The following is a 43,877-nucleotide window of genomic DNA, read 5'->3' as shown; positions in this document are numbered from 1 at the left end:
AAAATTTTAACATTTTGATGTAATAAAAATTTAACATCTTGACGAATTAATAACATAAAATAAAAAATTACTTGCAAAATTTTAAAATTTAGAATAAAGTTTTCTATGAGAAGGAGGGAAAATGTTTAAGTTTTTTGAAGACAGACTCTCTGTAAGGGCTATGACAATGAAGCGTTCTACAATAAGGGAATTACTAAAACTCGTTACAAGACCTGATATAATATATTTTGCTGGTGGAATGCCAGACCCATCACTGTTTCCCATTGATATTGTTGAAGATGCTACTAAAACTGTATTAGAAAAAGAAGGTAAAAAAATACTCCAATATGGACCTACTGAGGGACACCAAGGGCTGAAAGAAGAAATAATTAAGCGGTTAAAAAGAAAAGAAAATATAGAAGTCAACGAAGATGAAATACTTATAATTACTGCTTCACAACAGGGGTTAGACCTTGTGTCCAAAATATTTGTAGATCCCGGAGACATTGTAATAGTAGGAATGCCAACTTACCTTGGTGGGCTCCAGGCATTTAATTGTTATGGGGCAAGATTCATAGGAATACCGGTGGATATTGATGGAATAGTAGTTGACATAATTCCAGAAAAGTTAAAGAAACTGGGAAGGACACAACGGTTGGTTAAATTTATTTATGTTGTTCCCGATTTCCAGAATCCTGATGGGTCAGTAATGACACTTGAAAAAAGGAAACAATTAATTGAAGTGGCGGAAAAATACGACTTCTTAATCTTAGAAGATACCCCATATAGAGAATTAAGATTTTATAGGGAGTCAATCCCTTCCTTATTTGCACTTGCTCCAAAGGGTAGAGTCATAACACTTTTCACATTTAGTAAGATTCTCTGCCCTGGGATAAGACTTGGATATATACTTGGAGACTGGAGAACCATAAACCAACTTGTTGTTGCTAAACAGGGAACAGACCTATGTACTTCACCATTTACTCAGGCAATTGTTCATGAAATACTTAGAAGAGATGTACTCGACGAGCATATCAAAAAGCTTGTTGTTAAGTATAGAGAAAAGAGGGAATGCATGCTTAATACTCTTAATAAATATATGCCAAGTCTTCAAAATCTTAAATGGACAAGGCCGGATGGCGGGCTTTTCTTGTGGGTAATACTACCACGATACATGGATGCAGAGGCACTCTTGCCTAAGGCAATTGAGAAGAATGTGGCTTATGTGGCAGGTACTTCTTTTTATTACGATGGCTCCGGAAAGAACACTATGAGGCTAAATTTTTCATACCCAACACTTGAATTGATAGATAAAGGCATACAAAGGCTTGGTGAGCTTATAAAGGAGGAAGTAAAGTGACCTTTGTTAAATCTTTACCATTGAATTTGTTTACAAAAGTTAGTGGTACAGCTATTCATATCCCAACCATAAGAAAGTTTTTACTGCATCAGGTAGAGCAAAGAATATACAGAGACTTAATTGTTGCAAATCCAGATAACCGTCCAATAAGGGTTCAGGATGATAAATATATGATGGGTAAGGCTCTTCTTTCATCTGTGGCAAAAGCGTTTGAAAGAGGACATATATCAAGAAAGGCGGCACAAGGGTTACTCTCCGTTTTTTTAGGAAATGTGTTTTTGGGCGGTTTTTATAAGAGACGCAACTTCATCCGCCGCCATGGGTTTAAACCACCAATGTTTATCACTATATCTCCTACTGGAGCTTGTAATTTAAAATGTATCGGCTGTTATGCGGCAGCATCTGAAAATTTAGGTAAACTCCAATTTTCTGTGTTTGACCAAGTAATTACAGATGCAAAATCTGCGTGGGGGATAAATTTTTTTGTCATATCAGGGGGTGAGCCGTTAATTTATAGGAGTGAAGGTAAGAGCTTCCTTGATATTGCTGAACACCATTCGGACTGCTTTTTCCTTATGTATACAAATGCGATACTTATTGATAAACCTATGGCACATAGGCTTGCAGATTTAGGAAACATTACACCAGCTATTTCAGTTGAAGGTTTGAAAAAAGAAACAGACGAAAGACGTGGCAATGGAGTATTTAAAAAGGTTGTGTCTGCTATGAAAAACTTACGAGAAGAAGGAATCCCGTTTGGTATATCTATAACTGTTACAAACAAGAATGCGGATTTAATTGTATCTAAAGAGTTTTTAGATTTTTATTTTAAAGAACAAGGTGCAATATATGGATGGGTATTTCACTATATGCCAATTGGGAGAGGTTTTAACTTAGAGCTATTGCCTACCGCTGAGCAAAGAGTAGATTTGATGCATAAGGAATGGAAATTAGTACGGGATAGACAAATATTTCTTGTTGACTTCTGGAATTCTGGAACCTCATCTGATGGTTGTATATGTGCAGCAAGAGGGGGTGGATATTTTTATATTGATTGGGATGGAAATGTGATGCCGTGCGTTTTTATACCGTATTCAGTCCATAATATGGTAGATGTATATAAAAATGGTGGTAACCTTGATACAGTGATAAACTCAAAATTATTTAAATCAATAAGAAAATGGCAAGCAAAATATGGATACGAGCAGCCACCTGATAAGGTAAATAACCTCTTTTGTCCATGTCCTATAAGAGACCATTACGGTGAGTTATATGAAATTCTTAAATCAACCAACGCTCACCCTGTAAATGAAGAGGCACAACTTGCAATTGAAGATGTAGGTTATAGAACTGGGCTTATTAAATATGGAGAAGAAGTCAAAAAGCTAACTAATAAGTATTGGGAAAAGGAGTATTTAGCAGGTGAAAAAAATATTTCCGAATGATCCTGTGGAAAAAAGAATAGGTTATCAGGCACTGTTTGATTTTGAAGATGCATTTGAGGCTATTGAATTTGGTATAAAATATGGATTTACATGTGTTGAATTAAACCAAACAAATCCATCTTTTTTCCCAGAAAATTACTCTGCTATCCAAAGAAAAAGGATTAGAGATTATGAATTTCCAATATTGCTTCACGCACCTGAAGGTTTATCTTTGTTTAACCTACATAAGAAAGCATTAAATGGGACTCTTAAGAGACTCTGTGAAATTATAAACTTTGGTACCGATATTAACGCTAAAACAGTTACCTTACATCTTGGTTCAACTTTCCTAATCAGTGTGGACGGTAAAATGATTTATATCCATGAAATTATACCCCAACAATACGAGACTACCCTAAAGTATGCTCTTATAGAACTTGCAGAATATTCGAAAGATAGAGTGCCAGTATGTATTGAAAATACAGCAGGATTTAGATATGAGATCTCGCATAAGGTTTTGGAAGAACTGCTTGACACACAAAATTTATGGCTGACATGGGATATTGCTCATACAAATAGAATAGAGGATAAAGGCAAGGTGTTAGAAGAAAAATTTTTCCTGAAGTATCTTAATAAAGTAAAAGAGGTCCATTTACATGATAATCATGGTGGTTGGGATGAGCATGGTATCCCGGGGACAGGAACAGTTGACTTTAACCACTATTTTGAAATACTAAAGGAAGTAAATCCTTATTTCATTATAGAAGTGCGTCCAAAAGAAAGAGCTATTAAATCACTTGAAGCTATAAAGAAATTACTTTTCTAAATTATATATAATATAGCTTTTTCTCTCTGTAATTACAATTTAAGTCTTGACATTTTACAAATTTGAAATATATTTATATTATGGGGGCGAAAGGGTTCGACAGGGGTAAACCAATAAAGGTTGCATACCGAGTAGCTTGGGGCTCGTTAAAACCAAGTAAGTCATATTTGGCGAATCTTTCGCTGCAAGAGCTGCATAATTGTGGCTCCATCCTCTAAACTTTGCCCTTAGGGTTTAGAAGGGTGCCGATATAAGGGATAGTCTTCTTTCTGTTTGGCTTTTGGGAAAGAGGACGAGAATTACAAGAGCCTGGTTCTTCAAAATCCTGCCTTGTGGAGTTTGGGGGATGAGATTAAAAACAAGGATAAGCATGTAGATACCTTTACTGAGTTACCTTTGGACGCGGGTTCAACTCCCGCCGCCTCCATAAAATATTGGTAATAATTGTGGGGACACAGCGTGCCGTGTCCCTACTCTAATCTACAATCTATAGGTTCATATCAATATCCGGAGTCCACAATGATTGGTGAAAATATAGAGAGGATTAGAGAAAAAATTGATAAAGCGGCAAAAAGAGCAGGGAGAAACCCAGCTTCAGTTGTAATTGTGTGTGCCTCTAAAGGGGTTACACCTGAAAGAATAGAAGAGGCAATTGAGTGCGGAATCAGGATAATTGGTGAAAATGTAGTTCAAGATGCACTTAAAAAGTATTATGCTGTCAAATCCAATGCTGAGTGGCATATGATTGGTCATTTACAAACAAATAAGATAAATAAAGCACTTGATATTTTCGCAATGATTCAATCACTTGATACTTTACATTTAGCAGAAGAGATTAACAAAAGAGCTTGCAAACCTATACCAGTGTTAATTGAAGTAAATACTTCAGGTGAGTCTACAAAATATGGATTTAATCCCGACCAAGTAATCACTTCTATAAGAAAAATATCTAACCTCCCAAACATAGTAATTCAGGGACTCATGACGATTGGGCCATTAAATCAAGACCCGAGACCAAGTTTTAAACTTTTAAGGGCACTTAAAGATAAAATAGAAGATGAGAATATCCCAAAAGTCTCTATGCAATGGCTATCAATGGGAATGACTGACGATTATGAGATTGCAATTGAAGAGGGCTCAAATATGGTACGAATTGGAAGAGGAATATTTGGTGAAAGAAAGTAGTCGCAGGTAGTAAGAGAATCTATGAAACACTTGTGGATAGGAATATTAGCATTCATTGGTGGTCTTTTGGTAACCAGTTTGATTATGATTTATGGGTTCTTTCGTAAAGGGGTTGAACTAAAAGTTGTATTCCCGGACAAAATATCGGTTGAACTTAAAGGAGAGCTTGCACAGGTTAGGTTTCCAAAAGAATTTGATGGTCGTATTACAGTTGATATGCCTACTAAGTTTAATGCTGACATTAACACAAGTGTGCCAGCTAAATTTGTGTTAGATGGAAATATAAGCACTAATTTGCCACAAGAATTTGCAGTAGAGCTAAAAAATTTCAGTGCTTTCACTTTCCAATGTCCATTCTGTAAAGATGGTAAAATGGTTCCTGTTAAACTAAATCTAAATGTTATTAAAGGAGATGGCAAAATTAAGTGGAAATGCTCTCATTGCGGGAAAGTGTTAGAATAAAAGAATAAAGAAAGGGTATAAGTAGTGCAATACCTTTTACGGCTACTTTGATATAAATGAGGAGATTGATTTGGATTCTATAAACTTTAAGTCGGGTGTTATTATAATACCTGGAATTTGTAATGAGTCTAAAAGAACAATTCCTTTATTGGGTTCAAGTACAAAAACTCCAGTTGCAGTTGCATCTGCAAACCATGCGTTTTCAGAAATTATGGTCACTGAAGCACACTGGGTAGCAGGCCATCCAGTGTGCGGATTTAATATATGATGATATCTTATTCCATCAAGTATAAAGTACTTTTCATAGTCCCCAGATGTAGCTACAGCCTGATTTTTTAGCTTTAATACTTTTATAATACCGGAACCTCTCGGATTTTTAACCCCTACCCTCCATATCCTATCTCCAAATACCTTTACATCGCCACCTGCGTTTACAATGCCCGCTTTTATGCCCATTGATTTTAAGGTCTTAACTGCACAATCCACTGCGTAACCTTTTGCAATACCAGAAAGGTCAAGTTTCATCTCCATATTCATAAATTTTATCTTTCTATCTTTATAGTCAATTGTAACTTCTTTATAGTTTACTAAAGGCAACCTCTTTTCTATCTCCTCCTTATTCGGTATTTTCTTGACCTTGAAATCGCCCCATAATTCCACTAACGGTCTAATTGTTATATCAAAAGCACCATGAGTTAGCTCTCCTATTTGTATACCATCTTTTATAATTTCAAGCACCTCTGGTGAGACAGTAATATTTTCGCCTTGATTTATTCTTGCAATATCTCCGGAGCCCTCAAAGCTTGCAAGACTATCTATTTTACGCATAACATTAAAAGCTGCATTTATTGCCTTTTTGGGCCGTAGTCTTGCTACTACTTTTATATCACAGACTGTATCCATCATAAATCTTGTCTCTTTGAATTCTCTTTTCCTGCCAAGAGCAAATCCCAGAATTCCAATAACAATCAATATTCCTATAAACCAAGTTTTTTTATTCATCAAAAATGCTTTGATTCTCCATTTTTAATATAAGTCCAAATCATTTCATCTGTGTTAAATCCGAATCCTACCCCTCCTCTTTTATCTATCCCAATTAGTCCACATTCACAACCGTGCTTTCCGGCAATCTTTAATGCTAAATTTATTGCCTTTTGAGCATTCATTGATTTCATTGCATCACATGTTGTTTTTGCAAGACATAGCTTAATAATACATTCACCATGGCCTGTACATGAGACTGCCCCCCATTCGCATGCGTAAGTACCTGCCCCTATTAGGGGGGTATCTCCTACCCTGCCCGGAAGACGCATAAACGTCCCTCCTGTGCTTGTAGCTGATGCAAGTTTCCCTTCTTTATCAATTGCACAGGCTCCAACAGTTCCGAACTTTTGTATAAATTTTCTTATCTTTGAGAGATAGTGCGGTGTTTTACCTTCTTTCAACTCTTTGAGTCCTTTTTGGAGCATCTTTTTTCTTCTTGCGGTCACAGGATTATACGGTGGAAAGCCTGTAAGCCTTGCAAACCGCGTAGCTCCATCTCCCACCAACATAACATGGTCTGTCTCTTCCATCACTTTCCTTGCAACGAGTATTGGATTCTTCACTTTCTTTATACAAGCAACTGCTCCACATGCCATATCATCCATCATAATAGCGGCGTCAAGTTCTGCCTCTCCTTCAATATTTAAAACGGCACCTGTTCCGGCATTAAAAAATGGATTATCTTCAAGTTCAACTATCACACGCTCAACTGCATCAATGGCTGTTCCTCCATTTTTAAGAATTCCATAGCCAAGTTTACAAATTTCAATAATCGCTTTCCTCCTTTTTACCATATTCTCTATTTTACCTGCCCCACCATGAACAATAACTACCATCTTGGTTTAAACGGTTAAATAGTTTCTCTCTATTATTTAACCAGTCACCATTTAACCAATTACTTCTGTGGTTTAATAATTACTTTTATAGATTCATTAGCTTTAGCGACAAGTTTAAAGCCAAGTCCTGCCTCTGCCAAACTTAACCTATGTGTTATCATTTCTTGCACGCATACTTTATGGGTTGAAATTAATTCTATTGCAGTGGTAATATCCTGAGAGCTAGCAGCATATGTAGATATTAATTTTATCTGGTCTCTCCAAAACTCCCAACCAGGTATGCTGAGATTGACGCCCGGTTCTGGCGGTGCAAACAGCAAGATTGTACCGCCACGGTCTGCACATTTCAATGCTTGAGCAAAGGCAGAAATGGCACCTGCACAAACAATAACAACATCGACGAGTCTATTTTCATTAACATTATACACTCGCATCGGTACATCATCTTTAGCATTTACTACAGCATCTGCTCCAAATTTTTTTGCCACCTTAAGTCGATATTCATTTATATCTGTAACAATCACTCGCTTTGCTCCCAATTCGTGAGCTAATTGTATATGGAGTAATCCAGAAATACCACTCCCTATAACAAGTATAGTGTCTCCCTGTTTAACTTTTGCTATTCTTTGACCACGCACAACACATCCCAATGGCTCTATAAATGTGCCTTCTTCAAAAGACATCCCATCAGGTAAAAGATACACACCGTAGTCCACATTTATTTTTGGCACCCGTATATATTCAGCAAAGCCACCGGGGTCAAAATTTGTTGACCGTAAAGTATCACATACAGTATGATAACCCTTCAAACAGTAATGGCATTTGTTACAAGGAACATGATGTGAGACAAAGACTCTATCACCAACTTTGTAATTCTTCACATCTCTTCCAATTTTAACAACCTCTCCTGCAATTTCATGCCCAAGTACCAATGGTGCCTTTTTGACACGATACCACTCCATCACATCACTACCACAGATTCCACTTGCTGTTACTTTTACCAATAACTCATCTGGGCCAATTTTTGGGACTGGCATCTCCTCTAATCTTACATCCTTATTGTTGTAATACATTGCTACACGCATAGTAACACAGATAAACACTGATATGAACACGGATATACACTAATCTCATAGGCTACTTTTTACCACTTTTAATGTTATTGAACAAGTCAAAAGCTTTGTCAGCAGATGCATTTTTATGGACAATCTCACGCACTGCCCTTATCATTGCTACAGGGTAATCGGATTGGAATATATTTCTTCCCATATCTACACCAATAGCTCCTTTTTGAACAGCGTTAAATGCAAGTTGTAAAGCATCGCGCTCTGGTAGTTTCTTACCACCCGCAATAACTATAGGAACAGGACAGCTCTCCACAACCTTTTCAAATTCTTCACAATAGTATGTTTTCACCATATGTGCACCGAGCTCAGCAGCAATGCGACAAGCTAAACTAAGATAGCGAGCATCTCGTGTCATCTCTTTACCTACGGCTGTGACTGCCAGAACTGGGATCCCATATTCTTCAGCTTCATTAATCAAGTTAGCAAGAGATAACAAAGTCTCTTTCTCATGTGGCGACCCTACAAAAATAGAAAGTGCCACTCCAGCTACATTAAGACGGATAGCCTCTTTTATAGAAGTAGTAATACCCTCGTTTGACAAATCGTCATCAAGAATACTTGTCCCACCAGACACTCTGAGAACAATTGGAATATCAGCATTAGCATCTACTGATGTCCGTAGTACTCCACGCGTAAGCATCAATGAATCAGCGTAAGGAAATAGTGGTGCAATTGTTTTACTTGGTACTTCTAATCCACTTGTTGGGCCAAGGAAATAGCCATGGTCTACTGCTAACATAACAGTTCGACCAGTATCTGGCTTAATTATTCGTGCTATACGATTCTTTAATCCCCAATCCATTTTAACAATGCCTCCTTTCTTTATTTTTTACTTGCTATAGGCTTCAATAAATCTTCTAATAGAACGGTCATAAGTGCGTTCTACTTCGGGTGGAAATAGACAACCCGGTAGCTGTCTTTTATTCCAGTGATAACTAATACATTCACAGCATATGCCTTTTTTATCGCACGGTTCATAAGTACAGGAGCATCTCCTTTTATTATATTCTACATTGCATTCTTTCATGTTTCCTCCTACATGATTTAGTTTTAAACTGTACATTTTAACTTTTATTATGCTCGTGGATGAGCTTGTTTGTAGACTTCCTTTAATCTCTCCGGGGTTATATGAGTATAGATTTGAGTAGATGAAATAGAAGAGTGCCCCAGCAACTCCTGCACTGTTCGTAAATCGCACCCTCTATCAAGAAGGTGGGTAGCAAATGTGTGCCGTAAGGTGTGTGGGCTTGTACGGGTGAGTTCTGCTACTTTCCTTATATACTTGTTTACAATACGTTGTAAACTACGCTGAGATAGGCGGTTCCTATTTTTGTTCAAAAATAGAGGCTCTTGAACTCTAATAGATTGAGATGTTAATCTTCGTTCATCTAAATATCTTTGTAAAGACTCTCTTGCTTTTCTTGTTAATGGTATTATTCGCTCACGTTCTCGTTTTCCAAATATTTTTACAGTCTCATTTATAAAGTTGATGTCTCCTATATTAAGTTTAATTAGTTCAGATGCTCTCATCCCTGTCCCATAGAGTAGCTCAAGAATAGCGGAATCTCTGTTAGAAAGTCCTGTAAGTTTCATAAGTTTTTCTGCAGCTTCAAAAGTCAAAAATGATGGAATCTTGCGTTCAAGTTTTGGAGCATGTAGATCCACACATGGGTTTTGCCCTATAATTCCTCTTTTTACAAGAAATTTAAAAAATGAGCGTATGGCAGAGAGTTTTCTTGAAATCGACCTCTTATCATAACTATAGCGTGCAAGACTTGCAAGAAAATCCCTAATATCTCTCTTTCCTATATGTTCTGCTGTTTTTTGCTTCAGGAAGTCTGCTAATTCCTCAATATCTACCCTGTAACTCCTTATGGTGTGAGGAGATGCTCCTTCAAGTTTTAGGCTCTCAATAAACTTTTCTAATAATTCCTGCATCTATAAAATATATAGTTTAAAGTTCCCTTTTAATTATAAAATCTGAGAATTGATTTAAGAAGTTTTTGGTTTTAGAATTAAGATTATTTTGGTTCAAAATAGCTTTTGCTTGATTTACTAATTCTTGTGCTTTATTCTGTGAATAGGCTAATGAGCCGGTTTTAATTAGTATATTTTTTACACGCTGTAACTCACTTTTCGTCAACTTTTTATTACCGCATACCATTTTCAGAAAGTTTTTGTCTTCTTTTTTAGCATACTTAAATGCATAAATCAACAACAGTGTCTTTTTGCCTTGTTTAATATCTGAATCTACTGGCTTACCAATTATGTTTTTATCTCCAAATGTTCCAAGTATATCATCAATTATTTGGAAAGCTTCACCTAAGAGTTTACCATACTTTCTCAGTGTCTCAATTTGGACATCAGTACCATTCCCTAAAATAGCACCCATAATAAGTGGTGCTTGTGTAGTATAACTTGCAGTTTTCAGGTCTATCATTTTAAAGAAGTCTTTTTCACATACTTCATTTTGGTGTTCAAGGATAACATCGTATAATTCACCATGGAAACAGCGAATTTCGGCGTTAGTAAATTCTTTTAATGCTCTCAATTTAAGGTCTTCTCTAAAATTTGCTTCCATAATAACCTTGCTACTAAGACTACCGAGCATATCACCAGCAATTATTGCAGAAGATACACCGAAGCGCGGATCCCTTTTCCAACCACCACTCATCTTATGAAATGATGGACCACCTCGTCTCATTGCATCTTGGTCTATTATGTCATCGTGAATTAAAAGGTAAGTTTCAAGAAATTCCATACAAATAGATGTATGTGTAATCTCGGGTAAATTTTTACCACCTACAGCTTCATATCCTTTGACAAACAGAATTGGTCGTATACGCTTACCGCCACGGAGACAGAAATTTGTTATAAAATCTATAATTTTGACATTGGATGAATCAATCAAACTCGCCCTCTCCCTTTCTTTTTCAAGGTACTCTTTAATCACACTATCTATCTGATTTTTATATTCTATAAGTTCTTTTTGAAACTCCATAATTATTAAGAGATGAAATTTTGATTACAATAAATTTCATCTTTTTGGTCATTCAGAAAGATTAAAATCTTTGTCGCTTAGCTTTCTTAGATATACTCAATACTTCTTGGATTATAGTTTTTGATTTGGTGAGTGTTAGGGAAACTTTCTATCTTAGACATGGTTTTAGATATATTACTTAAAGAGATGCTGAACTTTTTATTCCGCATCTTCTCCCCCTTTATTTTTTTCTCTCAATACTGCTTGTGCAGCTGCGAGTCGTGCTATAGGAACACGATAAGGGGAACAGCTAACATAATCCATACCTACACGATGACAAAATTCTACTGAATGCGGCTCACCTCCGTGCTCTCCACATATTCCTATTTCTAAGTCTGGCTTTGTAGAACGTCCTCGTTCTATCCCTATACGCACAAGAACACCTACTCCATCTTCATCTATGCGTTGAAATGGGTCGTATTTTAATATGCCTTTTTTAATATAATCTGGAAGGATTTTACCTACATCATCTCTTGAAAAACCAAAAGTTGTCTGAGTTAAGTCATTTGTCCCATATGAGAAGAAATCGGCAGATTTTGCTATTTGGTCTGCAGTTAATGCGGCTCTCGGTATTTCTATCATTGTTCCAACAAGGTATTTGAATTTTACACCGTATTTTTCCATAACTTCATGTGCTACTCTATCTACTATCTCTTTTTGATTTTCAAACTCCTTCGCTTCTGATAAGACAGGAATCATAATTTCAGGTATAGCTTCTATACCTTGGTTTTTAACTTCATATACTGCCTCAAATATGGCACGTGCTTGCATTTCAGTAATCTCAGGATAAGATACACCAAGCCTACACCCACGATGTCCAAGCATTGGATTGAGCTCTGAAAGGCTCGCAATTTTCTCTTTGAGTTTGGCTTCAGACACTTTCATTTCATTAGCAAGTTCTTTAATTTGTTCAGCTTTGTGCGGCAAAAATTCATGAAGTGGTGGGTCAAGTGTCCTTATTATCACTGGTAAGCCATCCATCTCTTTAAATATACCTTTGAAGTCATCACATTGCATTGGGAGAAGTTTAGATAGTGCTCGTTTTCTCTGCTCAGTATTATCAGCGAGTATCATCTCTCTCATAGCTTTAATTCTGTCTTTTCCAAAAAACATATGCTCAGTCCTGCATAGTCCTATCCCTTCAGCACCAAATTCGCGTGCTACCTTTGCATCCTCAGGTGTATCAGCGTTTGCCCTTACTCCTAATTTTCTCACCTCATCCGCATAGCTAAGTAATTTACCAAATTCTCCTTTCAGAGAGGCACGTACTTTTGGGACATCACCTTTAATCACTCTTCCAGTACCACCATCTATTGTAATAACATCGCCTTTCTTAATGACTTCATGACCTGTTTTAAACTCTTCAAGTTGATAGTCTATTGATATAGACTCACACCCTACTATACACGGCTTCCCCATCCCTCTGGCAACAACTGCTGCATGGGATGTCATTCCACCGCGCTGTGTTAGTATACCTTCACAACTTGCCATCCCTGCTATATCTTCAGGTGAAGTCTCAAATCTTACAAGAATAGAAGGTTCATTCCTCTCCTTCGCCTTAACTGCATCTTCTGGACTAAAGACTATCCTGCCTGATGCAGCTCCCGGAGAAGCCGGTAGTCCCTGGGCAAGGACATTAAGTTTTGCATTTGGATCTATCATCGGGTGGAGAAGAAAATCTATATCAGATGGGTTAACTCTCTGCACTGCCTCTTCTTTAGTAATTAACCCTTCCTCAACCATATCCACTGCTACCTTAACTGCAGAGAGTGGAGTGCGCTTGCCCCTCCTTGTCTGTAGCATCCATAGTTTGCCTTGTTCTATTGTAAATTCAATATCCTGGATATCACGATAATGGCGTTCAAGCTTTTCCCTTATATTAAGAAGTTCAGAATAAACTTTTGGCATTTCTTCTTCTAATGAAGGTAGCTCACTATCTCCTTTTTGCAAGACATTTATTGGGTGAGGTGTCCTTATTCCAGCAACTACATCCTCACCTTGTGCGTTTCTAAGCCATTCACCATAAAATACATTCTCACCTGTAGCTGGATTACGAGTAAACGCCACGCCTGTCCCCGATGTCTCTCCCATATTACCGTAAACCATTGTTTGAACATTTACTGCAGTTCCCCAATCACCGGGAATCCCGTGTATCTTCCTGTATTCAATAGCTCTTTTGTTGTTCCAGGATTCAAAAACTGACCCAATAGCTCCCCAAAGTTGCTCTAAAGGATTAGAAGGAAAATCATGATGAGTATATTTTTTAATGAGATTTTTATACTGGATGATAAGTGCATTCCAATCCTCCGAGGTAAGTTCTGTATCTTGTGAAACTTTTTTTTCTCTCTTCTTAGCGCTAAGCAATTTTTCAAATTCTTCGTGAGGAACTCCCAAAACCACACTCCCATACATCTGAATTAATCTTCGCTCACAATCGTAGGCAAACTTTGTGTTTTTTGTCTGAGATATAAGTCCACATGCAGTTCTGTCATTTAATCCAATATTAAGAACAGTATCCATCATTCCTGGCATTGAGACTTTTGCCCCTGAGCGGACTGAAAATAGTAGAGGATTCTCTGGGTCACCAAATTTTCTACCTATTACTTCTTCAACTTTAGAGATGTTGTTGCTTACTTCTTCTTTAAGTCCATCCGGATAGGTCTTATTATGCTCATAATAGTATCTACACACATCTGTACATATAGTAAACCCAGGTGGCACAGGTAGACCAAGTCGGGTCATTTCATGTAAATCTGCCCCCTTACCACCAAGTAAATCTCTGAACTCTGCACTTCCATCAGCTTTACCATCACCAAAGAAATAGACGTACTTCATTCTACACCTCTTAATTCTTTTTCTTCACGTTCTTTACGTCTCTCTTCAAGCTCTTCTTGCTTCTTTTTGCGTTCTCCTTCAAATCCTATTAGTTCAAGTAATGACATCTTTGCACCATCACCTTTCCTTGGACCAAGACGGATAATCCTTGTATAACCTCCTTTTCGGTCAGCAAATCTTGGTGCAATGTCGTTAAATAGTTTTTGTACAATTTTCTTATCTTGTAAATGTGCAAATACTTCCCTTCTTGCAGACGTACTTCCTATTTTAGCAAAAGTTATCAGCCGTGAAATTAATCTGCTTGCCTCCTTTGCCTTAGAAAGAGTAGTTACAATTCCGTAATGGGTAAAGATTGAGCGAACAAGATTTGAGAGTAAGGCACGCCGAGCATCTCTCGGTCTACCAAGTTTACGAACTTTTTTATTATGCCTCATTTTTCTCTCTTATTACCTTTTAATAAACTCATACCAAATGAAAGACCATATTTTTTCAGTAAATCGACTAACTCGGCAAGTGATTTTCTTCCAAAATTTGGATACTCAAGCATTTCGGCTTCCGTTTTTTTAACCAAGTCGCCAAGAGTTTCAATCTTAGCATTTTTTAGGCAATTAGAAGCCCTAACAGAAAGTTCAAGGTCTGATATTTTTATTGCCAATATCTTGCGGAACTCTTTCTCCTTTTCGTCTATCTCTTTAATCCTTTCAATCTTCTCTTCTCTTCTCAAATTTTCAAATAGGTTAATATGCTCTTTTAAAATTAAAGCGCTTAAACCAACTGCATACTCAGGCGAAATCCCGCCATCTGTCCAAACTTCGAGAGTCAGAGTATCGTAGTCTGTTCGCTTCTCTATACGAGTATTTCCTACTTTATAATTTACCTTTGTTACAGGTGAATAAAATGCATCAATAAATATTGTGCCAATTGGGGCATCATCTTTTTTTAAGAACTCGGAAGGAACATATCCTCTACCAGAAGTCACTGTGAGCTCTATATTGAAAGGCTTTATATCATCTGTTACAGTTAGTATAAGTTGGTCTGGATTTATTATCTTACAGGTGTTGTCTATCTTAATATTAGAAGCTTTTACGATTCCTTTTTTCTTAATAGAAAGAAGAAATTTCTTTTCAAGTTTATTTAATAGTTTTATCCTTACACGTTTTAAATTAAGAATAATTTCCGGAACATCTTCATAAACTCCAGGAATTGTAGAAAATTCATGCAATACTCCATCAATTTTTACTGCTGAGATAGCAGACCCTTGGATTGACGATAAAAGGACTCTCCTCAATGCATTTCCAATAGTAATACCAAACCCTCTCTCAAGTGGCGATAAGAAGAATTTACCATAATTATTAGCCCGTTCCAAGATTTCTATTTTCTCTGGCATCTTTAAAGGCAAAAGTTTCATAAATCTACCTCCTTTAGATTTTAAATATAGTTAAATTTTAGCTTTCTGTCAACAAATTTCTTCCTTTTAGATTTTGATTTCTTGCTTACTTTTGATGAGATGGAAAATCTATAAATCTCTCTCGGCCCCAATGCTACTGCAAGTTGGTCAAGTTCAGTATTACGCTCAAGGAAAACAATCCTATCAGGATTTATAAGTTTTACCTTTTGTATCTTTAATTTCAAAGCATCCATTCCATTTACATAACCTGTTGTATCAATTACGAGGAAATTAATAGAGGCTGGAATTTTGTGTAGCATATATTTAATTCCAGTAAGAATTTTTTCACTATGCCCAGCAGGTGAAAGTGTACCTACAGGATAAACAATGGTTGGTGGTATATGGCTTAAATCTCTTATTTTCTTGTAGGCTATACCAAACCCTAAACTCCCAGGTGCTCCTATGTGAGATTGGCCAATATCTAAATCCATAACCCCTACCTTATACCCTCTATTTAAGCCCAGGTTTACAAGCTTTTTACAAAACTCAGTCTTGCCCGTATCCCGTGCCCCTATAACTATAATCTTGCCAGTTGTAACAAGAATTTCTGCACAAGTCAGCCACTTCCTTCTAACTATTCCGGGTGTCTTATACCATTCTTGGACAAATTTTCTGGTTTTGGGGTCTGCCGGGTAGCCTGACCCAAAATCACCATATTTTTTATGTAATTCATCAATTTCCCAGTCTCTTGCTACTTTTGCTAAAATACTTGCAGCACTAACTATAGGATAAGTTGAATCAGCGTGTGGCTCTCCAATTATCTCAACCTCTGAGTCATGGATAAGTTGTTTTATCTTATTGCAATATTTTTTAATTCCTTTAGTATTGGCAGGAACATCAAGGATAACTTTTCTAACTCGAGCCCACTGAATTAAAGTTGACATAGCTTTTATTTCAACCTCATTTAAGTTTTCCCTGTCTATCTCATTGGGAGGAATCTTTATTATCCGGAACTCTTGGATAATGGATTTAATAATTGGAACAAGTTTTTCTCTCTGCTCACGAGTGAGAGTTTTGGAGTCCCTCACTCCTGCTTCTTTTAATCTACTCGCCTCTTCTTCAGCACAAACAACTCCACAAACTACAAGCGGACCCACTACAGGGCCTCTACCAGCTTCGTCAATACCTAAGATAACCAAGACTTTAGAACTAAGGTTGCAAATCTATCTTAATACCAGAAGTTTCTTCACAACATAAGTATCGTTGAACTTAAGTTTTAAGAAGTAAATACCTTGAGATATATCTCTTGTATCCCAAATGATTTTCCTCTCACCTGTATCAAAGAAATCGGAGATGAGCATCTTTATTTTCTTTCCTCCGAGATTATAGACATTGAGCTCTACCCTTCCAGACTCGGAATTAAATAGGATATACACACTTCAGAGGAGGCGGGGTTAGGATATAGGGCCAAAAATGGGGCGGAGTATGTAGATATTAAATTGGATTCTTCAATACCTTCAAATGAAGTAGAATAATAAATATCACCGCCTCTCTCCCATAACACCCACATCCTTCCAGAAGCGTCTCCAATTATCTCCGGATGAGAATCCTCAACGGTGTCAGAAGTAATAGGCTGAAGTTCTGCCCATCCTACCCCTGTCCAATAAGTTACCCATATATCATTAGAAGAATTCACGGTGAGCCATACTCGACCTGTTATATCTACTGTAATGGAAGAAAAGTTTGCCCCCTGAATTACAGATGGAATAATAGACCAGAAGCCAGCGGTATCTCTATATGCTGTATAAACCGCACCACTATCTACAAAGCTCACCCAAATATTTCCATAAGGATCACTTGTAATATCGCATTCCTCTCCATCGTGACTCCACTCTGGGACAAAACTGCCACTTTGCAGATTGGAGCAACCTACATAAACAGCGTGAAAAAAAGAGGAATCCGGATAATAAAATCTTCCCCAATCTTCAAAACCCACCCATATTAAAGACCCAGTGCTTGCTAAAGATGCTTTACCAAAAGTTTCCCAATTTCCTGAAACATAATCACTCCATCCCTGAGCAATACAGCAAGGTATAGACCATGTATCTCCATCAAATGAGGTAAGATAAAGAGAAGTAAAATTAGTCATGTTCTGGTACCCTCCAATTTCAAAAGCAAGGACAAGTTTATTGGTAGCTTTGTTAAATTCAAGTGGAACCCGCCCTTCACCATAATCGTTTATCCCTAAAGGAGTACTCCAGTTAGACCCATTATAATAGCTTGTCCACACTCCAAATTCTTGTTTGACAGCTTCCCTATAAGGTGCCCAAGAAAGCCAGATATTATTTAGATAATCTTTTGCTATCCCAGGCTTAACTCGTTCAAACCAATACTCATTAATCCCAAATGCGGGGCTCATTTGTACAGGAGTAACCCAAGATTCTCCATTGAAGTAAGTCACAACAGGAGCAATAGAACCAAAATATTCTCCATCATAAAATGTATACCATGCTGTCCAGATATGATTTGAATTATCCAAAGTAAGTGTAACTCCAAAGTCGTTGGTTGGACTCACTGCTACAGGCTCAGGTAGTGTCCAGTCTCCTAAAGAGAGTTTAGTATATACAATACTAAGAACTGCTATCAAACATATATTTTTGAACATTTTTCCTCCTGGTATAAAATTAACTTTTATGCCACATATATTTAATTCGCAACACTCTCAATCTATACAATGAGCAGCGTCACACTTTCACTCTCATAAGGTCTTGAGCTATAGCAACCTTCCCACTAAATTCTGCCCGAATAGGTGAAAGCAAGTCATATGGTTCGCATATTGGATAAAGATGTGTAAGAATAAGCTGTTTTGCCCCTGCTTCCTTTGCTATCCTACCTGCAAGTCCAGGATAAAGATGACCGGGAGTGGAGACTGGAAAGGAGCACTCAAGGATAAGGAGGTCTGAACCACGTGCAAGCTCAACAAGAGTAGCAGAGTATTCAGTATCTCCAGAGTATACTATTACCCTCTTCCTTCGGTCTGTAACTCTATAACCTATGGATTCAGGTGTATGTGGAAGGCTTACTGTGCTTATTTTCCAGTTAGAAGTAGAAAATTTATTCTCATCAATTAATTTTACATTATAATGTAAGGACTGAATCTGCTCCCCATAAAGGTTGAGCAATTTTTGATAAAATCTTTTAATTCCCTTGGGACCTATAATATATAAATCTTTTTCTCTTAAATTTTCAGTGTATTTAGACGCAAAAAGGAACGGAGCAAGGTCAGCAATATGGTCTACATGAAAATGAGTGTATAGGAGATACCCGATATCTTTGTAAGTAAAGCCAGCTTCAAATAGTTTTCTAAGGCTCCCCGGTCCTGTGTCAAACAATAAATTATCTTTTCCTACTCGTATTAATATACAAGGTGAGCTCCTTTGGTTTGATGGGACACCACACCCTGTACCTATAAAAACTACTTCCATAATTTTATAATGTAAGTCAATTTCTTCTATTTGTCAAATAAAAAAGCATTCACAAAAATTGACAAATTTGAAAAATGTGGTACAATTAGTAACGACAAAATGAATAAAAATACTAAGTTAATAGAAAGCGCAATACAAGTCCTTAAACATGATGGTATAATTGGATTTCCTACAGATACTGTATATGGAATTGGCTGTGATGCATATAATCAAATTGCAATAGATAGAATATATAAACTAAAGCAAAGGTCGTTAGATAAACCGCTTATCCTTTTTATTAGCGACAAATCTAAACTTAAAAAATATGTACCTAAAGTTACAATAACTGCAACAAGACTTGTGGAAAAATTCTGGCCCGGTGGGCTAACTATTATTTTTAATGCAAAAAGAAATGTACCTATCCCTACATCTGATTATACGGTAGGAATAAGAATACCGGACAATGAATTTGTACTCAATCTTTTACGCCAATATAACAAACCACTTGCAACTACAAGTGCAAACATTGAAGGTACAACACCCCCAACAGACCACTTAGAAATGAATATTGAGCCAGATTTTGTTATTCAAGGAAGATGTAAGTGGGGACTTCCTTCTACAATCATTGATGTAAGTAGGGGTTTGATTAATCAAACCCCTACACTATTAAGAAAAGGGAAGGTTGGAATACTTGAACTTGAATCTGTTACAAAACGATATATTAAATTAGGGAAAGGAGTTAATTTTTGTGTACTCTTTGTCTGCTCAGCAAATAGATGCAGGTCTCCAATGGCTATGGGAATTCTTAAAAAACTACTTCCATCAGTAGAAGTTGACGCCTGTGGTATTCATGGAACTTATGGAGAACTACCTACTGAGTCAACAATTCAAGTGATGAAAGAAATAGAGGTTGACATTAGCTCTTACTACTCAAAACCAATCTCTCAATCACTTATAAATTGGGCTGACCTTATCCTAACTGCGGACGAGGCACAAAAAGACGAAGTTATTAGCTTATTTCCTGAAGCAAAATTTAAGACCCGTGTTATTGCACCCGGTGGAATTAAAGACCCCATAGGGGGAACCATAGAAACTTATTTAGAAACACGGGAGCAACTTATTAAATCAATAACTGCTTGGGTAGAAAAATTAAAGAAAAGAATAGAATAAAGCTATATTTATAGTATAGCTGGCTTTATAAATTTTTCTACTCTGAAATCAGAAAAAAGAATTGACTTTTTGATGGAATTGTTATAATATAAAAGAGGACTTCAAGGAACGATGCGTAGTGAAAAGTATTAATGTAAGCTTATGAAATATAAGAACTTAGAAAGAATTGACACCATTTAACTTGCACTGTCGTCTCTATTACAACCAATTTGAGGGTATTCTTTCTCTCCATATTTATGGTTTTGCCTCTCTCCTTGACTCCTATATTTTTTCTATCAACCACAATATTTTATTTCTTCATTTTAATTTTAGCTCTAAATTCCGGAGAGAAAAAATCAGACTTGACACCATTATTCTCCTGTGACACCATTATTCTCCTTAACATACTTCACCTCCTATTTCATTTTTAACATTTTACCAAAATCTTCTATAAAACTTTTATCCACTGAATAAAATTGATAAAAGTAAATCCCACTGGAAACTTTTCCCCCTTCTTCATTAGTACCATTCCAACAAAAAGTTCCACCTCCTTTTTCCTTCAGTTCTACAGTCCTTACCAATTTACCTGCGACATTATAGATTTTCAAAAAGTAAAAAGGTTTAACTCGGGAAGGGAACGTATATCTAATTATTGTTTTTCCCTCAAATGGATTTGGGTAGTTTTGATAAAAACACGTCTCAGAGGAAGAAAATTCTCTCTCTTTCACCCCGGAAGTAAATCTAAAAATGCGAAAACCGCCGTTTCCTGTCCCTCCCGCATTGCCATCCGCCAAATATATATACTTATTGTTTTTATAAACAGCACACGAAACACCAAGTGTAGATGCACTGTCAACAACAAGTGGGTTTTGACAATCAGAGATATCTACAATTTTTAATCCTTTGTTCATAGCAGCTATATACACATAAGGATTTTCGACAAAAATACTTGACCCAGAAAGTAGCGGTAAACTTTGTACAAACGTTAGATCGAAAGGATTGGAAATATTTACTATATGAAACCCATTGTGAGTAACTATATAAGCATAATTATTCTCTACATGAATATCGTCCATCACAATAAAACCATCTAGAGTATCTGTGACTTGTGGTGCTGAGGGATTAGTTACCTCTACTGCATATAGTGGGGTCGGTCCCCAAGCCTGAGTCCCAATATACACATAATTCTCCTTCCCATAAATGGTGCTGAATTGTCTATCTTCTATTATCAAACTACCCACAACAGAAGGAGCGGATGGAGTGGAAATGTCTAATATTTCTAATATTCCATTGTTAGTATAAGGGGGAACAACAAGATACCCTACTATATAGGCGTAAATACTATCCACATAAATATCTCTGGTAGTCCAAATAACGGCTTGAGAAAGAATAAGCACGGGATTTGTAGGATGTGAAATATCTACAATTTGTAAATCACCATTGGCAATATAAGCATAGTTTTGCTTGATGAAAAGATTCCAGTCAACTCCAATTGTGCTGGATAAAGGTAAATTTCCTACAATAATAGGGTGTGTGGGGTCTGAAATATCTATAATTTTTAGTGCTGAATCGCCAAGACAATAAGCGTAATCACCTACTACCACATCTTGATAATCACCCACAATTGACCCCAATTCTTCAAGGTCTCCCCAGCTAATAGACACAGGTAATCCTAAAGTAGAAACTATTATTAAAAAGATTCTTTGCACAATCCTATTCAATTGTAATTTTATAAATTTTTTTGCTTCCTTGTCCGCGCACCACAAAGGTAAATGGTGTCAGGTCTGAATAAAAATACTGTTAATATAATTATACAATGAGCAACCCAAGGAGAACCGGGGTGTCAGTTTAAAAGACATCTTCAGGGCTTTCTACTGATTTAGCACCAAGCCCAATTATTTCTTTGCCACTCTTAGTATCTGCTGGACTTGATATAAACAGCGGTTTACCTTGCTCCTTTGCCCACTTTGCTGTTGCTATGCACATTTTTCTATAGGACAGAGCCCAACTGTACGAAACACAATTTCCGTAATGAAAGATTGTATTTTCATACCTCAATATAGCCTAAATTCAACTTCATTTTGAAATTAAGGCGGATGAGGATTCATTTACCTGTCTTGCCTTAAATTCAACTCTTTCCTTTATATATCTCTTTTGCTCATCATAGCTCATATTCATAAACTCTTTACTCAACTTATCTCTAATTTCACGCATCATTTTTACAGCATCAAATTTCCTTTCACCCTTCATAAACCATCACCTCCCAAGGGCTTCTTATTTCTAATAAAGGATAGCCCATTTTTAAGTTTATTGCATTAAAGCCGCGTATTCTATTTAAGTTAACAATATGCTTAAAGTTCCAACTTACTACTACATCTACACGGCTTATTGTTGCAATTGCTATGTGTTCGGCATCCACTAATTCATCCTTCACTACTACTTCCTCAGATATATATTTATGGGCAAGATTCACTGCCTCTTCTGTTAACTCCACATATTCTATATTCTCTTCGGGTATTTCCTTAAATATATTCTGAACTTCCTTAGGTGCATCTCTCAACTCAAGTGTGGTGAGCTCAGATATTACTGGTATCATTTCGCCCCGTTTAAATTTATCAATCAGTTTTAAAGACGCATCTTTGAACACTTCATCCAAGCAGCCTCCAATTACTGAAGTATCTGTGTAAATTCTCAACTTCATTCTATTGTATAAAATATACTACGCCATCAAAAAAGTCAAGTTTTAAATCTCGCTAGCATATATCACTAATTTTTTGTCCGAAAATGGGCGGTGCGGGGGTGGCGCGAGGGCGGCGTTGCAGTGGATTAAAATGAGACCGAAAAACTGGTTAGTTCCCTTAAAACATCTTCAGGGCTTTCTACTAATTTAGCACCAAGCCCAATTATTTCTTTGCTACTCTTATTATCTGCTGGACTTGATATAAACAGCGGTTTACCTTGTTCCTTTGCCCATTTTGCTGTTGCTATTGTACCACCCTTCTCGCCTGCCTCAATCACAAGGGTAGCATCTCCAAGTCCACTAATTATACGATTTCTTAACATTGCTTGCCCTGTAGTCCAACCGGCTGTTGGAAAGAATTCAGATACAATTGTACCATGCTCCCACAGTTCTGCTCTCACTCCATAGAGCTCTTTATGCAAGGCAAAATTGAGTACACCTGTCGGAAGCACCATTACCGTTCTCCCCTTTCCTTTAAGTGCACCAAGATGAGCATAAGTATCAATACCTTTCGCATAACCTGATACAATTGTAAAACCTCGAGTAGCAAGCTTACTTGCAAACTCAATAGCCTTTTGTAAGCCTTGAAATGAGGCTTGTCTTGTACCCACTATAGCTATGGTCTTAGGCATATCCAGTTTACCATAGACATAAATGATAGGGGGTGAATTTTTTATTCCTCTAAGCCTTGAAGGGTAATCTTCATTATATCTTGTAATCATTTTAAACTGTCTCTTATTGAGTTCAACAAGAATTTTATCCATATCTTGTATATAATGTAGGGGCGGGGTTACCCCGCCCCTACGGATTGACAGTATTGAGTTTACTAACCTTGGGCTTAACCTTGGGATACACATGAGTTCTTCTCTTTTTGCCTGAATAATTCTATTAGGTTCACCAAATCTTTCAAGCAACTTGTTAAAAGTAGCAGCCCCTATCCCGGGAATTGAATGCAGAAGTAGCCAGTAATTTAGTTTCATCATGTAGATTCTTCGCTTCGCTCAGAATGACAGGATAGCTCAAGGATTGAATGCAAAAGTAACCAGTAATCCAGTTTGGTCATTTCATTACCCAGCCTACACAATAGGCTGGATTTAGACTGAAATTCAGTTTACATCAATGATTTAAACGAGAAGCCTAACAGGAATGCCTTATTATTTGCTGCCCAAGTTTTTGGAGGCACAGTATGCTTAATCACCTGTAACCATTTATCTTTTGGAAAGTCAAATTTCTTTGCAAGTGCTCCTAATAGGACAATATTGACAGTTCTTGGGTTACCCGATTGTTTGGCTAGGCCCAAACCATTTATAAGAACAACTTCTTTAGCTAATTTTTTAAGTTGTAGCACGATATTTTTAGGATATTCTTCTTCACCCATTGATACCAAAAGCGGTGGCAATTCGCAATCGTTAACAATATAAGTACCACCAGGTTTAAGATAATTAACTCTTCTTAAAGCTTCAAGTTTTTCAAATGCCAAAATTATATCAGCTTCCTTATCACCTACAAGGGGTGAATAAACTTTATCCCCAAATCTAACAGCTGATACCACAGCTCCCCCCCTCTGTGCCATACCGTGGACTTCGCTTTTTTTGACATCAAATCCACAATTAAGTGCAACCTTTGCGAGTATATCAGACGCTAAAAGTATCCCCTGACCACCAACTCCACAGATTAGGATATTTTTTGTATTTTGCATAATATTGACTTTTAAGTTATAGCTTTTTTAACACATACCTGTTTACACATACCACATCCGTTACACAGCATTGGGTCTATCCATGCCTTTTTATCGTGCATAGTTATTGCCGGGCAGCCAAGTCCAACACATAACTTACAACCCGTACATTTATCCAAATTGACTTTAAGAGGTGACTCAGATTTTACCATTAATGCACAGGCTCTTCTTGCAATTATGAGAGATGGCTCAGAAAATTTGACCTCCCTCTTTATCACTTCCATTGTGGCTTTTAGGTCATATGGGTCAACTATATAAACACGATTAACTCCACATGCTTTACCAACATCTTCAATTAGTATCTCTTTAGTTTTCTCTCCCTTAAATGTCAACCCTGTCCCCGGGTGATTCTGATGCCCAGTCATTGCAGTCGTTAGGTTATCAAGCACAATTATTGTAGACACTCCTTTATTGTAAACAACATCTATGAGCGCCGGAATACCTGCATGAAAAAATGTCGAATCACCAATCACTGCGACAACTTTTCCAAGTATTTTGTTCCTAAGAGCTACATCCAGTCCATGCACATTTCCAATTGATGCCCCCATACAAACATAACTATCCATTGCGTTAAGAGGTGGTAATGTTCCTAATGTATAGCATCCAATATCACCAATTGCATAAAGTTTTAGTCTATTAATTGTATAAAATACACCACGATGCGGACACCCCGGACATAGGACTGGTGGCCTTGCAGGTATTTTAGTAATACCCCCAGCTGTGATTTTTTTCTTTTTAAGAGGTACTACCTCAAGCCCAAAATTTTCTTTAAGTACTGATTGGTCAAGTTCACCACATACAGGCACTTTCTCCTTGCCAATAACTGCTATTCCAAGTGCTTTTATATGTGTCTCAAGAAATGGGTCTCCCTCCTCAATTACATATAACTTATCAACTTGCGATGCAAATTTCTTTATTAAGTTATCAGGAATTGGATAAGTCATTGATAGTTTAAGGAAAGATGCTTTATGAAATACTTCTTTTGCATACTGATAAGCTATTCCAGAAGTAATAATTCCTAAAGAGCGATTTCCATACTCAATCCGATTACTATTAAATTTTTCACTGTATTTTTTAAGCTCAAGAAGACGACGTTCAACAATTGGATGACGCATCATAGCATTTGATGTTCCAGGAAGAACCATTCGCTTCTGTATGTTAGGAACATAGCCTGCAGGTGGATATTCAACTCGGTCAGCAAGTTCAACTACAGTTTTAGAGTGGCAAATTCTTGTGGTTAGTCTGAGAAGCACAGGGGTATCAAACTTTTCTGAAATATCAAATCCAACCTTAACAAACTCTTTTGCTTCCTGTGAATCAGATGGTTCAAGCATAGGTACCTTAGCCATCTTTGCATACCAGCGATTATCTTGTTCATTTTGTGATGACCACATCCCGGGGTCATCAGCAGAAACAACTATAAAGCCGCCAGTAACACCTAAATAACTCATAGAAAAGAATGGGTCTGCTGCCACATTAAGTCCAACATGTTTCATTGCCACGAGTACACGTGCACCCGCAAAGCAGGCACCAGAGGCAACATCAAAAGCTACCTTCTCATTCGTAGACCACTCACTATAAATTTCATTATATTTTGCTATATTTTCAAGTATCTCTGTAGATGGAGTTCCCGGGTATGCACACGCAACCCGACATCCTCCTTCCCATGCCCCACGAGCTACTGCCTCATTACCTGAAAGAAGTGCCTTCATTTGAACTACAAATGTCTAAAATCCAAAATACCTAAAAGTCCCCTAAAAATTTATGTGTTTTAGGCATTTTTTTCACGGTGTAGTTTTGGGTCTCCTGACCCAAAATGTTTTTTTGTCTCATTCTATTTCAATATTGTAAGTTTCTTTGTTACTTTTAACTCGCCTGTTGAGCAAAGCGAAATCACGATTTATCGGGACCTCTAATCTCAGGAAATAAATGCCTGTGGGTAGGGGCGAACCCATGTACTCGCCATTCAGCTCAACCTCATACTCGCCTTTTTCTTGTGTCCCAGAATAAATGGTATTCACCAATCTACCTGATATATCATAGAGCCTCAAACTAACTATCGCATTTTCCGGCAACTCATACTTAATCAAAGCATTGCCAAAAGATGGATTTGGATACACTTCCAGAACTTTTAGACTTTTGAACTCTTCTCCACTCCTACACTTGAATACTTTATCGTCGCATAGTCCCAATCAGCGCCAGAACCCGGACTCCCTCCTGTCACATACACATACTCACCATCAACTGCTATCGCATACGCCACATCACTGTAATTACCTGGTCCATTATATCTTGCCACCTACTGCTGAGCAAAGCAGACCCCCCTGTCATTCTGAACTTGTTTCAGAATCTCATCACAAAGGACCAAACACAACACCAAACCAAATCCTGCCCTCATCTCCCCTCCTTTTTACTCAGATATTGTAGCCATCACTTAAAGATACTACATCTAATTTACTGTAGCCCAAGCACCTCTCTATACCCAAATATATCCAAAAATCCGTGTCCTGATACATTAAAAGCAATTACCTTCTTCTCACCCGATTCTCTACATTTGATTGCTTCATCTATAGCGCAGGCAATTGAATATGCAGATTCAGGTGCAGGTAGCCACCCTTCTGTCTCAATAAAAGTTCTTGCACATTCAAATACATAGCGCTCATCGGATGGGTAAGCTATTGTATCTATATAACCTAAATTTCTAAGTAAACTAATTATAGGTGAACAGCCATGGTACCTGAGCCCATCTCCCTTTATAGGTTTCATCTCTACTTTATGACCAAGTGTATACATCTTAAGGAGGGGAGTAATTTCAGCGTAATCTGCAAAGTCAAATCTATATTCACCTTGAAGATTAGGAGCTACTTCTGATTGTGCAGCAATAAACTTTATCTTTTTGCCTTTCTTAAGCACATCGCCAATAAATGGAATTGCAAAGCCACCAAAATTTGACCCACCACCTAGACATGAGATTACAACATCAGGATAATCATCAAATACCTCAAACTGTTTTTGTGTCTCAAGTCCAATTATTGTTTGGTGCAAAAGTACATGATTAAGAACAGAGCCAAGACAATACACTGCTTTCGGGTCCTTTTGTGAATCTTCCAACCCTTCTGAAATTGCAATTCCTAACGAGCCAGGATGATTGGGATTCTTACCATACAGTACTCTACCGCATTCTGTCTTAGGTGATGGAGAAGGGTTAACTTCTGCTCCCAATAGTTCCATAAAGTTTCGGCGGTCTTGTTTCCAGTTATACACACTGCGAACCCAAAATATTGTGCATTTTAGCCCTATAAGCGCTGCTGCATAAGCAAGAGCAGTTCCCCACTGACCGGCACCTGTCTCAGTCGTCACTCGCTCAAAGCCCTGCTTTTTAGCATACCAACACTGAGCTAGAGCAGTATTCACTTTATGACTGCCAGTTGGTGAAAAGAATTCACCTTTATAATATAATCTCGCTGGAGTTTCCAGCTTCTTTTCTAAATTTAAAGCCCTAAACAAGGGCCGTGGTCTACCAGCTTGTGCATATAACTCAATAATCCCATTGGGTATATCTACCCACCTCTCCTGTGATAACTCCTGTTTCAAACATTCACCTATCATCAAGTCAGGTAGTTTTGCTACCCTTTGTCTACCGTCATCCGGGTCTTTTGGTGGTGGCAATGGTGCAGGTAAATCTGGAATTATGTTATACCACTGGTGTGGCATATCTTTTAAACCAAAGCTTACTTGCCTCAACTTTTTCATGTTACCTCCTATCTTAGTTATACCTGATTATACAGATTATGCACAGCATCCTGTGGATAAAACCAGATTACACCGATGGATAGGGGAGGGGTTACCCCGCCCCTACATTTTAATCTGTGTAATCTAAAATAAATCTGTGTAATCATAATTATCTGATTACACAGTTTGGTAGAAATTGTGTAAATTGACTCAATTCTAAATCACTATAAAGTTTTGCATCCTTAAGAGTTCCATTAAGCATCTTCACTACTCTTGGCTGTTGTAAGACATACCGCTTTGCACCTTTTACCCATTCACCAATTTGTTTTGCGTCCTCTTTACCAAAGAACTCAGGAAATACAGTTGTTCTGAACTCGTAATCTATATTACTATGCATTATAAGTTGGACACTAGCTTTAATTTTTGAAATATCTATATTTACATCTGCTATCTCCTTATAACGCTCGGGTGTTCCTTTTATATCCATCGCTATATAATCTACAAACCTATTTTCTATAACATGAGATATGAGCTCTGGATTTGTCCCATTTGTATCCAGTTTTACCAGGAAATCAAGTTTTTTAATCTTCTCAATAAATTGAAGAAGTTCTTGGTGGAGAGTAGGCTCACCTCCCGTGATACATAAGCCGTCGAGGAATCTTTTCCTTTTTTGCATAAAGGTAATAATATTCTCTTCATCTATATCAGGAAGCTTCTCATACCCAACAACGAGCTCTGGATTATGGCAATAATGACACCTGAAGTTGCAGCCTCCAGTAAATACAATTGCACAAAGTTTGCCCGGATACTCAATTACAGACAATTTTTGTAATCCCTTAAATTTCATGGGCTTCACCTTTCTCTACTTGCTTCACTATTACCTCAATTTTACAACCTTGACTGGCTTATAGCCTTTGACTTTGAAGTTTGAACTTTGCATTTTGCTTTTTCTTCCACTCCTTGCACTGGCTCGGTTAAGAAAGGTTCGTAATGTACTATCCCTTTGGTAAAATCATCATAATAGTCCCAGATTTTCATATCAATAGTATCACTGCTTACTGTCCCCAGTAATTATATCTGGCATCTATATCTATTTCACTATAATTATAGACCGCATACCCAGTGGCATACAAGTTATTACTGTCAATCAGAGCACTATCTGAAGATATGTATATAGCAGAAGCAATGGTATCAGTTATAGTGTTATACTTAATTGTAGGTGAGCCATAACTACGGATGCCACTACCATAAAGAGCATAGTTGTTAGTGATTGTGTTATAGCCTATATAAAGGGAAAAAGCAATGCTATCATAAATAGCTGAATTACCTGCATATTCAATTCTGCAATATTTCAAACTACATCTTGATGATGGCTTAAACCATAGCCTGCTCCACCTTTGTGTAGTATCTCGTGCTGATATTATGATTGAATCCATTGCTGTCCCAATCGCGTATAAATTTCCCTTTATCATTATATACTTTGCACTGTCAAGTCTTACCTCTACCCCGGTTCAATATCCAAAGTTACGGCACTATCAACAAGCACATTTCCTGTCACAATATACGGATTTCCAGCTGGTGCCCAGACTGTATTTGTGTCAATGATACCACTTACATAAGTAGTATCTGCTCTTGTAGATGACACAACGAGCAGACCAAAGAATATACTCGTCATCCCGATATAAATCTTGGGTATTTCATCATCCCCCTTCTGTTTTTGTTGCCAAATTTTATATAACTCGTTTTAATCTGCATCTATCTGCGGTTAATTCTTTATCTTGATAATCGTTTTGCAATCACTACAGTTGTCTTCTCATTCACAAGTTTATCAGAGTATTGGTCTTTTGCCTCTAAATAAACTATATAAATACCCATCGGTAAACGATTACCGTCATCACCTTTTCCATTCCATATATGACTCCAAGTCGCCTCCCCTTTTTCCCACGTCCACCTTGATTGCACTCCTGATGGCTCACCGTCAACAAGTTTACGGACACATCTACCACATCTGTCATATATATAAAGCCTAACCTTTGCTTTAGTAAAAGGTAGAGTGTAAGAAATGAACGCTACATTTGAATCAGGATTTTCGGGTGAGAAAATTTTTGGATGTACATAAAGGGTAGCTTTCTCTAACAGGTACTCAACATATATAGAATTAACTTTACCCGGTGTTCCCCCAGTAGCTATAACACAGGAGCCCCAGTTGTCAGGATTATTTGTAGCAAGATTTGGATTGATTCGTTCAAGTGTTACGCCTTTTGCTTCACTCCCCCAATCATCTTTGTATCCCAATAGGTCTTGGATTGTATTATTACTATCTCTTAGCATTATGGTATCACCTTCATTTTTTAAATTCGGAAATTTACTGCCAAGCTCAAAAACAGGAGATGGAAAAGAGCCATAAATTGAATGTAAAACAGAGCCCGTAGACTCTGCAATTACTACAAAGCCACCACTCTCAACGAAACAGTCATCCGATGTAATTAGACTTTTAGTAGTATTATCTTCAATTGACCAGTTTTTGATATTCACTGTATTAGTGCCTCTATTTATAAGTTCAACCCATTCACCTGAATTTATAGGGTTATACATAACCTCATTTAAGACAATATTACCTAACCCAACTTTGAGCCACTTAAATGTCTGGACACTAAAGCTGGCCGCTGTCACTTGCACCCTAATCTTATAATTGCCTTCAATTAAATCTTTCCATAATATTTCATTAGCTGAATGACTATGCCCTGGTATACTATCTAATCCAATACTCCCTATTTCACCACTATCTTCCCCCTTTTCATAAGTGACTTTTATTTCAATATTTTGTATCGCTTCTCGAGGATTGTAGAGTAGAACAGAAATTACAACACTATCACCTACATTTGGAGTTTCCGGTATAAACGATATATTCTGAATAGAAATAGAAAATGGGTCAACCCATGTCGTATCCCCAGGCAAAACATACCACGGAGGATGAGTGCCAACCCATCCAATAACTGGATTACCACTTATATCCTCAAATTCTATCTCTTCAATAAATATAGCAGGTGTTGCCATACAAAAACGACCAGGGATGGGGAGGTTTCCTTCATCAATTGTGTTATTCTCAGTGACATAAGCTCCAATGATATAGCCTTGCGAATCCTTTGCCATAACCACTACAGCTTCACCAGGTGTAGTAAAATTAGAGTCTAAATAAACAGTGCCAGTAAGCCAGCCACCCTGAGAGAACATATCAAGAATTTGAAATCCATCTGAAAAGTGGACACTGGATTCAAAAACATCATCACTCCCTTTTTTAACTTTAAATTTTATATAATAATTATATCCTTCTTCCGGTTCCTCAATAACCCTCAAAGGAACCCAGCTATTCCAGTTACCTGAGTTATCGGATGAAAAATCAGTGTATGCATAACCACCTTTCCACTTCCCAGTTGTCCATCTCTCAGAAATGACTCGCGGCTCCCCACCATACGCATAAACTGTAAATCTATAGATACTATCAGGGATTAGTCCAGAAGCTTCTACTCTTACAATAAAAGGAGTGCTATCAGATGCTGCCATTGGTAAAATAGAAAAACTGCCGTCTGCTATAAAGATAAACTGTAGCAAAGAGAATATAGACATAAACTATATTTTATTATAAAACTATATTAAACTATGTCAACCAAAAATTGTTTTTGTTTTGTGAGAAATTCCAATTTATATATTTTTTCATTTTTACTTGGCAAAACAAATATATGGTGTATAATATAAGAGTTCAAAACTTGATAATTATGGAGTGTCCCGCACCTGCCTAAAAGTATATAGGAGCTATGATGGGTGATAAAAAGAAAAGTAAGCTAGATAAGAAGACGAAATCTAAACTGGCGGACCTGGGGATAAGGGACTTGCAGCGTACACCTGGTAGATTAATTAACCCAAGTGGATATATACCTGATGAGGTTGGTGCTTTTGGAACTATGTGGGGTAAGTTGAAGATGACAGGCGATATAGCTGAAAAAAGTATTGGGTTCAGACCAAAAGAAGGTGCTATTGGTGTTCTATTATCGAGACGCAAATATATAGATAAGAATGGTAAAGTGAAGAGTGGTATATTTGCATCAAGTTTGATGCGCCGTTATACTCCTCACACGGAGAAGGAAAAAGCAACATGGGACCGGATGAGAGTACTTGCCAAAATAGCATCCAAATATAAGAGTGAGCTAATATATCCGATATGGGAACCACTTGTAATCAGGAAGGACAGGAAGCCATGGTCTGGCTATCATTATTTTATGAGTCTAAATGGTCTTGCGATAGGGTCTTCACTTAACTGGAGCAAATTAGTTATCTCTAAAGGGAAGTTAGCTTCTCCCAAAGTGGTATGTCCAAACTGTTATCGCCCTATGGAAAAGCAGATAGAAATTATTCCACCAAGAACTATCAATAGGCAGCTGTTAACGAAGAACCAGGTAGGGATAGGGATACTTGATATAATAACAGGCGACTTCTTTCACATATCACCTGAGCAATTAGCTGAGCAATTGGAGAAAAGGTTCAAGTCTTGTGGGATGAAGATTGGCGTGTTAAGGAGAGGTGGATTAGCTTCTAAGATGGAGCCATTGAACTTGATATGGAAATTAGAGAAGGTTAGGAAACACTATTGTTATAAGAAGATGGGAATGCCTAAAAAACGCTCTCGTTTTTACATCTATATCTATTATAAGAAGGATAGAGAATACAGTGATTCAATATGTTCAAGAATAAAGGTCTGCAAAGGGGGAAAGGAAAGAGGAGGTATGCCAATAGTTATAGAGGTCAGAGAATAGAGATGAGGAACACAGACTGACACAGACAAAAGAAAACACGAATAGACACGTAAGGTGTTTATAAATGTCACTCCAAACCTTGAAAGTGTCATTCTGAGCGATAGCGAAGAATCTCGCTTTTTCCATATCTGGGATTGGGATTTGGAGTTTGGAATTTACTTGGGTATTGGCAGTATTTGGATTTGGGACTTATTTTTATCCATTATTTTGCAAGTTATTTTTATTCAGACCTGACACCAATTGTACTTGACACCAATTGTACTCATTTAGAGAACTGATAGGGACGCCCTCTTTTTTGTCCCATCTTTTACCTTTCTTTACCGCCACCCCATTTTAATTTAGTACGAAGGATTTCGTAAAAATCACGCGCACTTGATTTTATCAGTTTTATCTTATAATCTGCTTTTCGGATAAGTACTTTTTCACCTTGATTTAGTAACACTCTTTCTTGCCCATCTATTACAAGGGCTGATTTTTTACTCTTACATTCTATCTTTACAGTAGAATCATCTGATACCACTATTGGTCTTGCCCCAAGTGTATGAGGACATATCAAGTTAACCACTATAGATTCAAGTTTTGGGTGAAGTATAGGACCGAAAGCAGCAAGTGAATATGCAGTAGAGCCAGTTGGTGTTGAAATTATTATACCATCAGATGAAAATTCTGATACATACTTATCATCTATATAAACTGTAAATTGAAGCATCCTCCCCACTCCTGTCTGCATAATAACAGCGTCATTTAATGCATAGAGGGGACGTTGTTTAACATTAGCCTCTAATACCATTCTCAATTCAATTTCATAATCTGCCCTTATTAACCGAGTGAGAGCAGGATATAAGTTATCAAGTGCCACCTCTGTAAGAAAGCCGAGTCCACCAAGATTAATTCCAAGAATTGGGATTCCTGAGTTACCGACAATTCGGGCTGCTTTTAATAGGGTGCCATCTCCTCCTATAGCAAGGATAACATCTGAAGTTTTTGTAATGTCCTTAAGTTTTACTATGATTTTTTTATCACTAACAAGAGCCTTGTTTTCATCTGATATAAACACCTGTTGCTTATTTTCCTGCAACCATTGTATAAGCTCTGGGATAACAGATGAGATGAGAGCTTTTTCAGGGTTTGCAATTATTCCTATGCGCATTTTGCTAAAAGGATACGAGTCCTATCAAAGAAATCGTTGATAAAATTAACTTCTTTAAAATACTTTACTGCTTCATATTTTACTTTTTCTTTTTGTTGAGGAGAAATTTCTACCAGTAACACTCCGGACGGCTTAAGATATAAGGGTGCAGTTTTTATCAGTTTAGAGATAAAAGCCAAACCATCTTTACCTCCATCTATTGAAGTGCGGGACTCAAAAAATCTTATCTCAGGCTGAAGTGTGGGTATGAGTTGAGTAGGTATATACGGCGGATTTGAGACTATAAAATCTGCTCTTTTACTTTTAAATGGGGTAAGTAAGTCGCCTACTAAAAAATTTATTCTATCACTTACTCCAATTCTTTCTGCATTTTTTTTAGCAAGCTTAAGGTCAATTACATCAGATGCGTAAACTATTGCATGGGGCAAAAACTTAAGGCTCGCTATCCCAATTGCTCCACACCCTGTTCCTACATCAAAAATTACAGTCTCCCCAATGGTATGGGTTTGATTAATCAAACCCATACCAAGTTCTATAAGAGTTTGGACTAAAACTTCAGTCTCTGGTCTCGGAATAAAAACAGGCGGTTCAACTATGAAATTGAGACCAAAAAAATTTACACTTTTAGTTAAGTATTGCAGAGGCTCACGATTAAGTCTTCTCCTTATAATTCTGGATATAATTTTAAGCTTGTAATCTGATAGAGGTTTATCATAATTTAGATAGATAGAAGTCCTATCTAACCTCAAACTATGGGCTACGAGCGTCTCTGCCTCAAGCATAGATTCTTCAATCCCCTTATTCTTTAGAGATTGAGCTGTATGAGTAATAATTTCTGCTATTTGCATTTTTAAGCTCATTTATTAATGGGTCAAGTTCTCCATCAAGCACGGAGTCAAGTTTGTAAAGTGTAATGTTTATACGATGGTCAGTTACCCTTTGTTGTGGATAATTATATGTTCTTATTTTTTCAGCCCTCTCACCTTCTCCTATTTGCTGTCTACGTGTAGTTTGAACTTTTTCGTCGCGTTTTCTACGCTCAAGCTCGTAGACTCTGGCAAGCAAAATTTTCATTGCCTTTACCCGATTTTGGTATTGGGAGCGTTCATCCTGGCAAACTACTGTTGTATTCGTTGGAATATGGGTTAGCCTGACAGCTGATGATACCTTATTTACATTTTGTCCACCATGACCACGTGCCCTAAAAGACTCAAGTTTTATATCATCGGGATTAATTTTTATATCAATTGGCAAGGCTTCTGGAAGAACACATACAGTAGCTGTAGAAGTATGGATTCTGCCACCAGATTCTGTTATAGGAATTCGCTGCACTCTATGGACACCACTTTCATATTTTAACTTTCCGTAAACAGCTTCTCCTTTTACATAGTATATAATCTCTTTAAATCCACCAATTGAGGTAGGATGAGAACTTAATATCTCAACTTGCCACCCTTGTCGTTCTGCATATTTTGAATACATCCTAAATAGATCGCGTGCAAAAATAGATGATTCATCCCCACCTGCACCTTGTCTTATTTCCATTATTACACTGCGAGAATCATTTTGGTCTTTTGGAACAAGTGAATCTAAAAGCTCAGTTTCTAACCTAATTTTCTCTACCTTAAGTTCATCAATCTCTTCTTTTGCAATATGTTTTAGCTCTTCGTCTTGAGAACATAAAATACGCTCGTCATCAGAGATGCGAGCTGATAACTCAGAGTACCTTCTCCAAAGATTAAGAAGACGCGATAGCTCGTTATACTCTTGAGACAATTCTATAAATTTATTCCTGTCCTTAAGGGTATCTGGAAGAGTGAGTAGTTTATTTAGTTCATTAAACCTGTTCTCTAAATCTTTAAATTTGTGGATTATCACTTCGTCCATAATTTTATTATACCTTACACTTTCTTAAATGTCAACTTTTTTCTTGACGGAGTTTGATTCTAAGATATAATTCTTAAAAAGACTGTTAGAATGAGAAAAGTAGTATTTATTTTCCGAAGGATTCTGTGGATAGGTATATTTTTGACTTCTACTTTATCAGGTGCTCCAACCTCCACTGGAACGAGCGGACTTGTAAGAATTGTCTCTGCAAGTTCAGAACCTTTTGGTAAACTTGATTATACTTTTGGAATTAGAGGATATTGGACAACAAGTTTAGATAGTTTAGTAGTATACGACCAATTTGGTGGATTACATGAAGGAACTAAATGGCAATGCGCAGGCTCAGATTTTTCTATTGGACTCGGCTTCTCATTTACAGACTATCTTTCCTTAAATCTAAATTCAGGCTTCCTTACAGATGTGATGCAGACCGACATCCCTTGGGGAGGAGCAGGTGCTGTAAGTTGGGGGTTATCAGATACAAAACTTGGAATAAAATTTACTCCTACCCAAGCTATACGGTTAGTTTATCCAAAATTTACAAAAGTAATTGATTTAGGAATTTATCCAATAGCATCTTTTCCTACTGGAACTAAAAGGATATCACCTCCAAATGTATGTGGAACTGATACTATCTTTGGCTACGCTTGTAGATTAGGTAATGGTGGGATACACAGATTTTTTACTGTTGGTGGCGCCACTTATGGAGGGAGTGGACTACTCACTGTCAACATCTTAACTCAGCCACAGATAAAATTTCACCTTAACGGTGGATATATAAACTATCCTCATCCAGATAGTTACAATAAATACACTTATGGGGCAGGGATAGAGTTAAATTACTTCAAATTATCTTCATTTGTGGAGGCTTATGGTGAGAAAAGAGTGAAACCAGAATATAATGATGGAGGACTTTATTTATCACCGGGATTACGGTTTGAGACAGAAAAAAACACATGGCTAACTATATCTATGGATTTTAGACTTATGGGCTATGACACAGGATTTGTTGATGACGACCTTAAGGTTCAAAGAGGATTCGGAACTACTCCACCATGGGCAGTAAATCTAACTTTTTCACAAAGTTTTGATTTCGTAAAACCGCCAGTAAATAGGGGTATAATTGCAGGTAGAGTGGTGGATAAAGTGAGTGAAAAACCAATTAGAGCCATAATTTCATTTCCCGGATTTGATACTACAATAACTACTGATGAGCAAGGGATATACGAAATTGAACTCCCTGTGGGTCAAACTTTAGTGTATGCCTCACCTATGCAAAAAGAGACATATGAGCCGTCACAAGAAGTTATCATTTTGGTGGAACAAGAAAAAAGGGTAGTTGTTAATTTTAGACTTGAGCGTAAAAAAGTATATGTCTCAATACTGACTGGTAAGATAATAGATAAAGTTACTCAAAAGCCTTGTCTTGCTACCATTTCTTTTCCAGAAACTGAACTACCAGAAGTAAAAAGTGATGCTTCAGGAATATACAAAACAGAACTGTTACCCGGGACATATATATTAAGAATAGAAAAAACAGGTTATATCCCTTGGACACAACCAGTAATTTGTAAACCTGAAGAAACTACATTATTGAATATTGAATTATCACCTGTAGAACGAAAGTCTATTCTTATTGGTAAGATAGTAGATTATTCTACTCGCAGAGGGATTGAAGCTGAAATTGAATTCCAAGGAACAGATATTCCACCTGTCAAAAGTGACCCTGAGACTGGCACTTATAGAGTAGAGATTCCATCGGGTACTTATAACATAAAGATAAAAGCCGAAGGTTATGTCGTAGAGGGAGCGGCGATAGTTTGTAATCCAGATGCCTCACTGATAAAGAATTTTGAGCTTTTCAAAATAGAGGAAAAAATTATTCTTGGTGGCATAACATTTGAATTTAACAAAGCTAATATTAAACCTACTTCTTACAAAATGCTTGATGAAGCTGTAGAACTGCTTAAAAAACACCCTAATATAAAGATTGAAATTGCAGGTCATACATCTTCAGAAGGAAGTGATACATATAATTTAAAACTATCACAACTACGAGCTGAAGCAGTAAAAGAGTATCTTGTAACACACGGGATTTCAGTGGATAGACTTCAAGCACGTGGATATGGAGAGACACAACCAATTGCAAGTAATAGAACTGAAAAAGGACGTGCAAAAAACAGAAGAATAGAGTTCCGTATTTTATCCGAATGATTATAGGAATAGACGCAATGGGTGGTGACTATGCGCCAAAGGTTGTTATAGACGCAGTAAGAGAGATAAAGGATTTAGACTTTATTTTAGTAGGGGATAAAACTCAACTTAAAGGCGAAATACCGGAATCAAGGATTGTGCACGCTCCAACCACAATAAGAATGGATGAATCACCACAAGATGCATTTAAGAAGAAGGACTCTTCAATTGCAATTGGAACACTACTCCAAAAAGATGGTAAAATAGATGCATTTGTGGGAGCCGGAAATACAGGTGCATACTTAATGTTCAACTCATTATGGCTTGGAAGAGTTAAAGGAATAAGAAGACCAGCTTTAGGGACATTCTTCCCAACTAAGAATGGGTTCACTTTTGTGCTTGATATAGGCGCTACTACTGCAGCAAAAGCGGAAGATTTGTTTCAGTTTGGAGTTATGGGATGCCAGTGTGTAAAAGGACTGACTGGAAAAGAAGATCCAACTGTAGCACTACTTTCAGTAGGAGAAGAAGATATAAAAGGGAGCACAGTTACAAGAGAAGCTTTTGAACTTATGCGTAACTCTAAGCTAAATTTTTTAGGTAATATTGAAGGACATCAAATTTTGGAAGGAGTGAGCGATGTTGTAGTATGTGATGGCACTGTGGGAAATGCAATACTTAAGTTTGGTGAGAGTATAGTTGAACTTACCAAAACTACAATAAAAGATGCTATAAGAAGTTCATTTAAAGCAAAAGTGGGCGGAGTTCTACTTAGACCTTCGTTACATAAATTTTTTTCAAGAATGAGTTATGAAGAATATGGTGGAGCAATAATACTCGGTGCCAAAGGAGTAACTATTATATGTCATGGAAGGTCAAACTCAAAAGCTATTAGGAATGCAATTTATATGGCAGCTAAATATATAGAGTTGGGTATCAATAAGCAAATAGAAAAAACATTTATGTGAGGAGGGAGCTATGAATTTTTGGGAAGTTATTGCACTGGTATTAGGTGGAGCAGGTCTTTTTGCAGGCATTTTAGGAGCATTTCTTTCATGGGCATCTCGTGTAAATGGACATGCTGCTCGTGAACTTATAAAAGAACTGTCTCTGAAGTTTGGGGCACTTATTTCAAGTGAAGGAGAAAAGACCGTGAGCTTATAAAGGAAATGGCTAGCAGCAGAGATTCACATACTTTAATTCGCTCCTTTGCAATTTTACCGATTAAGATATGAATTTAGAGATAATAAAGAGAAACACAGCTGAGATTATACCTGAGGAGGAGTTATTTAAGAGACTTAGGAGTGGTAAAAAATTAAGGGTAAAACTTGGAATAGACCCCACTGCCCCAGAAATACATCTCGGATTTGCAGTTGTTTTAAGAAAATTATATGAATTCCAAGAGATAGGACACCAAGCAATCCTTATTGTAGGCGATTTTACAGCTAAAATTGGTGACCCATCAGGAATATCTAAAACAAGACCACAACTTACGGATTTAGAAATCAAAAAGAATATGAAAGAATATAAGTCGCAGATACTTAAGATCTTACAACCTAACCAGTTAGAATTTAGATACAACTCAGAGTGGCTTAGTAAACTTACTCCAGAGTTTCTTATAAAACTTGCTTCTAAATCTACTGTCGCCCAAATGATTGAACGTGAAGATTTTACTAAAAGGTATTCTAAAAAAGAGCCAATTTCATTGCATGAGTTACTCTACGCACTATTTCAAGCTTATGACTCAGTTGCAACAAACGCTGATATTGAAATAGGTGGGACGGACCAAAAATTTAACCTACTGCTTGGTAGACAATTACAGAGAGAATTTGGACAGCAACCACAAGTTATTATTACAATGCCATTACTTGAAGGCTTGGATGGAACTAAGAAAATGAGTAAAAGCTATAATAATTACATAGGTATCGCTGAACATCCAAATGAGATGTTCGGAAAATTAATGTCAATCCCTGACACTTCAATTATTAATTACTTTAAATTAACAACTAATTTATCAGATAATGAAATAAAGCATATAGAAAAAAACTTAAAGGAACAGACTGTAAATCCAAGAGATTTAAAATTAAGACTTGCAGAGGAGGTTGTCTCAATGTATCACTCGCATAATGAGGCACTTAAAGCTAAGGATGAGTTCTTAAAAATCTTTAGCAAAAAGGAACTACCGACAAAAATTCCAACCTATACACCTATGATGAAGAATATCAGGTTAGTAAGTTTACTTGTAGACTCAAGACTTGCACCAAGCCGAAGCGAGGCTCGTAGGCTAATTGAACAAGGAGGGGTTAAGCTCAATGGAGTCGCTATAAGAGATATAAATTTTGAGTTCAATAAAAGAGGAATTTATACCATTAAAGTTGGAAAGCGAAAATTTCTTAAAATAAAGATAAAAAATAAAAAAATACTTGACAAAAGTTAAAATTAGATTATTTATAACTTAAAGGGGTGAAACCATGAAGAAACTTTTAAGCTTATTGGGGATACTTTTTCTTAGCATACCAGCTCTTGGTGGTGAGCTTATTATAGAGAAAGTCAGTTTTAGTAAAGCCGGCCTCTCATTTGGTAAGTTTAACGGATACGATGTCGTTAAACTTAAAGACGGTATATCCACTGGTGAGGCTGGTAGTCCTATGCTACCATGTTACCAAGTAAGAATTCTTATTCCGACGACAGCTACTGCGAGTGGAATAGAAGTTATATCAGTTGATAAAGAAATATTACCTGGTAAGTATACTATTTGCCCGACACAGCCACCAAGACCCATTTCAATTAATAAGGAAATACCATTTGTAGGACCTAATCCTGATGTTTACAGTTCATACTCTCATTATCCCGGTAAACTTACCGAATTTGTCGGTACTGGCTCTAAAGGTGGATATAGAATCGCTGAGATACTCGTTTATCCTGTCCAATATATTCCGGCGGAACGCACTCTTATTTTCTATTCAAATATTGTTTTGAAATTAAAGTACGAAACTACACATATTATGAGTGAGATAACTAAATTCCAGAAGCAATCTATGGAAAGAATAATTAGGAGCTTAGTTATAAACCCTGAAGATATAGATATATATGCTCCATTAGTTAAGGATAGGCAAGATGAAATCAGCTATTGCATAATAACGAGCTCCGATTTTGCGCCTGAATTCCAAAGCCTTGCTGATTGGAAGACAAAGAAAGGAGTGCGTGCAAGAGTTGTAAAATTAGACTCAATATATGCTAACTGCTCAGGCTCAGATAACCAAATAAAGATACGCAATTTTATTAAAGATGCATATAGTAATTGGGGTACTATATACTTTCTATTAGGTGGACAGTGTGATTATGAAAATAATCAAGAAGTTGTGCCAAGGAGGGATGTATTCTGTATGGACCCGGGTGTAGGTTATTATCCAGACGAGGAGTGGGAGCCTTGTGATTTATATTATTCAGATACAAATGGAACATGGGATGGAAATAATAATGGAATTTATGGAGAAATGACAGATAACGTAGATATTTATGCTGATGTCTTTGTAGGTAGGGCACCTGCAAGAAATTTGACTCAAGTAGAGACTTTTATAAATAAGGTGTTAACTTATGAGAAGAACCCACCAACGGGATACCAGAAGAAGATACTACTTGCAGCATTAAGATTATTTTATGGTTACACAGGTGATATAATAAGCGATTCCATAGCAGCGGTTACACCTGCTAGCTGGCTGGATGCAATATTGTCTGAGGCACAGGGGACGATAAGTCGGCAGATAGTGATAGACTCACTTAATGCTGGGTTTGGCTTTGCTCATTATGCAGCGCATGGAAATGAGTATGGAGTCTATAGTGGACAGGGTGCTGCCATTCTCACTTCATCTGATGTTGATGGACTTCACAATGGTGGTAGACTTGGTATCCACAACGCTATTTCATGTTTTTGTGGTGCAGTAGATGAAGTAGCAGGTGGTGACTGTTTTGCAGAGCACTTTATAAATAATCCAAATGGTGGTGGTATAGCATCTATTATGAACTCAAGATATGGATACGGAACGCCACCAGAGTTAGGACCGAGTGAGTGTATAGACCTCGCATTCTATAAGAAATTGTTTAATGATGGCCTTTATCATTTAGGTGAAGCTCATGCAGCATCTAAGGATGCATATGTCACTGCTTCTCAATCAGGACAGTGGCCTGAGTATTGGAGATATTGTCTTTATGAGCTCAATTTATTTGGTGACCCTGAGCTTCCAATGTGGACAGATGAGCCAAAGAGCTTGGCTGTTGAGCATCTTCCTACAATACCAGTAGGACAGACATGGTTTGAAGTCACTGTATCAAGTGATAACGTACCTGTTAAGAGTGCGCTTGTTTGTGTTATGAAAGAAGAGGACAATGTCTATGCAATAGGGTATACCAATGAGAACGGGGTTGCTACAATGAACTTGCCAACTCCCCCAACTTCTATAGGCACTTTATATGCAACAGTTACAGCTCATAACTTCTTACCTTATGAAGGGAATATTCAAGTGGTGCCTGCAGCAATAGTAACTATCAATCCGGATACTATTCAAGTAAATACACTAACTCCTGTTGAGATTACAGTTCTTGATACTCTAAACCAAGGTATTGCAGATGTAGTAACTAAAATCTATGGACTTGGAGTCTCATTATGTGATACAACAAATGCAGCTGGACAGTGTGTAATCAATGTTACTGCCCCATACGGAGAGGTTTTAAAATGCACTGGTCGTGAAATAGGTGTTAGTTGGGATATGTTTATAGACTCTATATGGGTGATTGGGTGGGATACATTACTTTCTCCTGATATATCAGCACAGGTTACAGAATTAGGGATGGTAGATACTTTAACTCCTTATTATGAAGGCACCATAACTGCCCGTACGGGTGGTGACTCAGGTTTCACATTATTTACTAAAGGGTGTGGAGTTGATACATCTGTATTCACAATTGGGACAATAGCTAATTTAGGAGTTGTGCCTACAAGTTTAGGCAACCTATGGGGCTATATTGCAAAGAGGGGCTATCGTATCTATAAAGAATCATTCCCTGTAATCCAGGTTTTTGGCACATTAGTTGGCACTGTGACTGACTTAAGTAATGATAATCCTATTCCTGGTGTAAGAATAAAAGGATATGTAGCTGGAGATACAACTACACCAGTCTTTGCTGTTGTATCTGATACTAACGGTAATTATTCAACAACCCAGATTCCAGTTGGTAACTACGACATCTATGCAAGTAGATTAGGTTATTCGCCTTATTCTACAACTTTATTTCTCAAGTATGGTGCAAATACATTTGATATAAAACTACAGTGTATCCTAACACCTGGCTTCTCTGACTCACTTGAGCCTGCAAATGCGGGCTGGACTCATTATCAAGTTACAAGTGGTTATAAAGATGAGTGGCATATTGAGACTTATAGGAGTCACTCACCTACTCATTCCTGGAAGTGTGGAGGTGCAGGTAGTGCAAGCTATAGTAACCGCGATG

The 43,877-nt window shown here is 37.2% G+C and carries 43 protein-coding genes and 1 other RNA gene; 13 read left to right on the top strand and 31 right to left on the bottom strand.

Annotated elements, in window-relative coordinates:
* Positions 1-121 precede the first annotated feature (121 nt).
* The 6 genes from QMD71_06730 to QMD71_06705 all read left to right on the top strand — a co-directional run bounded on the left by QMD71_06730 (position 122) and on the right by QMD71_06705 (position 5,236).
* Positions 122-1,339 (top strand): PLP-dependent aminotransferase family protein, encoded by a 1,218-nt coding sequence (locus QMD71_06730; protein MDI6840522.1) that lies wholly within the window; start codon positions 122-124, stop codon positions 1,337-1,339.
* Entirely contained in the window at positions 1,336-2,784 is a 1,449-nt protein-coding gene (locus tag QMD71_06725; protein ID MDI6840521.1) for a radical SAM/SPASM domain-containing protein, read from the top strand. The genes QMD71_06730 and QMD71_06725 overlap by 4 nt, the downstream gene beginning before the upstream one ends.
* The gene (locus QMD71_06720) at positions 2,762-3,589 is read left to right on the top strand and encodes a sugar phosphate isomerase/epimerase (protein ID MDI6840520.1); all 828 of its coding nucleotides are present in this window, start codon (positions 2,762-2,764) and stop codon (positions 3,587-3,589) included. The genes QMD71_06725 and QMD71_06720 overlap by 23 nt, the downstream gene beginning before the upstream one ends.
* 82 nt (positions 3,590-3,671) lie before the next feature.
* Positions 3,672-4,019, top strand: a transfer-messenger RNA (tmRNA) gene (gene ssrA / locus QMD71_06715).
* Between the two features lie 89 nt (positions 4,020-4,108).
* Positions 4,109-4,774 (top strand): YggS family pyridoxal phosphate-dependent enzyme, encoded by a 666-nt coding sequence (locus QMD71_06710; GenBank protein MDI6840519.1) that lies wholly within the window; start codon positions 4,109-4,111, stop codon positions 4,772-4,774.
* Positions 4,775-4,795: 21 nt separating this feature from the next.
* Positions 4,796-5,236, top strand: a complete 441-nt coding sequence (locus QMD71_06705) for a hypothetical protein (protein MDI6840518.1) — start codon at positions 4,796-4,798, stop codon at positions 5,234-5,236.
* Positions 5,237-5,278: 42 nt separating this feature from the next.
* On the opposite strand, the gene QMD71_06700 is transcribed toward QMD71_06705, so the two are convergent.
* The 14 genes from QMD71_06700 to QMD71_06635 all read right to left on the bottom strand — a co-directional run bounded on the left by QMD71_06700 (position 5,279) and on the right by QMD71_06635 (position 18,990).
* Positions 5,279-6,238 (bottom strand): FAD:protein FMN transferase, encoded by a 960-nt coding sequence (locus tag QMD71_06700; GenBank protein MDI6840517.1) that lies wholly within the window; start codon positions 6,236-6,238, stop codon positions 5,279-5,281.
* The gene (locus tag QMD71_06695) at positions 6,238-7,116 is read right to left on the bottom strand and encodes an isoaspartyl peptidase/L-asparaginase family protein (protein MDI6840516.1); all 879 of its coding nucleotides are present in this window, start codon (positions 7,114-7,116) and stop codon (positions 6,238-6,240) included. The genes QMD71_06700 and QMD71_06695 overlap by 1 nt, the downstream gene beginning before the upstream one ends.
* Before the next feature lie 59 nt (positions 7,117-7,175).
* Positions 7,176-8,201 carry a zinc-dependent dehydrogenase gene (locus QMD71_06690; protein MDI6840515.1) on the bottom strand — a complete coding sequence of 342 codons (1,026 nt, stop codon included), beginning with the start codon at positions 8,199-8,201 and terminating at the stop codon, positions 7,176-7,178.
* Between the two features lie 52 nt (positions 8,202-8,253).
* The gene (gene lsrF / locus QMD71_06685; protein ID MDI6840514.1) at positions 8,254-9,045 is read right to left on the bottom strand and encodes a 3-hydroxy-5-phosphonooxypentane-2,4-dione thiolase; all 792 of its coding nucleotides are present in this window, start codon (positions 9,043-9,045) and stop codon (positions 8,254-8,256) included.
* A 27-nt stretch (positions 9,046-9,072) separates the two neighbouring features.
* Complete coding sequence (locus QMD71_06680) at positions 9,073-9,270, bottom strand: DUF6485 family protein (GenBank protein MDI6840513.1); 198 nt, start codon at positions 9,268-9,270, stop codon at positions 9,073-9,075.
* A 47-nt stretch (positions 9,271-9,317) separates the two neighbouring features.
* Complete coding sequence (locus QMD71_06675; protein MDI6840512.1) at positions 9,318-10,181, bottom strand: tyrosine recombinase; 864 nt, start codon at positions 10,179-10,181, stop codon at positions 9,318-9,320.
* A 16-nt stretch (positions 10,182-10,197) separates the two neighbouring features.
* Positions 10,198-11,244 carry a polyprenyl synthetase family protein gene (locus QMD71_06670; protein MDI6840511.1) on the bottom strand — a complete coding sequence of 349 codons (1,047 nt, stop codon included), beginning with the start codon at positions 11,242-11,244 and terminating at the stop codon, positions 10,198-10,200.
* Positions 11,245-11,442: 198 nt separating this feature from the next.
* The gene (gene ppdK / locus QMD71_06665; GenBank protein MDI6840510.1) at positions 11,443-14,118 is read right to left on the bottom strand and encodes a pyruvate, phosphate dikinase; all 2,676 of its coding nucleotides are present in this window, start codon (positions 14,116-14,118) and stop codon (positions 11,443-11,445) included.
* Positions 14,115-14,552, bottom strand: a complete 438-nt coding sequence (gene rplQ, locus QMD71_06660; GenBank protein MDI6840509.1) for a 50S ribosomal protein L17 — start codon at positions 14,550-14,552, stop codon at positions 14,115-14,117. The genes ppdK and rplQ overlap by 4 nt, the downstream gene beginning before the upstream one ends.
* Entirely contained in the window at positions 14,549-15,526 is a 978-nt protein-coding gene (locus QMD71_06655) for a DNA-directed RNA polymerase subunit alpha (protein MDI6840508.1), read from the bottom strand. Before QMD71_06655 ends, rplQ begins: the two co-directional genes overlap by 4 nt.
* Before the next feature lie 20 nt (positions 15,527-15,546).
* Positions 15,547-16,704 carry a ribonuclease HII gene (gene rnhB, locus QMD71_06650; protein ID MDI6840507.1) on the bottom strand — a complete coding sequence of 386 codons (1,158 nt, stop codon included), beginning with the start codon at positions 16,702-16,704 and terminating at the stop codon, positions 15,547-15,549.
* A gap of 24 nt (positions 16,705-16,728) precedes the next feature.
* The gene (locus QMD71_06645; GenBank protein MDI6840506.1) at positions 16,729-16,941 is read right to left on the bottom strand and encodes a T9SS type A sorting domain-containing protein; all 213 of its coding nucleotides are present in this window, start codon (positions 16,939-16,941) and stop codon (positions 16,729-16,731) included.
* A complete protein-coding gene (locus QMD71_06640) occupies positions 16,905-18,170 on the bottom strand; it encodes a hypothetical protein (GenBank protein ID MDI6840505.1) in 1,266 nt (421 codons plus the stop codon). The genes QMD71_06645 and QMD71_06640 overlap by 37 nt, the downstream gene beginning before the upstream one ends.
* 79 nt (positions 18,171-18,249) lie before the next feature.
* Complete coding sequence (locus tag QMD71_06635; protein MDI6840504.1) at positions 18,250-18,990, bottom strand: MBL fold metallo-hydrolase; 741 nt, start codon at positions 18,988-18,990, stop codon at positions 18,250-18,252.
* A gap of 99 nt (positions 18,991-19,089) precedes the next feature.
* Here QMD71_06635 and QMD71_06630 point away from each other — a divergent pair, with 99 nt between their 5' ends.
* Complete coding sequence (locus tag QMD71_06630; protein ID MDI6840503.1) at positions 19,090-20,139, top strand: L-threonylcarbamoyladenylate synthase; 1,050 nt, start codon at positions 19,090-19,092, stop codon at positions 20,137-20,139.
* 395 nt (positions 20,140-20,534) lie between these two features.
* Here the strand turns inward: QMD71_06630 and QMD71_06625 are convergent, their stop codons facing one another.
* The 14 genes from QMD71_06625 to QMD71_06560 form a co-directional block, all read right to left on the bottom strand.
* Positions 20,535-21,839 carry a FlgD immunoglobulin-like domain containing protein gene (locus QMD71_06625; protein ID MDI6840502.1) on the bottom strand — a complete coding sequence of 435 codons (1,305 nt, stop codon included), beginning with the start codon at positions 21,837-21,839 and terminating at the stop codon, positions 20,535-20,537.
* A gap of 127 nt (positions 21,840-21,966) precedes the next feature.
* On the bottom strand, positions 21,967-22,104 hold the full coding sequence (locus tag QMD71_06620) for a hypothetical protein (protein ID MDI6840501.1): 138 nt from the start codon (positions 22,102-22,104) through the stop codon (positions 21,967-21,969).
* Positions 22,105-22,194: 90 nt separating this feature from the next.
* Entirely contained in the window at positions 22,195-22,368 is a 174-nt protein-coding gene (locus QMD71_06615) for a hypothetical protein (protein ID MDI6840500.1), read from the bottom strand.
* Entirely contained in the window at positions 22,358-22,819 is a 462-nt protein-coding gene (locus QMD71_06610; GenBank protein ID MDI6840499.1) for a PIN domain protein, read from the bottom strand. The genes QMD71_06615 and QMD71_06610 overlap by 11 nt, the downstream gene beginning before the upstream one ends.
* Before the next feature lie 125 nt (positions 22,820-22,944).
* Positions 22,945-23,841: a DNA-processing protein DprA gene (locus tag QMD71_06605; GenBank protein ID MDI6840498.1), complete on the bottom strand. Its 897-nt coding sequence runs from the start codon at positions 23,839-23,841 to the stop codon at positions 22,945-22,947.
* A gap of 128 nt (positions 23,842-23,969) precedes the next feature.
* Positions 23,970-24,557 carry an indolepyruvate oxidoreductase subunit beta gene (locus tag QMD71_06600; protein MDI6840497.1) on the bottom strand — a complete coding sequence of 196 codons (588 nt, stop codon included), beginning with the start codon at positions 24,555-24,557 and terminating at the stop codon, positions 23,970-23,972.
* A gap of 11 nt (positions 24,558-24,568) precedes the next feature.
* Complete coding sequence (iorA, locus tag QMD71_06595; protein MDI6840496.1) at positions 24,569-26,308, bottom strand: indolepyruvate ferredoxin oxidoreductase subunit alpha; 1,740 nt, start codon at positions 26,306-26,308, stop codon at positions 24,569-24,571.
* A 117-nt stretch (positions 26,309-26,425) separates the two neighbouring features.
* On the bottom strand, positions 26,426-26,788 hold the full coding sequence (locus QMD71_06590) for a T9SS type A sorting domain-containing protein (protein MDI6840495.1): 363 nt from the start codon (positions 26,786-26,788) through the stop codon (positions 26,426-26,428).
* Complete coding sequence (locus QMD71_06585) at positions 26,728-26,895, bottom strand: hypothetical protein (protein ID MDI6840494.1); 168 nt, start codon at positions 26,893-26,895, stop codon at positions 26,728-26,730. The genes QMD71_06590 and QMD71_06585 overlap by 61 nt, the downstream gene beginning before the upstream one ends.
* A 155-nt stretch (positions 26,896-27,050) precedes the next feature.
* Entirely contained in the window at positions 27,051-28,349 is a 1,299-nt protein-coding gene (locus tag QMD71_06580) for a TrpB-like pyridoxal phosphate-dependent enzyme (GenBank protein MDI6840493.1), read from the bottom strand.
* A 148-nt stretch (positions 28,350-28,497) separates the two neighbouring features.
* Positions 28,498-29,175, bottom strand: coding sequence for an anaerobic ribonucleoside-triphosphate reductase activating protein (locus QMD71_06575; protein ID MDI6840492.1), 678 nt, complete (start codon positions 29,173-29,175; stop codon positions 28,498-28,500).
* 208 nt (positions 29,176-29,383) lie between these two features.
* The gene (locus tag QMD71_06570; GenBank protein ID MDI6840491.1) at positions 29,384-29,800 is read right to left on the bottom strand and encodes a hypothetical protein; all 417 of its coding nucleotides are present in this window, start codon (positions 29,798-29,800) and stop codon (positions 29,384-29,386) included.
* A 29-nt stretch (positions 29,801-29,829) separates the two neighbouring features.
* The gene (locus tag QMD71_06565) at positions 29,830-30,003 is read right to left on the bottom strand and encodes a hypothetical protein (protein MDI6840490.1); all 174 of its coding nucleotides are present in this window, start codon (positions 30,001-30,003) and stop codon (positions 29,830-29,832) included.
* A gap of 98 nt (positions 30,004-30,101) precedes the next feature.
* Complete coding sequence (locus tag QMD71_06560; protein ID MDI6840489.1) at positions 30,102-31,955, bottom strand: lamin tail domain-containing protein; 1,854 nt, start codon at positions 31,953-31,955, stop codon at positions 30,102-30,104.
* A gap of 188 nt (positions 31,956-32,143) precedes the next feature.
* Here QMD71_06560 and QMD71_06555 point away from each other — a divergent pair, with 188 nt between their 5' ends.
* Entirely contained in the window at positions 32,144-33,139 is a 996-nt protein-coding gene (locus tag QMD71_06555) for a hypothetical protein (GenBank protein MDI6840488.1), read from the top strand.
* Positions 33,140-33,446: 307 nt separating this feature from the next.
* On the opposite strand, the gene QMD71_06550 is transcribed toward QMD71_06555, so the two are convergent.
* The 3 genes from QMD71_06550 to prfA are packed head-to-tail and all read right to left on the bottom strand — an operon-like array spanning position 33,447 to position 36,176.
* A complete protein-coding gene (locus QMD71_06550; GenBank protein ID MDI6840487.1) occupies positions 33,447-34,289 on the bottom strand; it encodes an NAD(+)/NADH kinase in 843 nt (280 codons plus the stop codon).
* Positions 34,280-35,137 (bottom strand): peptide chain release factor N(5)-glutamine methyltransferase, encoded by an 858-nt coding sequence (gene prmC, locus QMD71_06545; GenBank protein ID MDI6840486.1) that lies wholly within the window; start codon positions 35,135-35,137, stop codon positions 34,280-34,282. Before prmC ends, QMD71_06550 begins: the two co-directional genes overlap by 10 nt.
* Positions 35,088-36,176, bottom strand: coding sequence for a peptide chain release factor 1 (gene prfA / locus QMD71_06540; GenBank protein ID MDI6840485.1), 1,089 nt, complete (start codon positions 36,174-36,176; stop codon positions 35,088-35,090). The genes prmC and prfA overlap by 50 nt, the downstream gene beginning before the upstream one ends.
* A gap of 90 nt (positions 36,177-36,266) precedes the next feature.
* Here prfA and QMD71_06535 point away from each other — a divergent pair, with 90 nt between their 5' ends.
* From QMD71_06535 to QMD71_06515, 5 genes are all read left to right on the top strand, one after another.
* Complete coding sequence (locus tag QMD71_06535) at positions 36,267-38,390, top strand: OmpA family protein (GenBank protein ID MDI6840484.1); 2,124 nt, start codon at positions 36,267-36,269, stop codon at positions 38,388-38,390.
* Complete coding sequence (plsX, locus tag QMD71_06530; protein ID MDI6840483.1) at positions 38,387-39,337, top strand: phosphate acyltransferase PlsX; 951 nt, start codon at positions 38,387-38,389, stop codon at positions 39,335-39,337. Before QMD71_06535 ends, plsX begins: the two co-directional genes overlap by 4 nt.
* A gap of 10 nt (positions 39,338-39,347) precedes the next feature.
* Entirely contained in the window at positions 39,348-39,533 is a 186-nt protein-coding gene (locus tag QMD71_06525; protein ID MDI6840482.1) for a hypothetical protein, read from the top strand.
* 67 nt (positions 39,534-39,600) lie between these two features.
* Positions 39,601-40,806 (top strand): tyrosine--tRNA ligase, encoded by a 1,206-nt coding sequence (tyrS, locus tag QMD71_06520; GenBank protein ID MDI6840481.1) that lies wholly within the window; start codon positions 39,601-39,603, stop codon positions 40,804-40,806.
* Positions 40,807-40,840: 34 nt separating this feature from the next.
* Positions 40,841-43,877, top strand: a 3,037-nt coding sequence (locus QMD71_06515) for a C25 family cysteine peptidase (protein MDI6840480.1), incomplete at its 3' end; no start/stop codon positions are given.

The organism is bacterium, assembly GCA_030018315.1.
GTDB lineage: Bacteria > Hydrothermota > UBA3073 > JACQXS01 > JAGMCI01 > JASEGA01.
The sequence above is the reverse complement of the archived record's forward strand: the minus strand, read 5'-3'. Positions and strand labels throughout refer to the sequence as shown.

What these genes read in the sequence shown, in the direction of transcription:
- QMD71_06730 (MDI6840522.1), top strand. Translation starts at nt 122, where the DNA reads ATGTTTAAGTTTTTTGAAGACAGACTCTCTGTAAGGGCTATGACAATG.
- QMD71_06710 (MDI6840519.1), top strand. Translation starts at nt 4,109, where the DNA reads ATGATTGGTGAAAATATAGAGAGGATTAGAGAAAAAATTGATAAAGCG.
- QMD71_06705 (MDI6840518.1), top strand. Translation starts at nt 4,796, where the DNA reads ATGAAACACTTGTGGATAGGAATATTAGCATTCATTGGTGGTCTTTTG.
- QMD71_06700 (MDI6840517.1), bottom strand. Translation starts at nt 6,238, where the DNA reads ATGAATAAAAAAACTTGGTTTATAGGAATATTGATTGTTATTGGAATT.
- QMD71_06695 (MDI6840516.1), bottom strand. Translation starts at nt 7,116, where the DNA reads ATGGTAGTTATTGTTCATGGTGGGGCAGGTAAAATAGAGAATATGGTA.
- QMD71_06690 (MDI6840515.1), bottom strand. Translation starts at nt 8,201, where the DNA reads ATGCGTGTAGCAATGTATTACAACAATAAGGATGTAAGATTAGAGGAG.
- lsrF (MDI6840514.1), bottom strand. Translation starts at nt 9,045, where the DNA reads ATGGATTGGGGATTAAAGAATCGTATAGCACGAATAATTAAGCCAGAT.
- QMD71_06680 (MDI6840513.1), bottom strand. Translation starts at nt 9,270, where the DNA reads ATGAAAGAATGCAATGTAGAATATAATAAAAGGAGATGCTCCTGTACT.
- QMD71_06675 (MDI6840512.1), bottom strand. Translation starts at nt 10,181, where the DNA reads ATGCAGGAATTATTAGAAAAGTTTATTGAGAGCCTAAAACTTGAAGGA.
- QMD71_06670 (MDI6840511.1), bottom strand. Translation starts at nt 11,244, where the DNA reads ATGGAGTTTCAAAAAGAACTTATAGAATATAAAAATCAGATAGATAGT.
- ppdK (MDI6840510.1), bottom strand. Translation starts at nt 14,118, where the DNA reads ATGAAGTACGTCTATTTCTTTGGTGATGGTAAAGCTGATGGAAGTGCA.
- rplQ (MDI6840509.1), bottom strand. Translation starts at nt 14,552, where the DNA reads ATGAGGCATAATAAAAAAGTTCGTAAACTTGGTAGACCGAGAGATGCT.
- QMD71_06655 (MDI6840508.1), bottom strand. Translation starts at nt 15,526, where the DNA reads ATGAAACTTTTGCCTTTAAAGATGCCAGAGAAAATAGAAATCTTGGAA.
- QMD71_06640 (MDI6840505.1), bottom strand. Translation starts at nt 18,170, where the DNA reads ATGTTCAAAAATATATGTTTGATAGCAGTTCTTAGTATTGTATATACT.
- QMD71_06635 (MDI6840504.1), bottom strand. Translation starts at nt 18,990, where the DNA reads ATGGAAGTAGTTTTTATAGGTACAGGGTGTGGTGTCCCATCAAACCAA.
- QMD71_06630 (MDI6840503.1), top strand. Translation starts at nt 19,090, where the DNA reads ATGAATAAAAATACTAAGTTAATAGAAAGCGCAATACAAGTCCTTAAA.
- QMD71_06620 (MDI6840501.1), bottom strand. Translation starts at nt 22,104, where the DNA reads ATGTGCATAGCAACAGCAAAGTGGGCAAAGGAGCAAGGTAAACCGCTG.
- QMD71_06615 (MDI6840500.1), bottom strand. Translation starts at nt 22,368, where the DNA reads ATGAAGGGTGAAAGGAAATTTGATGCTGTAAAAATGATGCGTGAAATT.
- QMD71_06610 (MDI6840499.1), bottom strand. Translation starts at nt 22,819, where the DNA reads ATGAAGTTGAGAATTTACACAGATACTTCAGTAATTGGAGGCTGCTTG.
- QMD71_06605 (MDI6840498.1), bottom strand. Translation starts at nt 23,841, where the DNA reads ATGATGAAACTAAATTACTGGCTACTTCTGCATTCAATTCCCGGGATA.
- QMD71_06600 (MDI6840497.1), bottom strand. Translation starts at nt 24,557, where the DNA reads ATGCAAAATACAAAAAATATCCTAATCTGTGGAGTTGGTGGTCAGGGG.
- iorA (MDI6840496.1), bottom strand. Translation starts at nt 26,308, where the DNA reads ATGAAGGCACTTCTTTCAGGTAATGAGGCAGTAGCTCGTGGGGCATGG.
- QMD71_06580 (MDI6840493.1), bottom strand. Translation starts at nt 28,349, where the DNA reads ATGAAAAAGTTGAGGCAAGTAAGCTTTGGTTTAAAAGATATGCCACAC.
- QMD71_06575 (MDI6840492.1), bottom strand. Translation starts at nt 29,175, where the DNA reads ATGAAATTTAAGGGATTACAAAAATTGTCTGTAATTGAGTATCCGGGC.
- QMD71_06570 (MDI6840491.1), bottom strand. Translation starts at nt 29,800, where the DNA reads ATGATAAAGGGAAATTTATACGCGATTGGGACAGCAATGGATTCAATC.
- QMD71_06565 (MDI6840490.1), bottom strand. Translation starts at nt 30,003, where the DNA reads ATGACGAGTATATTCTTTGGTCTGCTCGTTGTGTCATCTACAAGAGCA.
- QMD71_06560 (MDI6840489.1), bottom strand. Translation starts at nt 31,955, where the DNA reads ATGTCTATATTCTCTTTGCTACAGTTTATCTTTATAGCAGACGGCAGT.
- QMD71_06555 (MDI6840488.1), top strand. Translation starts at nt 32,144, where the DNA reads ATGATGGGTGATAAAAAGAAAAGTAAGCTAGATAAGAAGACGAAATCT.
- QMD71_06550 (MDI6840487.1), bottom strand. Translation starts at nt 34,289, where the DNA reads ATGCGCATAGGAATAATTGCAAACCCTGAAAAAGCTCTCATCTCATCT.
- prmC (MDI6840486.1), bottom strand. Translation starts at nt 35,137, where the DNA reads ATGCAAATAGCAGAAATTATTACTCATACAGCTCAATCTCTAAAGAAT.
- prfA (MDI6840485.1), bottom strand. Translation starts at nt 36,176, where the DNA reads ATGGACGAAGTGATAATCCACAAATTTAAAGATTTAGAGAACAGGTTT.
- QMD71_06535 (MDI6840484.1), top strand. Translation starts at nt 36,267, where the DNA reads ATGAGAAAAGTAGTATTTATTTTCCGAAGGATTCTGTGGATAGGTATA.
- plsX (MDI6840483.1), top strand. Translation starts at nt 38,387, where the DNA reads ATGATTATAGGAATAGACGCAATGGGTGGTGACTATGCGCCAAAGGTT.
- QMD71_06525 (MDI6840482.1), top strand. Translation starts at nt 39,348, where the DNA reads ATGAATTTTTGGGAAGTTATTGCACTGGTATTAGGTGGAGCAGGTCTT.
- tyrS (MDI6840481.1), top strand. Translation starts at nt 39,601, where the DNA reads ATGAATTTAGAGATAATAAAGAGAAACACAGCTGAGATTATACCTGAG.